Below are 57,671 nucleotides of genomic sequence, written 5' to 3' on the forward strand. Positions count from 1 at the left end.
GGAACTGCCGGCCAGCGGCTGGCTGACGGCGGTCGGGATCCAGCCCAGGCTGTTGAGGATGAACAGGGCCACAAAGCCGAGCAGGAAGCCTGGAATTGCGACACCTTTACCGCTGCTCTTTTCACCGCGTTGCCGGGCCGCTCGTTGGATCAGAATACCGATAGTCATGACGATGGGTACCAGCATGGCCACACGCAGCAGTTTGACAAAGGTACTCAGGTCACCCACTTCGCTCGACATGCTGTAGCCGGCACCCACCACCTGAGCCACGTCGTGAATGGTAGCCCCGATAAATAGCCCTGCTTCCTGCGGAGTCAGATTCAGACTGGTACTGATCATCGGATAGAAGATCATGGCCAAGGTGCTGAGGGTGGTGACACTGATCACGGTGAACAGTGTATTGCGCTTGGTCTCTTCATTTTGATCAAGCACGCTGCTGATAGCCATGGCGGCCGATGCACCACAAATAGCGACCGAGCCGCCGGTGAGGGTGCCGAATGAAGAAGAGAATCCCAGCATGCGGGCCATGACCACGCCAAAGCCGATGGTCAGCACCACTGATGAACACACCATCAGTAGCGGTGACCAACCCAGGGTGAGCACATCGCTGAAGGTGATGCGCAGCCCCAGCATGGCAACCCCGATGCGAAGCACAGTCTTGGCAGAAAACTCCAGCCCCGGCAGGCAGACGGACTCCTGACTCAAAAAGTTGAATGCCAGCCCGAGCAGCAGTGCCATCAGCATGGCGGGGGCCCCGTATTGCTGCGACAGGAAGCTGGCGGCGATACCTATGGTGACCGCCACACAGACGCCGGGAAAGTAGCGTTTTCTCGTATTTTCGATTTGTTGCAACATGCCCATTACCTGATTGTTGGTTCCTGCAGCCATGAGTGCCGTCCTTGCTGGTTAGTCTGTATTGAGGCCAGCTTAATGAAGCCTATGATAGATTTTCATGGTAAGAGGCGAGCCCGGGAGTATCTAATGCCTTTTTATAGCGGACCTGTTACTTTTCTGCATACAATACCGCATCAATGTATTAACGAGCTGAATAATGGAAAGTAAATGGCTGCATGATTTCGTGGCGCTGGCCGAGCAGGGTAACTTCTCCAAGGCGGCGGACGCGCGTTTCGTGACACAGCCGGCGTTCAGCCGACGAATTCGTTCGCTGGAAAACTGGCTGGGCGTACCGCTGGTATGTCGGGAGCGCTACCCCATGACGCTGACCGAGGCAGGAGAAAGCTTTCTGGAACAGGCTCGGCTGCTATTGTCGCAGATTTATGGCATACGTGGCCAGCTGCGCCAGAGTCTGCATGAACACAGCAGCCTGAACTTTGTGGTACAACCTTCGCTGGCGGTCACCTTTTTTCCCGGCTGGATCCATCAATTGCGGCCTCATCTGGGGGACAGCCTGATCCGGCTGAATACGGGTCACTATCACGATGCCATCGAGCAGTTCATGTCCGGCTCGGCCGACTTTCTGCTGTGTTTTTCCTGCGACGATGTGAACCCGATGCTGAATCGCCCCGAGGTGGAGCGGCGGGTGGTGGGTCAGGATCGGCTGGTGCTGGTCTCGGCGGTCGACGCCGCAGGTCATCCGCTGCATGCGCTGTCTGCCGAAGCGCCGCTGCGATTACTGTTGTATCCACCAACGTCTTTTCTGGGTGAGCTTATCCAGCAAAAATGTCTGCCGGCATTGAGTGAGCAGCCTTGTCTTCCGGTATGCGAAAATGCCCTGGGTGAGGGGCTGAAGGCGCTGGCACTACAGGGGGATGGGGCCAGTATTTTGCCGGCGAGCCTGGTCAGAGAAGAGCTGAATCAGGGGCGACTGGTGGAGTTGCCGTTGTCGGCATGGGTAAAACTGGATATAGAACTGTTCTGCCGGCCACCCTTTCGTTCCGAGCAGGTGGCGCTGTGCTGGCAACAGATCAGCCAAGCGGTTACCTAGCTGATAGGCATCACCCGGTCAGCAGAAACCGACCGGGTGGTGGTCCTCAATAAACGCCAATGGGCGCTTACTCGGCGCCGTGCCGACGCTGCAGCGCCAAGCCCTGCAGGAAGTTGCGCAGGAACTGATCGCCACAGGGTTGATAATGCTTGTGGCCGGGCTTGCGGAACAGCGAGGTCAACTCGGGTTTTCTGACCTCAAAACCGGCCAGGGTCAGCAGGCCGAGAATGTCTTCTTCCTTCAATTCCAGTGCCACGCGCAGCTTCTTGAACACCTGGTTGTTGATGGGTTCGGCCTGTTCCGGACGCGGTGCCGGGCCACCTTCGCGCGGGCCGCGATTTTTCAGGATAAGACCGTCCAAAAAGCCCAGAATCTGCTCATTGCTGCAGCTGTGGTAGTTGGCATCTTCTTCCTTGGCCAGCAGGGCCAGAAATTGTGCTTCGTCGATGGTCACGTCACCCAGACCGAACAGCGCTATGGCTTGTTGATCGGGCAGGTCGAGGGCATAACGGACGCGGCGCAGAATATCGTTATTGGTCATTGCCGTCTTGCTCCCCTGGTTTCATTTCCGCTTTTTTGACGCGAATTTTCTGGCCGTCCACTTCCATGCCGTTCAGGCTCTTGATGGCGGCCTTGGCTTGAGCCGGGTTGGGCATGAAGGCGAAGCCGAAGCCCTTGGAATTTTTGGTGCTGGGGTCCATGACCAGATGGAAGTAATGCACCAGGCCGTAAGGTGCCAGCAGGGCCAGTACCTTGTCTTCTGTGGTGAGTCGGGACAGGCCCCGGATCATGATTTTCATGGTATCTCCAGTATGACGCCGGTGCGCAATACAAGGGTGCGATGGCAAAATAAGCGCGGCTGTGATGGCGCAAAAGGGCGGCGAGTGTAACAGGTTAGCCGACCTGCGTCTGCCCCGTCACTGGTTGCAATATAGCTTACCGGGCAGACAATTTCGCCTCTGGTTCTATCAGGCCGGATATGTTGGTGCTAATCAAATCCTGCATGGAGGACAAAGCTATCAGCTGGGTCCATATGCATATCAAGGAGAGAGTTATGCCGGTTACGATTGATAAGGTGGTAGCCTTTTCTCACCACCCCCTGGCACCCACCGCCAGCGAACCGCCCCCCGAACGACGCTTCGAAGGTACACCCAAGCAGGGGACAGCTAATTACTTTACCGACAGCACCAGGCAGCTGGATGCGGGCTTCTGGGAGAGTGAACCGGGAAAGTGGCATGCGGTGAGTGAGCGCAACGAGTTCTGCTATATCCTGGAGGGTCATGTGCGTATCGCCGACGAGCAGGGCAACAGCAAGGATTTCCGCAAGGGGGACGCTTTTATGATCCCCTATGGTTTCAAGGGGACCTGGCAGATACTGGAATTCACTAAAAAATACTATGTGATCTTCGTACCTGAATCCCGGTGAGGCGATGATTCATTACCGATAACAAGGTCGGCAAAGGGCCAGCCGCTGGAGTAGCGGCTGGCCCTTTTTGTTATACCACCGGTTTGTCGGGATCTGACAGGGAACGGCTCGCGATGGGCCGTTCCTGCGTTATCAGTTTTCCAGGCTGCGGATGCGCTGGCGCAGTACCGAGAAGTCGAACGGCTGGCGGCTGGGCACCAGCATCAGCAGACCGGACACCAGCACCGGCACCAGGGTGGCCAGCAGGAAGGACTCCAGCAGATACTTGATTTCTGCGCCCGGCGCCGGGAACAGCCAGAAACCGGCGGCCAGGCCGGCAGCGGTGCTGATCACGGCGTTATAGCTCTGATAACGGGCGTTGTAGAAGCCGAAGAACACCGGGAAGGCGGCAGCGCAGCACAACAGATCGGCCAGCAGGAACAGATAGAGCACGCTGAAACCCTGGGAGGCGACGTACAAGATCGGAAGGGATACCAGGCAGATCAGCCAGCGCGACAGCCCCAGCAGCTTGTGGGCACTGATGTTCGGCAGCAGGCGACGCAGGTCCACCACTATCATGCTGGAAATACCGCTGATGGTGGAGTCGGCGCTGCTCATGATCAGCGCCAGCCCGAAGGGCAGCAGACCGATGGCAAACCACAGCGGCATATTCGGCATCAGCACGCTGAACAGGGCCACAGAGCCATCGCCGGGCAGACCCAGTCCCACGAACACCAGCCCGAACATGCCCATGATGAAGATGATGGGGAAGCTGAGCACGCCGCTCAGAATGAAGCTGTTGCGGATCACCTTGTTGTCTCTGGCGGCAAACACCCGCTGCCAGGTGCCCTGATAGAAGAGACCGGTCAGCACCACGGCAATGAAAAAGGTCAGGCCGGATTTAAGGCCCGTGGTATCGAGCGGATTCAGCAAGTGGGGGGCTTTTTCCTTCAGCCCGGCCATGGCCGGAGCCAGACCGCCGGCGGCCTGCCAGCCGAACATGATCAGCAGCAGCAGAAACGGCAGTATCACCAGCATCTGCACCCGGTCGGTGAAGATGGTGACCCGCAGCCCGCCATAGAGGGTGTAGAGCAGGGTGGCGCCCATCACTATGGTAGCGGTGACCCACAGCGGTACCGGAGCCAGCAGCGCGACCATCTGGGCGATGGCGGTGAGGCCGGCTGTGATCGAGATAAACAGGTAGAACATCATGATAACCAGCACAAAACCGTACATGCTGCGACCATAACGGCCGAGCACGAACTCGGTGAGGGTGTGACCTTCGGGCATCAGTTCACGGATGCGGCTGCCCAGCGGGATCATGATAAGCCGGGGCACCAGCACCCCCAGCGCATAGCCGGTAATGGCGCCGATACCGCCCCAGGTGGCGGCCTGAGCCGGACCAAACAGTATCCAGGTGCCCATGGTGGTGGCCAGTAGGGTCAGCATGGTGGCGCTGCTGCTCTGGCTGTTGCGGGCCACAATGAAGTCTTCCAGCTTGTCTTGCTGGCGGCGGGCATAAAGCAGGCCGGGAATGGCAAAGACGGCGGCAAATAAACAGAGCCACAAAACCGTGGCGGTGGTGTCCAGCATGATGTTCTCCCTTTGCCCGTAACAGGCAAGCATGACGGTGATAGCCATTCATTGGCTACATGGCGCCGGGCAACGGCGGGCAGAACAGGAGGGAGAGTGAGAGTCAGTCATTTCCTTCCCTTCGCCGGCATTACCCGGATCAGGTTCGAAGGGTTACCGCGGTCTTTTGCGGAATCTCAGCCAGGTCGGGTGTATCGCGCGCTAAGCGGATATACCCAGGCTCCCCCAGGAATTGCGTCAGAGAGTAAGAAGAATGGTGACCATTGTCAATCATGGGACCCGAACGGAAATTATTCAGATTCGTGACATGGCACACCTTTAGCTCGGGCATAAAAAAACGCGGTTCAGGGCCGCGTTTTTACTTCATTTCACTTCGGTAGAGAGGTTTATTTTACCGCCCAGTCGATGGACTCACCGGCGCGGATCGGCACCAGCTTGTCGCCACCCAGCGTCAGGACTTCGCCGACGACCCAGCTTTCCTTCACCAGGGTGATGGTGTCTTCATTACGTGGCAGGCCGTAAAAATCCGGGCCGTTGAGGCTGGTAAAGGCTTCCAGCTTGTCCAGCGCACCGGCTTCCTCGAAGGCTTCTGCATACAGCTCTACTGCGGCGTGCGAGGTGTAGGCGCCGGCACAGCCGCAGGCGGCTTCCTTGCGGTGCTGAAAATGAGGGGCCGAATCGGTGCCCATGAAAAACTTCTTGCTGCCACTGGTGGCCGCACGCACCAGTGCCTGCTGGTGGGTGTTGCGCTTGAGAATGGGCAGACAGTAATAGTGCGGACGAATGCCGCCCACCAGCATGTGGTTGCGGTTGAACAGCAGGTGATGGGCGGTCACGGTGGCCGCCACGTTGTCACCGGCCTGCTCCACGAATTTGACCGCGTGCTCTGTGGTGATGTGCTCCAGCACGATTTTCAGGTTCGGGAAGTCGCGCACCACATCCGGCAGCACGGTTTCGAGGAAGACTTTTTCACGGTCGAATATATCGATACGCGAGTCGGTCACTTCACCGTGCACCAGCAGCAGGGTGCCGGTTTCCTGCATGACTTCCAGCACCGGGTAGATGTTTTTCACATCGGTCACGCCGGAGTCTGAGTTGGTGGTGGCGCCGGCCGGGTAGAGCTTGCAGGCCACAATTTTGCCGGTGGCTTTAGCCTTGCGGATTTCCTGCGGGTCTGTTTTATCGGTCAGGTAGAGGCTCATCAGCGGCTCGAATTGGCTGCCTTGTGGGCGTACCGCCAGAATGCGGTCGCGGTAGGCCAGCGCCATCTCGGTGGTGGTGGCCGGTGGTAGCAGGTTGGGCATGATGAGGGCGCGACCCAGATAACGGCTGGCATCGCGAACCGTGTCTTTGAGTTGTTCGCCATCGCGCAGGTGCAGGTGCCAGTCGTCGGGGCGGGTGATGGTCAGTGTGGTCGTAGTTGCGGTCGTAGTTGCGGTCGTAGTTGCGGTCATAGTCGGCTCGGCGTGTTATCCATTACATCAAGAGCTTCATTATCCACTTAGCGGCGGCTTTCACCAAATCCAAGACAGCTTTCAGTCGAAAGCCTATCTCTTGGTCATAAACAGGTCTGCTGTATAAAGAGGCAACAGGGCTGCCTCCTCCGACCCGCTTCGAGCACATCCCTGTGACGCTCAGCAAATGCCATCCGACCGCCAGGGACGGCGGGAGTGCCAGCATTGCAGGAGCTTTTGTTGGCCCTGGCATTTGACGGTCGGCTGAGGCAATCCCTGCAGCCTCTTCTTGACGCCCGATTTAGTTGTGGGCATCACAAGCAGGCGACGCCGGAGCTGCAAGGAGGACAAAGGGATCTGCTCAGCCGACCTTCCGTTTCAGGGATGAAACGGAGAGCGTACATGGATGTATTCATAGCGAGTCGGCGGAGCTGACCCTTTGGCCGATGTGCAAACATCGAGCTAAAAACCAAGCTATTCACCTACTCTGAATTTGTGACCAAGAGACAGACTTCCAGCTCCCCGCTGGGGGAAGGCTTACGGCTTACAGCTTTGTAAAGGGTATGTTATGGTCTGGGCGTGACACGGGGTGTCTTGCGGCCAGTGGCCGGCAGGGCTGAGATAACACCCGTTGAACCTGATCCAGTTCATACTGGCGAAGGGATGTCTGCCTTTCGGCCCAGGGCCCCGCAGCCTCATCATGCCTTCGCCTCTTACAATAAAGAGGTAGCGATGCACACTTCCATCAATCTGAACGAACAACTGGTGCTGGTCACCGGTGGCGGCCGCGGTCTGGGCGAACACCTGGTACGGGCCTTTCTGCGTGAAGGCGCCAATGTGGTGATCAACTACCTGAACAGCGCCGAGGCCGCCGAAAAGCTGGCGGCAGAAGCCCCCGGCCGCGCACTGGCGCTGCAGGCTGACGTGACCGATGCCGCCGCGGTACAGGCGATGTTCGCCCACGCCCGGGAGCATTTTGGCAGCCCGATCACCACTGTTATCAACAACGCCCTGCCGGCCTTTTCCTTCAACGGTGATGCCCGGCCTAATGCGGATCAGCTGCGTTGGGAAGATCTCAACCAGCAGCTGGAAGGTGTGGTCAAGGGTGCGCTCAATACCATCCAGGCGGCGCTGCCCGGCATGCGCGAGGCGGGCTTCGGCCGCATCGTAAACGTGGGCACCAACCTGTTCCAGAATCCGGTGGTGCCCTATCACGATTACACCGCGGCCAAGGCGGCGCTGCTGTCGCTGACCCGCACCCTGTCGCAGGATCTGGGCCCAGACGGCATTACCGTCAACATGGTGTCCGGCGGCCTGCTGCGCACCACCGATGCCTCGGCGGCCACCCCCGAGGCGGTGTTTGACTATATCGCCGCCAACACGCCGCTGCGGCGGGTGACCACGCCGGCAGAGTTTGCCGACGCCACCCTGTTCTTCGCCTCGCTCTGGTCACGCTCGGTCACCGGCCAGAATCTGGTGGTGGATGGCGGCCTGGTGAAAAACTGATGGCGGCTGAACAAAGCATGATGCATCTCAACCTGTTTCTGTTCGGTTGCGGTCATCACAAGGGCGCCTGGCGGCACCCGAATTCATCGGTAGAGCAACTGGGCGATATCCGTTACTACGAGCGGCTGGCGCAGACCGCCGAACGGGGCAAGCTGGATGCGGTCTTTTTTGCCGACGGTCAGTCGGCGGGCAATGTGTCCGACGGTAGCCCCTGGTTTCTGGAGCCGCTGACCGCCATGGCGGCCATGAGCCGGGCCACGGACCGCATCGGGCTTATCAGCACAGTGTCCAGCACCTTCTATACCCCCTTTCATGCGGCCCGGCTGGTGGCTTCTCTGGATCATATTTCCGGCGGGCGTGTCGGCTGGAACGTGGTGACCTCTATGTTCGATGTGGAGGCGCGTAACCACGGCTATGAGGCCATGCCGAAGCATACGGATCGTTACCGCCGCGCCGATGAATTTGTGGATGCGGTACTCAAGCTGTGGGACTCCTGGCAGGCGGACGCGCTGACCTTCGACCGGCAGGGCCACTATGCGGATCCGGACAAGGTGCAGCCCATCAACCATGACGGTGAATTCTTCCTGGTGGACGGGCCGCTCAACGTGCCGCGTCCGCCCCAGGGTCATCCGGTACTGTTTCAGGCCGGTGCTTCGGAGCAGGGCCGAGAGCTGGCCGCACGGCGGGCCGAAGCCATCTATGCGGTGGCCTACGATCTGCCGGCGGCCCAGGACTACTACCGGGACATCAAGCGGCGGGTGCAGGAAGCGGGCAGAACGACCTCTGTGCCTATCATGCCGGGGCTGGTCACTTATGTAGCTTCGACCGAAGATGAAGCTCGCGCCAAGCAGCGGGAACTGGACGAACTGCTGCCGGTAGCAGCTTCGTTGCGCCAGCTCGGTCAGTATACCGAGCAGGACTGCATGAACTGGGAGCTGGACGAGCCGGTGCCGGGACTGCCGTCTCTGGATGCCTTTAACGGGCCCAAGGGCCGTTACAGCACCATATTGCGGATTATCGAAACCGAGCAGCCTACGGTACGCCAGTTGCTGGGGCGGCTGGCGGCCGGTGGCGGTCACTGCACCATGGTCGGCACGCCGGAGCAGATTGCCGACAAAATGGAACGCTGGTTTCGTAACGAAGGCGCCGACGGTTTCAACCTGATGCCTCCCTCGCTGCCCGCCGGCATCGAGGACTTTGTCGATCAGGTGGTACCGGAGCTGCAGCGCCGCGGCCTGTTCCGCACCGAATATCGGGGCACCACACTGCGCGATCATCTGGGGCTGGCCCGGCCCGAATCCTGAACCGAGTAACTTCAGTTTTTGGCCGAGGGCTACACCTCGGCCAAAGGGCCCGCTCCGCCGACACGCTTCAAGCACGTCCCTGTGACGCTCAACACATGACATCTGACCGCCAGGGACGGCGGGAATGCCGAAATAGCAGGAGCATTTTTCGGCCTTGTCATGTGATGGTCGGCGGAGCAGATCCCCTTGTCCTCCTTGATGCTCCGGCGTGGCCTGCGGTGTCATCTTGCTGACCTATCGGCTACCCTGATAAACACGTTTCTGTAACGGATAAGGAGTCGATATGCGTATTCTGATGGTACTGACCTCTCACGACCAGCTGGGGGATACCGGCGAGAAAACCGGTTTCTGGCTGGAGGAGTTTGCCGCTCCTTATTATGTGTTCAAGGATGCCGGGGCCACCATCACCCTGGCTTCACCCAAGGGTGGCCAGCCGCCGCTGGACCCGAAAAGTGACGCGCCGGATGCCCAGACCGAGGCCACCGAGCGTTTTCGGGCCGACTCGGCGGCGCAGGCGGAGCTGGCCAGCACGCACAAGCTGGCGGAGATGTCGGCGAGTAAGTTTGATGCGGTGTTCTATCCCGGCGGCCATGGCCCGCTGTGGGATCTGGCGGAAGATACCGACTCCATCGCGCTGATCGAGGCCTTTGCCGCTGCCAGCAAACCGGTGGCGGCCGTGTGCCATGCCCCGGCGGTGTTGCGCCATGTCAGATCTGGCACCGGCAAGCCCCTGGTGGACGGCAAGCGGGTGACCGGCTTTACCAACAGCGAAGAAGCCGCGGTGCAGCTGACCGACATAGTGCCTTTTTTTGTGGAGGATATGCTCCGGAAAAACGGCGGCGATTATCGCAAGGCCGATGACTGGCAGCCCTATGTGGAAACCGATGGTTTGCTGGTGACCGGCCAGAACCCGGCTTCTTCCGAGCCGGCGGCCGAGGCCCTGCTGGCGCTGTTGAAGCATTAAGTTGAAACACTAACGTCTCAATTCGGCGGCGAAAGCCGCCGTTCCAGCCGCTGAAACACGGCATCGATAATGATGGCCACCAGCGCCACCATGATGCCGCCTTGCAGCACAAAGGCCATGTTGTCGGTCAGCAGACCGGCGATAATCACCTCCCCGAACCCCTTGGCCGCGACCGTCGATCCTATGGTGGCGGTGCCTATGCTGATCACCAGAGAAATACGGATGCCGGCGATGATCATCGGCAGCGCCAGCGGCAATTCTACCGACCACAGTTGCTGGTGCGGGCTCATGCCCATGCCGCGTGCCGCCTCGCGCACGCTGGCAGGCACCTGTTGCAGGCCGGTGACGGTATTTTCATAGATGGGCAGCATGCCGTAGAGGAACAGCGCCACCAGGGTGGGGGTTAGCCCGAAGCCCAGCGCCGGTACCGCCAGCGCCAGCACAGCTACCGGAGGAAAAGTCTGGCCCAGGTTGGCGATGGCCCGGGCCAGGGGAAGAAACTCCCGGCCAGCTGCGCGGGTCACCAGAATGCCGCCGCCCAGCGCTACCAGAGTGGCGGCGGCGATGGCGATGAATACCGCCGCCAGATGCCAGATCAGCAGGTTCAGGAAGCTGTCGCGGGGATAGATGGCCGGTGCCCGAGCATCGACCAGCGGGCGAAACAGTGGCTCCAGCCATGCCATGTTCAGGGTCATGATCAGCAACAGCAGCAGGGGGAGACCGATGCCCAGCCAGCCGCGGGCAGAGGGAAACGTCATGCTCGGGCGCCCTGTTGCAGCAGATCATGCATGGTGACCTGACCTATGTGTTTGCCGGCGGCATCCACCACCTGCAGCTGTTCCGCCCGTTCCCAGATCAGCAGCGCCATGGCGTCGCGCAGGTTGGCGTTGGCCGCGATGCTGGGTACGGAAGGCGACGGCTGCTGTTGCAGGGGCGTCATCACCTGACTCACCTGCTTGATGGCGAGCAGACGCAGGGATCTGTCCAGCCCGCCTACCAGACTCTGCACGAAGCCCTCTCGAGGGTGGCGCAGCAGGGTCTCTGGGCTGTCCAGCTGCAGCAGCTCGCCCTTGTCCATTACCGCGATCACATCGGCCATTTTTACCGCTTCTTCCAGATCGTGGGTCACCATGATAATGGTGATGCCCAGCAGCTTCTGCACCCGCAACAGTTCATCCTGCAGCAGCTCCCGGGTCAGCGGATCCAGGGCGCCGAAGGGTTCGTCCATCAGCAGCAGTTCCGGCCGGGCGGCAAGGGCCCGGGCCACGCCCACCCGTTGCTGTTCGCCGCCCGACAACTGGTGCGGGTATTTGCCGGCGAAGGTGGCGGCATCCAGCTTGAACAGGGTCAGCAACTCGGTGACCCGCGCATCTATATCCGCTTTTTTCCAGCCCAGAAGCCGGGGCACGGTGCCGATGTTCTGATGAATGGTTCGGTGCGGAAACAGCCCCACTCCCTGAATCACGTAGCCGATACGGCGCCGGAGCTGCTCCGGTGGTAGTGTGGTCACATCCTGGTTGTTGATCAGGATCTGCCCGTGGCTGGGTTCTATCAGCCGGTTGATCATGCGCAGTGTGGTGGACTTGCCGCAGCCTGAGGTACCGACCAGCATGCAGAACTGGCCGTGATCTACCCTGAACGAGATATCATTGACGGCAATCTGTGCGTCAAACTGTTTGCTGAGTGCTTTTACTTCGATCATGCTTGCCTCCTCGTTGCAGGGCTATCAGGGTGTCGATGACAATGGCGAACAGAAAGGCCAGCACCAGAGTCGGCGCCGCACCCAGAATCACCAGATCGGTGGCGGTCTGGCCCAGCCCCTGAAAGATGTAGGTGCCGAAGCCGCCGCCACCCACCAGGGCTGCCACCGCAACCAGGCCTATGTTCATGGTCACAACTACCCGCAGGCCGGTCAGGATCACCGGCATGGCCAGCGGAAACTCCACCTGCCACAGTCGCTGGCGGGCGTTCATGCCCATGCCGGTGGCGGCTTCCCGTACCCGGGCATCTACTTTGTCGAAGCCCAGCGCCGTATTACTAACGATGGGCAGCAGCGAATAGAAAAACAGCGCGATCACCGCCGGTGCGGCGCCGATGCCGCGGATACCCAGTTCGGCCAGCAGCGGGTAGCCGGTGGCCAGCAGACTGAGAGGGATCATCAGCAGGCCAAACATGGCCAGGCTGGGGATGGTCTGCAGGATATTGAGCACAGGAAAGACCATGGCCTTCAGACCGGCCGAGCGGTGACAACGCACCCCCAGCGGAATGCCGACCAGTATCGCCGGGATGATGCTGCCGAGCGACAGCTGCAGATGACGAACCGCCTGGCGCCAGAAGTCGGTCTGGTTGTGATATTCACGCAGTAGCGACAGGGAATCCCAATACCCGGCGGCCAGCAGGCTCGTCACGGCGGCCACGATCACCGCCACCAGCGCCAGCCGGGGCAGGGGACGCAATGCCAGCTTGATGGCGGCGTCGGTGATCAGCAGCGCCAGCCAGAATATCGCCAGCCAGAAGCCGGCGTTGAGGGATACCCGGGCCAGGGGGCTGGCCTCGACCAGCAGCTGGGATGCGCCGGCGCCGACGGTATACATCAGCGTCATCAGGGTCAGAAAGATCAGTAACAAACGGGTGCGTATTGCCGTTTTGAAAAGAGATAGCAGGCTGGTAAGCACTAACATCACCAGAAATGGTATCAGGGTGTTGAGGCTGGCCGAATCCAGCAGGCCGATGCTCTGGCCGGGCATGATGCGGTTGGGTTGCAGGCTGACGAAGGGCAGGGCAAACAGCGACAGCAGCAGGGCGAACCCGAGCGTGCCGCCGACCTTGTCCAGATTGGAAAACTTCAAAAAAACTCCTGACACATACTTAAAAAACCGTCGATTTATATCGCAGCACCCAGAGACAGCGGGGCCGCCTCCCTTGACACGCCATGGGACATGACACTCACAGTTTAAGCCTACTGCAAACATTCACAGGATGTTTGGTCAGGCTGAAACGGCTCGTCCCGGCGAACAAGTTCGCCCCATGGGGGCTCGGAAATGCAGTCTGACCGCCATGGAGGGCGAGAATGCCGGAACGGCAGGAGCATTTTCCGGCCCCGGCATTTTACGGTCGCTGGAGTCGTTCCCTGTTGTCTCTCACCAGCCACGGAGGTGCTGGCGGTAATGCAGACAGGCAACACCAGTGCGTAAAGGAGGACAAAGGGATCTGCTCAGCCGACCATCCGCGCCACGGATGGCGCGGCTGAGCCTCCAGGGAGGGATTCACGGCGAGTCGGCGGAGCGGGCCCTTTGGCCGATGCGTGCACGTTTAACGGTGTTACTGGCAATCTGCACGCATATTTAATCCGATAGTATTAGTCCTTCAAAAAGCCCTTGTCGGCCAGGTAGCTTCTGGCGACCGCCTGGGCGCTTTCGCCACCGATGGCGATGCGGCTGTTCAGCTGCTGCAGGGTCTTGACGTCCAGAGACTGGAAGATGGGTTCCAGAATAGTGGCGATCTCCGGGTGTGCCTGCAGGGTTTGCTCGCGCACGATGGGCGCCGGGGCGTAGACGGGCTGCACGCCCTTGTCGTCTTCCATTACCACCAGGCCGACCGAGGCGATGGCGCCGTCGGTGCCATACACCATGGCCGCATTGGTGTTGTCAGTCTGCAGAGCCGCCGCCTTGATGGTGGCCGCGGTGTTACCACCGGCCAGCACCAGCAGCTGATTGTCGGCCAGGGTGAAATCATAGGTCTTCTGGAAGGCGGGCAGTACCGCCGGGCTGGACACGAACTCGGCCGAGGCGGCCAGTTTGACCTCGCCACCCAGGCTTACATAACGGCCAAAGTCGGACATGGTATGTAACTGGTTACTATCGGCAATGTCCTGACGCAGCGCGATGGCCCAAGTGTTGTTGGCGTTGGCCGGCGTTAGCCAGACCAGCTTGTGCTGGTCGTAATCCAGTTGTTTGGCCTGATCGTAACCCTGCTGAAAACTTCTCCATACCGGGTCTTCTTCCTTGTTGTGAAAGAAGGCGGCGTTGCCGGTGTATTCCGGGTAGATGTCGATTTCGCCGGAGATAATGGCCTTGCGCACTATGGGGGTGCCGCCCAGCTGTGAACGATTCTCTACATCGAGGCCTGCATCTTCCAGCGCCAGGTAGATGACATTGCCGAGCAGGCCGCCTTCGGTATCGATTTTGGAAGACACGACTATGGAGTCGGCGGCCAGGCCCGGTTGGGCCACGGCCATGGAAAGGGTGAACAGGGCCGAAGCCAGCGACTTTTTCATGTTGTTGTTCCTTGTCTAAATAAATGAGCCTGGAAGAATGAGTCCGAAAAGCATAAGGATACTCTATGCAAAGCTTGCCCCCTGGTAAACAGCTAACCGGTATTCTCGCCTTTTGGTGGTACAGGCTTTATCGGACAAAAGGGCCCGCTCCGCCGACTCGCTGTGAATACATCCATGTACGCTCTCTGTTTCATCCCTGAAACAGAAGGTCGGCGGAGCAGATCCCTTTGCCCGATGATTCAGGTCTTGTCACCGGGTGCGTCCTTCTTGCCGCCGCGTGCTATGCGCAGGTTGAAGGGTCGCCAGATGCCGTGACTGGAGAAACAGCCCCAGCCCCAGCGTAGCCAGCTGAGCAGGGCGAAGGCCAGCCACAGCGCCCAGGCCAGCATCAGCAGCCGGTATACCAGCAGCGGCACCGACAACACCCAGGCCTGGGGCAGCGCGGCCTCGCTTCGGTCCTGATACCAGCGCAGGGTATTGGCATAGGAGTTATTGCCACTGATCTGCATGTCGGGCAGGCCCAGCAGGCCCTGTTGTATGGCGTAGAACAAATAACTCAGCGCCGCCATGGTCAGCAACACCAGACCTATTTGCACCAGGTTGAACAGCCGGCCGGCCTCCGCATGCTGCCAGCGACCGCGCAGGCCGAGGGCCAGCAGCCAGGCCACTACCATCAGCGCCATCCACAAGGGAACCTGGGTCAGCCCTATGCCCAGCAGCAGCCAGTGATGCAGGCGCAGCGGGGTGAACGTGACCCGGCTAAGGCCGACGGCCAGCAGCAGGGTGATGGTCAGCTGGCTCCAGAACAGCACCGCCGGGCCCAGGCGCGGGCCCATGGCGAACAGGATCCAGCGATCCCGGCCCAGTTCCAGTTCTATGTTGTTGTTGACGCTGGCGCTGCCCGGCTCGATCATCGGCGTATAGAGCAGCGGGCTGATGCCTTCGTTATGACGCCAGTGGATCTCCAGGGTCTGGGCGCCCGGCGTCAGAGGAAAGGTCAGGGTCTGGCCCTGCAGACGGATCGGCTGGACCTTGCCGTCGATGGTGACCGACTGCAGTTCCACATTGTCGGGCAGTTGCATGCTGTGCTGACCGCCCTGGCTACTGCGCAGTTGCAGCCGCAGGCTGGCGTCGATGGCGCGCTTGCCGGGTTGCACCTTCAACCGGGTGTTGTCGATGGTCAGGGTCTGGCCGTCGACCCCGGCGGGGCGGCTGATATCGAGCCTGATCTGCTCTCCGGGCCAGGGGCGCCATTCCGGTAGCCAGTTACCGGTCTGATCCTGATGATGGATCACCGGTATGCCGCTGCTTTCCAGATGCCAGATTGGGCTGGTATCCACTCGCCATACCTCGGTCCAGCGGCGGGTGTCGGCCGCGGTCAGGGTCAGGATCTGGGCCTTTTCCAGACGAGACTGCCAGTGCGCCTGTTGCTGGTTGGCGGCAAGTGTCAGCATGACCTTGCCGTCCTGCACGCGAACACCGTCGGTAAGTACCGACTCACCCGCCAGTAGCGGTATCTCGATCGATATCGGCTGTCCGACCGGCGATTGGCGGGTCACCAGGGTCTCGACCATCCAGTCCAGATTGAGTCGCAGTATTCTTTCTACCCGTACAAAGTCCGGCAGCACGCCGGGCTCCAGTATGTTGTGCTCCTGCGCGGTGTTCTCTGGCAGAATTCGATTCAGCTGCAGCTGGGCGCCGGGCACGTCGTTTTCATCCACTCCTTGCAAGGTCCAGCCGTTCAACTGTGCCTCCACCCGATGAGGACGAAGGCTCAGGGGCAGTTGTACGCCGCCCTGCTCGGGCAGGGGGCCGCTCAGCCTGACCCTGTGAATACCCGCCGGCAGCCGCAGATAAAGAGTACCGGTCCGATCACGCAGCAGCGCCTCGGCGACTTCCCCCTCTATCAGCACCCGGCGCGGCATCCAGTGATCGGTATCGGCCGGCAGGGGCACGGCGACCGTTTCCTGGGTGTGCACTTCCAGTTCAACCTCGAGTTGTTGCGGGCTTGCGGTCAGGCTCATGGCTGATATCTGGGCACAGTCGGGCAAACAGTCGGGCGGGGCCAGCAACCGGGTTTTCAGTTGCTCGAGCAGCCGGGCATCCGGCATCTCTGCCTGGGCCGTGCCAGGCAGGGCGAGCAACAGGGGGGCCAGTAGCAAGAGCGGCAGCCCTATCGGAATCAGGGCCGATAACAGACCCTGTTGCAGATGGAAGCCGCGGCCACGGCTGAAGCTCACGCCCGCCATGCGCAGCACCAGCAGGCTGACCAGCCCCACCCGCAGCAGGTTCAACAGCAGATTGATACCCGGCGACAACAGTACCAGCCGGATCTGCTGATCCCCTTGTACCGGGCCGTTCCAGCTCAGATCCACGCTGTTCCATTGCCAGTTCGGCAGGCCGGGGCCGGTCTGCACCCGGGCATCGGGGTCGATTTGCGTCAGCGGTTTGCTCTGGCCGGAGGTATAGGACCGCTTGTCGGCCAGCTCCCGCAACGGTGCCGTAGCCGGTAATGCCTGATCGTGGACCGCCAGTTCCCTTATCCGGTCATGGGTTTCGACTTGGGGCTCGGATTCGATGGGGAAGGCGTTATAGGCCGAGGCCCGCGCCAGCTGCGGGTACATGGCGGTACGCACCTCGGCCACCATGAAGGGGATGGCGATAAGCAGCAGCACCAGCAGGCTGAGATTGCGATAACCGATCATCCCTTGTCGCAGTCGTCCGGCGGGCAGCACCCGCAGCAGCGCCGTGGCCGCCAGCAGATGCAGCCAGACCCAGCGCGGCGAACCCATGCCGGTGGACTGGTGCCAGATCAGTATCAGGGTCAGCAAGGCAAGCAAACCCCATTGCCAGCCCCAGAGGCGATAGGCGGCGACGGCGGCTATCAGCACCAGAAACAAATCCAGCAGGGTCCAGCGCTGCAACCAGGTGTTGGGGGCGTTATCCATGCCCGAGGCCGAAAACAGCTTCCAGCCCGGCGGCAGGTGCAGCCGGGCGTGCAGGCTTTGCAGGTCGGTATCCCAGCCCACCGCCGGCAGGGTACTGATGTCCCCTTCATAGCGGCTGTCGGCACCGAGATTGAGCGCGCCCCGACGGACTTCCACGCCCAGTTTATCCGAGCCTTCCTGGCGGGTAATAAACTGGGGTGTTCCGTCGATGGAGACCCGGCCCAGCTGCAGGGCCGGTGTGGTTTCCAGCCGCCAGCCCCGGGTCATGCGGCCCTTGATGTTGTCCTGCACTGTGTAGCCGCCCCCGTCGAAGTCCAGCCACAGCTGGCGCTGCAGGTCGAGCCGATCCGGCTCGGGCTCCCGGTCTCCGCGCCGTATCACCCTGAGCTGCATCTGGTCACCCTGAGTGAGCCGGTAGGCGGGCAGGTTCTGCCAGTCTTGCGGCAGCCGGGTTTGCTGGGGATCGATGGAGACCAGATTCTCTACCTCGACCAGTCGCAGCTGATTGACGGCCTGAAATACCCAGACCTCCTGCTCCGGCCAGGGAGCGGGCACTTCGGGCAGGGCGAGGCGTGTAACCGGGGCCGGATGACGGCTGTGCAGGTTGATGCTCCAGCGACCCGGGCGTACCTGCACCCGCAAGCGACCATCGGGCTCCAGCCGGGCGGGCAGGGGGCTGTTTAGCAGCAGCGGTATCTGTTTGTCGGGCAGCACCGGGCCCAGCAGCAGTTCGCGTTGCTCCCCGGCTACCTCCAGGTTGATCAGGGTGGTGACCTGCAGGGGAATGCGGTCTTCGACCTTGCGATACACCTGCAGCGTCAGCGAATCCCCCCGAGGGGGGTTATCCTCGGCATCTGTCTTGCGCTGCCCTAACCAGAACCGGCCCTCTTTATCCAGTTCCGGCCATTTTATCAGTACACCATTGATAGTAAGTGCCAGCAAACCAGTGGTCGGATTGAGAGTCAGCGTTGTCGGCAATCGATCCCACTGCCATTGGCCTTCGACGTTATGCTTCCCGGCGGGCAGCCTGATCCGGGGTTTGCCCTTGTCGGCCGATACCGGCATCGGCTCGCCGTTCACGGTAACCTGCTGGGGCCAGTGTTTCTGGTCGCCGGGCAGCAGCACCCAGCCTTCCCGGTAGAGCTGCCATTGCTGGCTGAAGCGACCGCCGTTATCACCCAGGTTCAGCGCCAGCCGGGTAGGCCAGGCACACTGATAGGCTTCGCCCTGATTATGGATTAAGGGGCAGTGGCGCTGCTCTTCGTCGTGCAGCACCCAGTCAACCCAGGGTTGCAGCGGAGCGGGCACCTGCTCCGGGCTCAGGGCGCGGACCGTGAGCGGCAACAGAGTGAACATAAAGAGTAAAAGGGTGACAACAGGGCGCATAAGGTTCCTTCCTTGGCAGCGGCTGCAATATCGGCGTTGTTATTGGAGTGGCTATCGGATTAGCCATCTGTTGGCAACGATACTCCAGTAGATTCTCAAGCGTAGCAGGAGCCGATAAAAAATGGAGCCAAACGGCAATAGGAGCGGATTGACTGAACAGACGGAATCTTCCAGGTGATGACGGCCTGATGCTGGGGAAAGGCGGCTTTTATTTCTAAAATCAAGGTTTTCAGCTTTTTATATATTCAAAATCAGCATAAAAACAGGTCCAGATGTGTCATTTGTTGCAAAATGCTGCACTTTTGGTTTTTTTCTAGTCGGTTCTGCTATAAAGTCGCATCAACTTCAGTGTATGAGATGGATTTTCTCCCATCAAAGGATGACTATGAACCAAACACAACCCCTTCTGCTACGGGTCGCCAACAGCGGCAGCCTGGTCACTCAAATCCTGATCGGCATCATTGCCGGTACCCTGCTGGCAGTTGCATCGCCGGCCACCGCCACCTCGGTCGGCTTGTTGGGCAATCTCTTTGTGAGCGCGCTCAAGGCCGTGGCGCCGGTGTTGGTGTTCGTGCTGGTGGCCTCGTCCATCGCCAATCACAAGAAAGGCAACCAGACCAGCATCAAGCCGATCTTGTCGCTGTACCTGTTGGGTACCTTTGCCGCCGCCCTGACCGCCGTGGTAATGAGTTTTATCTTCCCCACCGAGCTGGTGCTGGTGACCAACGGTATTGAAGCCTCTCCGCCCGAGGGTATCGGTGAGGTGATGCAGACTCTGCTGTTCAAGGTAGTGGATAATCCCGTCAATGCGCTGCTGACCGGTAACTTCATCGGTGTGCTGGCCTGGGCCATCGGCCTGGGACTGGCCATGCGTCACGGCGCCGATTCCTCCAAGCACCTGTTCCGGGATATTGCCAATGGCGTGTCCGGCATCGTCAAGTTCGTGATCCGGCTGGCGCCCATCGGCATCTTCGGCCTGGTGGCCAGCACCATCGCCGACACCGGCTTCGAGGCCCTTTGGGGTTACGCCCAGCTGCTGGCTGTGCTGATCGGCTCCATGATGATCATCGCCCTGGTGATGAACCCGCTGATCGTCTATTACAAGACTCGTCGCAATCCTTATCCGCTGGTGTTCAAGTGCCTGCGCGAGAGCGGCGTGACCGCCTTCTTTACCCGCAGCTCCGCCGCCAACATTCCGGTGAACATGGACCTGTGCAAGCGGCTGGATTTGCATGAAGACACCTACTCCGTGTCCATCCCTCTGGGGGCCACCATCAACATGGGCGGCGCCGCCATCACCATTACCGTGCTGACCCTGGCTGCCGTGCACACCATGGGCATAGAAGTGGACATTGCCACTGCCCTGTTGCTGAGCGTGATCGCATCCATTTCTGCCTGTGGCGCCTCCGGCGTGGCCGGCGGCTCGCTGCTGCTGATTCCCCTGGCCTGCAGCCTGTTCGGCATCTCCAACGAGGTGGCGATGCAGGTGGTGGCAGTGGGCTTTATCATCGGCGTACTGCAAGACTCGGCAGAAACCGGCCTAAACAGCTCCACCGACGTGCTGTTTACCGCCGCCGCCTGTCAGGCGGAGCAGAACAAGGCCTGATCCCGGGCCCGGTGAACGACAAAGGCCGCGGGCGTTATGCCCGCGGCCTTTTTTATTCCCGCGTTCGGTGGACCGAGGTTAACTGCCCAGCACCACCCCCAGGCTGAGCATCGCCATGACCATCAGGGTAAGCACGCCCAACAGGGGACCGATAAACTTCAGCCAGGCGCCATAGGACACCCGTCCTATGGCCAGGCCGCCCATCACGATGCCGGAAGTGGGCATCACCAGGTTGGGCAGGCCGGAGGCAGACTGGAAGGCGGTTACCACCAGTTCGCGACCTATGCCGCTGAAATCGGCCAGTGGTGCCAGTATCGGCATCGACAGCACCGCCAGTCCGGAGGAAGAAGGCACGATCAGACTCATCACCGCTTCTATTCCGTAAATGGCATTGATAAAGGTGATTTGGTTCAGGTCCGCCAGTATTCCTTCGGCGTAGTGAAGGATGGTGTGGGTGATATTGCCGTTATCCATCACCACCACCAAACCGCGTGCAATGGCGATAATCAGTGCCACTCCCAGCAGATCCCGGGCGCCATCGATAAAGCTGCCGGTCAGCTCGGCTTCCGATAGCCGGCCCACCAGACCCACCAGTATGCTGGCGCCGATAAAGAGCGCCGAGAGCTCGGCCATCCACCAGCCGCCCGCCGACACACCCCACATCATGACACCGAAAGTCAGGGCGAAGATGGCCAGAATGATTTTGCGGGTTGGAGTCAACTCGGGGGCCTGTTGCTCTTTGCCGTGCAGAAAATGCCGTTCGTTTCCTTCCTTCTGGTGAGCGACCACGGAGAGAGACGGATCCCGTTTCACTTTTTCTGCGTAGCGCATTACGTAGAAGACGCAGGCCAGCCAGCCCAGCACCAGAATCGCCAGGCGCAGGCCAAAGCCGTCCATAAAATTGATCTCGGCGGCATTGGAGGCAATCACGGTCGCGAAGGGATTGATGGTGGAGCCCAGACAGCCGATGCCGGCACCGATCATGATGATGGCGACGCCCACTATGCTGTCGTAGCCGGCGGCGATCATCACCGGGATCAGCAGGGCATAGAAGGGAATGGTTTCCTCGGCCATGCCATAGACGGTTCCGCCCAGGGCGAACAGCCCCATCAGCAGCGGTATCATCCATTTTTCCCGGCCCTTGAGTCGGGTCATGCTGCCGTTGATGCCGGCATCGATGGCGCCGGTGCGGGTTACTACCGCCAGAAAGCCGCCGATCACCAGCACAAACAGGGCCACATCGACGGCCCGGGCCACATAGCCGTCCGGATCATAAAACCCCTGAACCGGTGCCATCAGTACCTCGACAATGCCCTGTGGGTTGGCATCAACAGCATGATAGGAACCCACCTGGGGTACCAGGCGCCCCAGGGTATCGTTCTTTTCCATCTGATACTGACCGGCGGGAATAATCCAGGTCAGCGCCGCCATCACCATGGTCAGCAGGAACAATATGGTAATGGCGGAGGGAAATTTTATTCTGGTCATTAGAATGTCCTTATTACGCATCGGCTGTGTTACCGGCGACGGGGCGGCTGGCCCCGTCGCTCGGTATCAGGCAACCAGTTCCATGATCTCCCGAACCGATTTTCCGGCCAGGCCCATTTTATCCAGGGTACGCCCGCTGCAGAAATAGTCGGTTTCGTTATAGGCGTTGTTGATATGCAGGCAGGATTCGACCAGAGCTGTTTTCACCCCGGCGAGCCGGCCGAACTCGAAGCAGGGCACCAGCAGATAGGCGGCATCTTCGGTGATATAGCGATCCTGGGCCGATTTTGGGGCGCTATTGAGTTTGCCGTGAGTTTCCGAGGTGCGGTTCAGCTCATAGACACTGTCGGCGTTCAGGCCATACAGACTGTTCATGGCTTCCAGTTCGGATTTCAGAGTCAGCCCCAGGGCCTCACCTACCGTCAGCCGTTCCTGCTCCATTACCGCAGCCGCCCGGGCAGTGGCGGTTGAGCAGCAGTCCTTGTAGTAGTTGAACTGGCCGTCGAAGTTTTCCAGCAGGCCCATGTTGAGGGTGGTCAGTAGCGGATGGCCACCGAAGTTGATGTTTTCCAGCCCGGCGGCAATCACGTTGTCCAGGGCGGTCAGCGGCAGTGGCATCAGCGGCTGCAGGCGTTTTATGGCCTCTTGCGTGCGGCTGGCGGGCAGGGCGGCGACCGGTAGCTGCTGCTTCATACCGAGGATGGCCAGCTGAGCCGGGCCGACGATGCGTGTTGCCCAAGGGATGGAGATGGCATCGACCAGAGTGACGTCCAGCGCCTGATAACCTTCTTCCTGCCTGATGCGATTAAACACCAGGGAGCCGTAGTTGCCCGGCATCAGCAGTATGGTCTGGCCATCGCGCAAGTGTGGCAGTATGGCCCTGAATAAGGGTTCCTGAGCGAAAGAGGGTACCGGTAGCACCAAGACATCGGCGAAAGCCACCGCTTCGGCCAGATCGCGACTCAGGGTATCGATGGCCTGGGTTCCGGCGAACTCCAGAGGCACGCCATTGAACTCGGCCAGCGCCTGGATACCCCCCCGCCGAGCGATGTCGTCCAACGGTTGATCGAAGCCGGGAGCGCCATACAGGCAGACCCGGGTTCCCATCAGGGAAAAATGGTAGGCGGCGGTCAGGCCGGCATTGCCGGAGCCGATCACGGAGACACGAGAGAACATGGTTTTTCCTCTGACGATTGATTGCTGATGGCGCCAGACTAGGAAAAACCGAGAGCTCAGAATAATGCACAGGCCTTCTTGAACCATGCAGAAAAGACATACTGCAGCGGGTGTCGATATGTAATTGTTTGATGATTAAGATGTTAATTTTATGATGCGTTTCGTCACCATCGGAGAGAAAGTGTGATCTGTATCACTTTGGTTCGGAGAGATCCCGCATCGGCCCCATGTTCAGTACTATGCCCATGTCTTCGGCCAGCTCGGTAAAGTGCTCGATAAAGCGCTGGGCATGGCGATTGAGCGGACGCAGGGCCGGGTAGAGAATTTCAAATTCGAATGGCAGTGAAAAGGCCAGGGGCCGCTCTATCACCTCCTTATGCTCGCTGGCAATACGGGCAGTAAAGGGGTCCGTGATGGCCATGCCCAGCCCTTCGCGTACCAGAGCTGCCGCCGTGGTGGCCAATGAGACTTCTATCTGTTCGGTCATATTCAGCTGGTAGCGCCGCAGCAGGGCATCGAACAGGCGCTGGCTGACATCTTTTTCATGACGGATCAACGGCAGTTCGGCCAGATCATCCACATCAATATGCGGTTTTTCTGCCAACGGCGAACAGGCCGGTAGCAGGCATACCGACTCGCATTTCACTCGTTGGGCTCTGACTCCGGCCAGTGGCTCATCGATAAAGGCAAAGCCGATGTCGGTGGTCTGGCTCTGCACCCTGTGTACGACTTCTTCCGAACGGTAGGTCTTCAGCGCCACTTTCATCTGCGGTGCCTGGTGCAGAAAGCGGGCCAGGGTTCGGGGCAGAAAGGCATTGGAAAGCAGTGGCATGGCGGCGATATTGAGGCGGCCGAAGCGATGGGCGCGAATGGAGGCGGCGGCCTGATCCAGCCCGGAGACGGCCTCGAAGGCTCGGGCCACCTCCAGATAAAAGGCTTCGCCATCATCACTGAGCTGCAGCCGGTTGCCTTTGCGGATAAACAGCTGAAACCCCAGTCGCTGCTCGAGCGCCGACAACAACCGGCTGACCGCCGGCTGGCTGAGATTAAGCCGCTCGGCGGCGGCGGTGACTGTCTGACATTCGACAATGGCCTTGAAAGCATTGAGCTGGGAGAGTTTCATAAGGGGTTGGCCTGTCATCCTGATTTAGCCGAATTATACCTATCGAATTAGGGTCTGTTGACCTTTCGCGGTTAAATTTTGTTCGAGAAAAACGCGTTTAGCCGAACCCGCAGAGCAGCGCTTGTGGGGTCTTGCTACTGCGTTATCGCTTATTTATGTAGAGTGACTACAGGGCATAAGCGCTGCCTTGTATCAAGACCCCACAAACTGCTGCAAAAATCATCACGAAAGGTCAACAGACCCTAAATATTTTATCTTTTTGACTGTTATATCAACCCCGGACAAAGGGCCCGCTTCGCCGACCCGCTCAGGCAAATGCCACTCACCGTTTCAGCCTTTGCCCTGTTGCTGGCAGAAGGAGATGAAGCGGCGCAGCAGGGCCGAATGGTATTTCTGTTTGTGCCAAACCAGTCGGAGCTTTCGAGACAAGTGAATATTCACATCGATGGCGGCCAGTCGGCCGGCTGCCAGCCGGTTGCTTACCGCTCGTTTCGAGATAAGGGTTAGCCCCAGGCCATGCTCGACGGCCTGCATCACGGCCTCGAGCGTATTGAATTCCAGTATGTTGCCCAGGGCGCCGAGCCGGGGGAGCAGTTCTCGGTCAAACTGCTCGCGATTGCCCGACAGGGGTTCGCGCAACACCCAATTGCAATGGTCGAGTCTGGTCAGGCCGATGTTGGACTGGCCGGCCAGCGGGTGATCCGAATGGGCGACAATCAGCATTTCGTCGTCGAGCCAGTCCTGGGTGACCAGCGCAGGATGATGGTTTTCTCCTTCTATCAGCGCCATATCCAGCTCGAAACGGGCCAGCATATCGCACAGGTTGTGGGTATTGGTGATACACACCCTGGCTTGTAGCCCGGGTTGCTGCGCCAACAGCCTGGGTAGCTGGTAATTACCGATGGTCTGGCTGGCGCCCAACAGCAGGGTGCCACTGGGCTCCCCACTTTCGTCAAACAGATGCTCTATGTCCGTGACGCGGCTCAGCACTTCTTCGGCCAGAGGCTGCAATTGCCGCCCCTGCGCATTGAGCTTCAGGCGGGGGTGAACCCGGTCGAACAGGGGATTGCCCAATCGACGTTCCAGCTCGGCCAGCGCCTGCGACAGGGCACCCTTGCTCAGGAAGAGCTCCTCGGCCGCCAGGCCCAGGTTGCCGTGCCGGGCGATGCTGGTAAACACCTGCAGTTGTTTGAGACTTATCATTTAGAAATACCAAACACTTAGTTTAAATCATTTAGATATCATGAATAGATGGGTTTTTCTATGATGAGAGTCAGTTACCAAGGAGGCCCATCATGCTGACCAGATCCCGCAATCGTTTCGCCGCTGCACCCACCCCCATGGCCGGGTTAGCATTAGGCATCGCCAGTCTTGGCTGGTGCTGGGAGAATACCGGACTCTTTTCCGGTGGCGCCCAGGCGCTGGGCGCCGCCATCGCCGCCGCGCTGCTGCTGATACTGGTGGGCAAGTTCGTATTGCATCCCCGGCTGCTGGCAGACGATCTGGCGCACCCCGTCGTGGGCAGTGTGGTGCCGACCTTTGCCATGGCGACCATGGTGGTCTCCAAGGCGGTAGGCGGTAATCTGGGTACCGGACTCTGGTTGTTTGCGGTGGCGCTGCATCTGGTGTTTCTGGTGACCTTCGTCTGGCATCGGCTCAAGGATTTTCGCCTGCATCACATGGTGCCCAGCTGGTTTGTTCCGCCGGTGGGTATCATAGTGGCGGCCGTGGCCAGCCCCGGTGGTGCCCTGACACCCCTGGCCCTGGGTCTGTTGTGGTTTGGCATGATCTGTTATGCCTTCATGCTGCCGATAATGCTGTATCGACTGATTTTCTGTGCCGAGGTGCCGGATGCCGCCAAGCCGACCATCGCCATCATGGCCGCACCGGCCAGCCTGTCTCTGGCCGGTTACCTGACGGTGACCAGCAACCCTTCACCTCTGCTGGTGGCGGTACTGCTGGGCATAGCGGTGCTGATGACGGCGCTGATTTATCTGGCCCTGACCAGGCTGCTGCGTCTGCCCTTCAGCCCGGGTTATGCGGCCTTTACCTTTCCGCTGGTGATTAGCGCCACCGCCCTGTTCAAGGTGACTGCACTCGCCGAACACTGGGGGCTGGATGGCCCGACTCAGGAACAGTTGCGCATGCTGGCCGGCGGTGAGCTGATAGTGGCCACCCTGGTGGTCGCCTATGTGGCCCTGCGTTTCGCGATGTTCTTCGGCCCCCAGCGCAAGGCCGAGCCGGGTCTGGCACAATCCTGAGGCGGCAGGCTTAAACTGCAGACTCGGTGAACGTAAAAGGCCGGTGGATGATCCCACCGGCCTTTTTGTTCTTGTCGTATTACGGAGAATGCTCAGCCGGATCTGGCAGGAGATCTCAAGGAGTTGCCCACCTGGGCAGTGGACTTGATATCGCCGGTAGGGGCCAGCAGTTGTGCCAGTTCCTCGGGCGGTACCGCCCTGGAAAACAGGAATCCCTGCAGTTCGTCGCAGCCATGAGCAGCAAGGAAACTCCGTTGGGCATCGGTTTCTACCCCTTCGGCCACCACCTTCATGTGCAGACGATGAGCCAGTTCGATAATCGCCTGGCTGAGCACAGTATCCCGGGGAATATCCTGCACAAAGGAGCGATCCAGCTTCAGCCGGCTGACCGGGAACTGCCGCAGGTAAGATAGTGAAGAATAGCCGGTACCGAAATCATCGATGGATAGCTGTACCCCCAGTTGCCGTATGCGATCGAGAAGGTGGAGCATGGATTCACTTTCCTGGATCAGCATGCTTTCGGTCAGTTCCAGCTCAAGGCTGCCGGAAGGTAACCGGGTGTCCTGCAGTATCCGGGCTATGCGTTCGCTCAGATCAGGCTGATGCAGCTGGCGTTCCGATAGGTTGACCGCGACCCTGAGCAGGGGCAGCCCTTGCTGCTGCCAGCGTTGCAGCTGGGCACAGGCGCTGCGTATTACCCATTCGCCAATGGGGATAATCAAGCCGCTGCGTTCGGCCAGCGGGATGAACTCGTCCGCCAAGAGCAATCCCCTTGTTGGATGATGCCAGCGCAGCAAGGTTTCCACCGCGACACAGCGACTGTTGGCAGCCTGCACCAGCGGCTGATAGTAGAGACTGAACTGGTTTTTCTCGAGTGCCTGGGCGAGATCGTTTTCAAGGTTCAAACGCGCGAGGGCTTTCTGGTTCAGTTTTGGCTGATAGAAGTAGAAACCGTTACGACCGTCGGCCTTGGCCTGATACATGGCGATGTCGGCATGGAGCAGCAGAGTGTCGCTGGATTGTCCGTCTTCAGGGAACTGGGCGATGCCGATACTGGCGCCGATCCGTACCTGTTGTTCATGCAACCAGAAGGGCTGGGTAAGCAGATCCAGTATACGTTTGGCGACTGACTCGGGGGCGTAGGGTACATCTTGCCGGGTTGGTGTCAGCACGATGGCAAATTCATCACCGCCCAGGCGGGCGAGGGTGTCATGGTCGCGGATACACTGTAGCAGACGCGGAGCCACCTGCTGCAGGAGCTGATCCCCGGCGGCATGGCCCAGACTGTCGTTGACCTCCTTGAACCTGTCCAGATCCAGCATCATCACCGTCACCGGCTCCTTTCTTCGCTGGGCTCGCCGGATCGCCTGCTCCAGCCGGTCTTTATATAACAGTCGGTTGGGCAGGCAGGTCAGGCTGTCGTGCTGGGCCTGATGTCTGAGTTGGGTCTCCAGCTGTTTCTGGATGGTGATATCGTGGGCCGAGATCATGGCGCCCACTTGTTCACCCAGTTGGTTATAGATGGGGCAGCCACTGACCAGCAGGAGATGAGGCGTCTGATCCGGCTCCCGGATCATGATTTCTTCCGCTTTGATCACTTCGCCGTGCAGGGCGCGGTACAGGGGAAGTTGCTGCAGAGGCAAAGGAATCACGCCGTTCGGGGGGTAGCAGGGAGCGCGATGGCTCCATTCCTCAAGGGACAGGCCAGGGGTAGCCCAGAGTAAATCTTTCTTGTGACGGTTATTGGAGAGGGTGATCTGGCCATCGATATTACAGGCTACCACCAGGTCATGGCTCTGTTCCACCACAGCTTCGGTAAATACCTTCGCCTTCAGTTGCTCGGAGGTGCGTTCCTGAACCTGCTGATGCAGGCGTTCTGTCATCTGGTTAAGGGTCGGGATCCAGCTCAACAGCCCCCATAACAGCAACAAGATACCTACGCCTTCTCCTACCAGCTTTTCCAGAAATGATTGAATTCCGGTGTTGCCAATCACCACAAATTGCGCCAGTTCGGGAAATTCGTCGGTGATATCAATCAAGGTAGAGAACAGCAACAGGAAAAAGCCCGCCAGAATTAGATTCCAGCCTTTTTGCCCTTCGTGACGTTTGTTGCCTGTACGCAGCAGAAAACGGATAATACACAACAGCATCAGCGCCTTTACCAGCTCGATGGTTACATCAAAAGTATCAACGTTCATCAATATCTCACTGGCGGCATCAAAAATAGCAATCTGCATCTATTATTTTTCCTATCACAGGGAGCAGGGAGCAGGGAGGTAGAGACGTGATAGCTTGAAGTTGATAGCGTGCGGTGGTCGCTCTATCTCGATATGTCGCGAGCAGGTATGAGATTCCCAATCCATGGGTGGTTCTCCTTAAAATGGAGCCAAGTGGGCCATCTATAACATGAACAGGCAACGGCAGGTTCAATGTTGACGGGCGCTGCTTGTATTATGAGAATAAAGTTAAGCATAGATCTAACAGATATGTATCTGTAATGGCTCTTTAATTGATCTTGATTAACCCTGCTTGTTAGATGGCCTGCCGATCAATTAACCACATGCTTCCTTCTGTCGGTGATGACACAGCGCAACATGCCACCCTAACCGCCGAAAAAGAAAAACCAGATCGGCACCGGCGCCACGGTCAGGGCGATCAGGGTGATAAAGCCGTGAAAAGGAATGAGCCTGCTCATGCCCACCACCAGGGCGATGCCGCCACCCCCGCCAATCAGGGTATTGCCCGGCAGGTTAAGAGCGACGGCGATGGTCAGGTAGCGGTGTTTTAACAGCATAGGCGCTATGCCCCTGGGGAGTTGCTCGCCGAGTAGTGCCAGCCTTTGTGGCCGGTTCAGCGGCGCAAGTTGATTGATCAGGGCGCTGGCCCGATAAAGATGCAGCCAGTTCAGCAGTCGGTAAATCCGCCCGGGGGCAAGGGTTCTGCCGATCAGAAAGCTTAGCGACAGGGCTACAAGGGTACACAGATAGACCAGAACGGCGCCCTTGCTGCCCAGCAGCATCATCAATGCCAGGCCGATTTCTATGCCGGGCATGAAGGGCACCGCCATCAGACCGATATAGAGGCAAGCCGCCGCCAGCACCATTATACCGATCAGTGCATCGTGTTGGAGCAGCAGCTGCAGATCGAGCTGCCGGGCCAGCCAGCTCCCCCCCGCATTCAGCGCGATAACAATACCGATCAACAGGGCGAACCTGAGATAGCGGATCAGTCTGGTATTTCCGGAAGGCTCATGATGCGAGTCATTCATATACCGCCTAGTGCTGAGTTCAGTCACATGCCCTATTCCTTCAGGGTGCCACTTTTTATTTTAGCAGTGTGCCCGGGCGAGCTGGTCGATCTGGGTGGCAGGGGCTGCCTGCTGCAGCCGGATGGTCCCCCCTGGTCTACTTCGGCCTTTTTTGTTTCCGGGGTGTCTTTTGTCAGTCCTTCAGCCGCTATGCGGCGGGTATTCGACCTCAGCCCCTTCGGCGGCTCGATAGCTCGAGTGGCTGGCCAATTGCTGCTGATAACGCCGAATATTGGGGTAACTCTCTATGGCGTTGTTATTGGCGAGAATATCCAGGATGAAGGACATCATGATGTCGGCGCCGGTGAGTTTGTTGGCCACCAGATAATCTCGTCCGGCCAGGCTCTGTTCCAGATGACCGATCACCTTGGCGATTTCGGTGTCGGCATAGCGGGCCAGAAAGTTGGTTTCGGCACCGTCCATATCCACGAACAGCTTCAGCAGCAGCGGCAGTATGGCCGAGCTTTCGGCGAAATGGATCCAGTACAGATAATCGGCGTAATCTTCGTGACCATGAGCCGGGGCAAGCCGCTCGGGGGCGAAGCGTGCGATCAGGTATTCGGTGATGGCACCCGACTCGGCCAGCACCTTGCCGTCGACCTCGATGACCGGGGACTTGCCGAGCGGATGTATCTTGAGCAGCTCGGGGGGAGCCAGCCGCGTTTGTTCATTGCGTTGATAGCGCTCGATGCGATAGGGCTGGCCCAGTTCTTCCAGCAGCCAGATGATGCGTTTGGATCGAGACTGATTCAGATGATGCAGTGTGATCATGTATTGCCTCTCTGTTGAACGGGGCGGCGTTAGCCGCCCCGTTTGGGGGTTAAGCCAGTTCGTCGTCGCCGACGCGCACCACCAGCTTGCCGAAGTTCTGGCCCTGGAGCAGGCCGATAAAGGCCTGTGGCGCGTTGTCCAGTTCCTCGACTATCTGTTCGCGATAGTGAATTTTTCCGTCACTCAGCCACTGGCGCATGTCCTGGGCGAACTCGTCGTAGCGATGGGCGTAATCGTCGAAGATGATAAAGCCCTTCACGGTCAGGCGTTTGATGAGAATGGTGCCCATCAGCTGACCCAGACGATCCGGCCCGTTTGGCAATGCGGTGGCGTTGTACTGGGAAATCAGGCCACAGACCGGGATGCGGGCGCCGGTGTTGAGCAGCGGTAGTACCGCATCCAGCACCTTGCCGCCCACGTTCTCGTAGTAGATATCGATGCCGTTGGGGCAGGCCTTGGCCAGCTGGTCGGCAAAGTCATCGGCCTTGTGGTCGAGACAGGTGTTCACGCCCAGGGTCTCCAGCGCATAGCGGCATTTCTCTTCGCCACCCGCCACGGCCACCACGTTGCAGCCCTTGAGCTTGCCTATTTGTGCCACCATAGAGCCCACGGCGCCGGTGGCAGCCGCCACCACTATGGTTTCGCCCGTTTGCGGTTTACCGATATCCAGCAGGCCCATATAGGCGGTAAAGCCGGGCATGCCGAGCACGCCCAGGGCGTAGGAAGGCGGCACCAGCTTGGGGTCCAGCTTGATAAGCCCCGTACCATCAGACAGCGAATAATCCTGCCAGCCGCTGTAGCTCAGCACCCAGTCACCGACCTGATAATCCGGATGTTGACTGGCATGTACCCGGCTGACGGTGCCGCCGACCATGGTCTCACCAATGGCCACCGGCTCTGCGTAGGACTTGGCGTCGCTCATGCGGCCACGCATGTAGGGATCCAGACTCAGAAAAACGGTACGCAGCAGCAGCTGGCCCTGGGCTGGCTCGGGAATCGCCGTTTCCTGCAGGGCGAAATTGGCGGCGGTAGGCGCACCCACCGGGCGTGAGGCCAGAGTTATTTGACGGTTGCTGTTGGCTGTTTGCTTCATCTTGTGCTCCTCTATTCGTTGCTTGGCTTACAGGCTGGCTAGCAGTATCTGGCGGCAGTGTTCGGGGGTGACGTCGCCGTGTTCGCCGAGTGCGACCATGCCGTGGTTTTTCAGGCTGTCGATGATGCCGTCGATATGTTCGGCACCCAGACCGTAGTCGCCTAGGCGGGTCTTGACGCCGACAGACTCGAAGAATTCGCGGGTGCGCTCGATGGCGGCCTCGGCCTTGTCGTCGTCGCTGCCCTCACGAATATCCCACACCCGCTCGGCGTACTGCACCAGCTTGCCGAGCTTGGTGGCCTTGCGCTGGCGCAGCATCTCGGGCAGCACCACGGCCAGGGTCTGGGCGTGATCCAGGTTGTGCAGAGCGGTAAGCTCGTGGCCCAGCATGTGGGAGGCCCAGTCCTGAGGTACACCGGCGCCGATCAGGCCGTTCAGGGCCAGGGTGGCGGTCCACATCAGGCTGGCGCGGGTCTGGTAGTCTTCTGGCTCGGCCAGCGCCTTGGGTCCGATCTCGATCAGGGTTTGCAGCAGACCTTCGGCAAAGCGATCCTGCACCGGCGCCTGGGCCGGATAGGTCAGGTATTGCTCCATTACATGCACGAAGGCATCGACTACGCCGTTGGCGACCTGACGGGTGGGCAGAGTGTAGGTTTTGACCGGATCCAGCACGGAAAAGAGCGGATATACCTGCTCGCTCATGAAGGGCAGTTTGGCCTGCAGCGCCTTGCGAGTGATCACCGAGCCCTTGTTCATCTCGGAGCCGGTGGCCGGCAGGGTCAGCACGGTGCCGAAGGGCAGGGCGCGCTCTATGTTCTGTCCGCCTTGTTTCAGTATCTCCCAGGCATCGCCATCGAACAGGGCGGCTGCGGCCACGAACTTGGTGCCATCGATCACCGAGCCGCCACCGACGGCCAGCAGAAAATCGATATCGTTGCTGCGTACCAGCGCCACGGCTTCCATCAGGGTCTCGAAGCTGGGGTTGGGCTCGATACCGCCGAACAGCTGCACCTCACGGTCACCCAGGGCGGCGGTGACTTCATCCAGGGTGCCGGTACGGCGGGCACTCTCACCACCAAACAGTACCAGCACGCGGGCGTCAGTCGGTACCAGCTGGTTCAGGCTGGCTATCTTGCCGGCGCCAAATTCGATACGGGTCGGGTTGTAGAAGCTGAAATCTTGCATAAGTTAAACCTCGTTATGAGTGATTTTAAATAGACCGGTCGTCTAGTTTGGGTCGGTAAAAAAGCCCGTGCACCAGGCCGGGCTAGGTTGTCAGTTCGCCAGCAGTTGCCGGGTCATGGCCATGGCCTGTTCCATATGGCGTTCATCCCGGTGCAGCTTGGTCAGCAGGCTGGCGCCCAGCCACAGCTGATAGAGACAGGTTGCCAGCAGGGTCTCGCCCTGTCGGGGCAGGGAGTGGTCGGCAATGGCGGCCTCGATGCAGTCCTGGATGCGGCCAATCACCTGGTCGGTACCCGTCTTGAGTGTGAGTCGCATCGGCTCCGATAAATCTGCTACTTCGGCACTCAGCTTGACCACCAGGCAGTCGCTGCGACTATTCGGGCCACAGTAACGACGTTGCCATTCAGTCCAGTAGCTCATCAATTGTTGCTGACCACTAAGCCCTGGCTGACTGAACAGCTGATCAAGCTCGGCCAGATAAAATTGGAAATAATCTTCCAGCAAGGCCTGGCCAAACTGCTCCTTGGACTTGAAGTAGTGGTAGAAGGAGCCCTTGGGTACGCCCGCTTGCTGTAGCAGCGCACTGAGCCCGACCGAGCTGAAGCCCCGAGCGGCGAGAATGTCGCGGCCGGTATCGAGCAAATGCTGGCGAGTGTCTTGATGTTTAGTGTTCATGGGCGGCATGCTACAGATAATTAGACCGGTCGTCTAGTACTGCTTTCGTTTCTCTGATTATCCGCCGGCTTTGATCTGGGGTGCGCACAAATGTTGTCCGTTGGTAAGCAACCATTGCAGGTCGCCAAGTAACCCCGTTGGGAAATACCTATTAAGTGTTCAACCTGAAAGGTGGGAATGCCCACCTCAATGCAGTGCCTGATCCGGAAACCTTGCTTATGCCACGTCCACCAGCACGATTTCGCTGTCTGCCCGGGCACTGACCTTTAGTAGCCGTTCATCGCTAATGGCGACGCCGTCGCCGGCCGTGGCCACTACGCCGTTCACTTCGATCTGGCCGGTCGCCGGCACCAGATAGACCTTGCGGCCGGCCGCGATGTGATATTCGGTACTTTTACCGGCCTCCAGGGTGGCAGCGACCAAGCGAGCATTGGCACGGATCGGCAGCGCCTCGGTCTCACCGGGCAGGCCGCTGGCGAGGGTGACAAAAGACCCGCTGCGCTCGCCCTTGGGGAACGGCTTGGTGCCCCAGGTCGGCGGCAGGCCGGTTTCATTGGGCATGATCCAGATCTGGAAGATCTGAGTCGTCTCGTCCTCTTCATTCATCTCGCTGTGGGCAATGCCGGTTCCGGCGCTCATCACCTGTACGTCGCCGGCCTCGGTTCGGCCCCGATTGCCGAGGTTATCCTGGTGGGTAATGGCACCCTTGCGAACATAAGTGATGATTTCCATGTCGCGGTGCGGATGGCGCGGAAAACCCGTATGCGGCGCTATGGTGTCGTCATTCCAGACTCTGAGATTTCCCCAGTGCATGCGCTCGGGATCGTAATATTCGGCGAATGAGAAATGGTGACGGGTGTCCAGCCAGCCATGGTGGGCGCCGCCCAGTTCGCGGTGGGGTCGTAGTTCGATCATTGCAGAACCTCCTGCTTCATATGACCTGTTTCGTGTGAATAGTGACTGTCAGAACCTTATGGGATCAGGACAATCTTCTCGGCGCCACCTTCATTGACCCTATGGTAGGCCGCGACTGCCTCGGAAAGCGGCAGCTCGATAAAACCGCCCGGAACCGGTATGCCACCCTCAAACGCGGCGCCTATTTGCTCAAGCATCCTCGCGCAATCTTCCAGACTGTACAGCAGCGAGTTGACGCCGATAATCGAGCCACCGCGGCGGTACAGATTGAGCGCAGACATCTTGATCAACCCATCCGCTGGTGCCGAAATCACAGCGACCCACCCAAACGTATCAACGCTATTCACTGCCGCCGACAGCCAGTAGCCGGTGGTATCGAAGATGACTTCCGGTGCTTGCTGTTGAAAGTGGTCGCGCACCTGATCTGGCAGTTGTTCCGCATCCGGTAGCTGAAAGGCACTGATACCCCGGGCTTGCAGTTCTTGCGCCACCTCGGCGCGTCGCACGGCCAATACCACATTGGCGCCCCTTGCCTTGCCCAGCGCTTGTGCGGCCTGAGCCACAGCACCGGCACCTATGATGAGGAAACTGGTACCTGCCTGAACCTGACTTCGCTCGAGGGCATCCCAGGCGGTGATAAAGGGAACCCCGCAAGTGGCAGCCTGGGCGAAGGTAAGCGACTCAGGCATCAGTGCGACGGCATCGGTCGGCACCACCACATATTGCGCATGACAGCCGTCACGATAGAAACCAAAGCCCTTGCCAGTGCCGCCCCATACCGCTTTACCCTGAAGTTCTGGCGGCCCGCTCACCACCACACCGGAAAAATCCCGCCCGGGAATACGGGGCGTCGTGGTGTAGGGGAAAAGTCCGAGCACGTTCTTGATATCACTGGGATTGATGCCGGTAGCCCGAACCTCAATCAGGACTTCGCCGGCTTCAGGCACGGGCGTTGGCACATCGCGCAATTGCAGCGAATCCAGAGTGCCGGTTGCTGAAAACTGTAGAGCTTGCATGTTTGACCTCAAAACGGGGTTGATGGGGGCAGCACGGGGCGGCTGATTAACTTGCTTCTCAGTCGGCCTGACGCTGCATGAATCGCTCGCGACCGTGAGGGCCATCGAGATTCAATACCGGGCCTGCCGGCACAACGCCGGTTGGATTGATGGTGGCGTGGCTGCGGTAATAGTGCTCTTTGATATGTTTCATGTTGACCGTCTCGGCCACGCCGGGCCACTGGTACAGTTCTCGCACATAACCGGCCAGATGCGGATAATCTTCGATCTGCTTCAGGTTGCACTTGAAGTGGCCGTGATACACGGGATCAAAACGGACCAGGGTGGTAAACAACCGCCAGTCTGCTTCGGTGATCTGTTCGCCGAGCAGGTAACGCTGTTTCGACAGGCGCTGATCCAGTTCATCCAGTGCCTCGAACAAGGGGAATACCGCCTGCTCATAGGCTTCCTGAGTGGTGGCGAACCCGGCCTTGTAGACACCGTTGTTTACCCGGTCGTAGATCCGGGCGTTGAGACTGTCAATCTCGGTGTGCAGCGCCTCTGGATAATAATCGCCGGGCTTGGCGTCAATTCCGTCGAAAGCCGAGTTCAGCATGCGGATAATCTCGGAAGATTCATTGCTGACAAACCGGTTTTGTTTTTTATCCCATAGCACAGGAATGGTGACGCGGCCGCTGTACTCGGGGTCTGCGGCGGTATAAATCTGGTGCATGTACTGGGCCTGGAAGATGGGATCGGCCACCACGCCGTCGTCCGCGTCAAAGGTCCAGCCATGCTCACGCATCAACGGGTTGACCACAGATACCGAAATCATCGATTCCAGCCCTTTCAGTTTACGAAAGATCAGCGTTCTGTGTGCCCAGGGACAGGCCAGGGAAACGTATAGATGGTAGCGTCCGGCTTCGGCCTTGAACCCGGCTTCACCGGTAGGGCCGGCACTGCCGTCGGCAGTGATCCAGTTGCGAAATTGCGACTCGCTGCGAGCGAAGCGACCGTTGTTGGATTTGGTGTCATACCAGCGGTCAACCCACTGTCCATTTACAAGCAGGCCCATTGTGGTGCCTCCGTTTGTGTTTGAATATGTTGGCCAGGGGAGCTTCTCTCCCCTGGTGCGCCTGTGCTGTGCTTAATAGGTATTGAGTGAGCGGGGGCGTTATGCGCCGGAGCTCGGTTATGACGAGCGGCCTCGCTCAGCGCCGTCTTTACTCGCCATGTCACTCAGCTTGCGATCCAGCGACCACTTTCCGCCCCCGTTAAACACCAAGGCCACCGAGATGCTGAGCAGAGCAAGGCCGAATTCATAGCCGTTGTTACTCATGAAGAGTCCATTGGGAAGGTGGACACTGATGATGGCGACGAGCATGGTGATCGCCAGCATGAATGCCGCGGGCCGGGTCAGCAGTCCAATGAGTAGTGCAATACCACCGAAGAACTCGGCACTACCCGCTGCCAGCGCCATCAGGTAGCCAGGTTCCAGGCCGATGGAAGCCATCCACTGACCGGTGCCTTCCAGACCGTAGCCGCCGAAGCTGCCGAACAGTTTTTGAGCGCCATGTGCGACGAACATGACTCCGGCCGGAAGACGAAGTGCCAGGCTGGTGAAGCTGTTGTCGGTGAGAAGAGTACGGTGGATAAGATCTTTGCTCATGCTGTTATCTCCCAGTAATATCAATGAAGTAATATCAGTGCTGCTGTTCAATGGAACTACTATATTTAAAAGGATTAGCAACTAATAGCGGAACAATTTGACCTTTATCATCAGGAAAACTGAACTATGATTTCGCTTATCACTCTGGATGCACTGCAGACACTCGACGCGATAGAGCGCCGCCAAAGCTTTGCCGCCGCCGCCGAAGAGTTGCACCGTGTTCCGTCAGCGGTCTCCTACACCATCAATAAGCTGGAAGAGGATCTTGGCGTCGCGCTCTTTGACCGCAGCCGGCGCAAGGCAGAGCTGACCGCCATAGGGCGTCTGGTGTTGGAGCAGGGCCGGCACATTCTCAAGGCCTCCGAAGAATTGACGGCACTGGCCCGCCAGGCGGCGGACGGTTGGGAAGCAGAGCTTAGGATCTGCATTGACAGCGTACTGACCTGCGACCCTGTCTATGAGCTGATTGAAGCCTTCCAGCGTGTACAACCCAAGACCGAAATACGCCTGAGTGAAGAAGTGCTCGGCGGCAGCTGGGACGCGCTGAGTGACGATCGTTGTGACCTGGTGATTGGGGCCGAAGGGGCTCCCCCCGCTACGGGATTCGCCCTTCACTCACTGGGAAAAGTGGACTTTGAGTTCGCGGTAGCCACCGGTCATCCGCTGACCAAGCTGCCCATGCCGCTGCCGGCGAGTGCGATCCAGGACTATCCGACCGTGATAGTGGCTGACAGCTCACGCTGTTTACCCGTCCGCTCCTCCGGGCTGCTGGATGGTCGCAGCCGTATTATCGTGCCGACCATCCAGCACAAAATAAAGGCTCAGTGCAAAGGGCTGGGTGTCGGCTATTTGCCGCGCCACCGGATTATGCAGGAACTGGCTGAAGGGAGACTGGAGCTGTTAACGGTGGATGCGCCACGACCTCCGGTTGAAATATCGGTCGCCTGGCATCGCGGCGATACGGGGAAGGGGCTCAAGTGGTTTGTCGAACGCCTCAAACAGATGCAGTTCGACCCCGTTCGAGGCGAACTGACCCGAAACTCATAAAGCCTGTTCTTTTACCATTGCCGTGACCGGGCTGCTCTTTTCAATGCCTGAACAGGTCAGAAATCACCTTCATTCACGCGGTTATCTCTGCGGATCGGAATAACTTTGGATACGGCAATACTGTTATTGGCTTTGCTGCCGGGTTTCTGGAACTGGGAAAAGGTCTTCAGCTTGCTCAATATGGTGCTACCAGGCAAAGCTTTAGCTTCATCGTCGTAATAGTCGAACCAGGGGATGCTGGCCTGTTTATATTGCTTACGGGTTACAGGTGGATGAGGCACTGGGTGGCCGGTGATGTCGCGCCACTGTTCACTGTTGATGATATGCACAAAACAGCGTGAAGGACTTTCTATCCAGGCATCAATGCCCCTCTCGTCTTCGTAAATGGTTTGGCGAATTTTGCCACCCAATCCAAGTCCCATGGCTTCGGGTGCTTTGCGGAGAAAGACAGGAATATCGAGATAGTCCAATTCGCTTAACTGCTGCTCCCGTTTGGCTCGTTCAGCCAGTTCCTGCTCATATATCTCGGCTTTTAACGGGTAAACTATAAGCTGCAGGCCTCCGAACTCGGCCTCCCCAGTCAACTGTTCTTCGGCACTTTGACCATCGCCCAGGCGGCTGGCGACGAACTGGTTAACCTGATCCTCACCGGTAGAGAAACCATCCAGCCAAGGCTGCACCGGTGTGGTGACATAGTCCTGAGGCTCTGTGTTGAGCGTGTTCTTCCAAGGTTCACCGGTCACCGCATTGATTTTTCCGGCCGCAATCTTGATGGCCATGGGGTAGTGGCCGCTGAAATTGATCCACATCGCCTCAGACTGATACATCGGCATCATCACACCACCGCGCTGTAGCCAGGTTTCAGGCAATTTAAGTCGAAAATCCTCAATATGGCGAAGTGAGAACTGACCAACGCCAGCAGGAAGAGGATATTCATTCCCATCGTCCGGAACACGCAGCGTCCGTTTGAAGTCGATCCTGAGTTTGGCATCTTCATGGATCTCGGGGAATCGGAAAGTCAGGGTGTTGTTTTCCAGTGTGACCATGGTTGTTTTCCTTCCGTGTTACGTGTTGTGTTACCAATCACCGTCCGAAATCTCGCGCACAACGCGGAGTACAGCATGGTCAGGTGCATCTTTAAGTTGCCGAATCAGTTGCGAGAATAGCTGCGGACGCTGGCAGATGATGGCTCGCAAATCGGATGAGACTTTGCCAGCCATGGCCAGTATCAAATCGGCATCCAGATCGAGCTCTGCAGCGATTTTCTTCAGCGTGTCCTCACTAGGTGGAGGCAGTTCCTCCCGTTCAACCTTGCTCAGATACGTTGGCTTGATACCGACGCGCTCGGCTACCTGGCGCAGGGAGTAGCGTCTGTCGTTTTGGCGGAGAGCTTCACGCCGCTTTCGAATGTAAGGTCCGGGTCCGTTCATTTGTGTAGTTTATACTACACAGTGTTGATTGTGCCAGAGTAGCCGTCTGAGATAAGCATAAGAAATGAGAGCGGGTGGAATGGAAGAGACTCCAAGGTTGCCTGGTGCTGAACAAACATTACAGGTGATTACTGCCTAATCTGGTAACGGGTGCTGCGGCCGCCGCCCGGCAATTTCTCGATGCATCCTTTTTGTAGCAGATCTGCCAGGTGCCGTGTGGCAGTTGCCTTACTGACTTTGGCTACTTTCTGGTACTGAGATGCACTGATCCCTTCCTTAAAGCCTCGTTCTCCACCGTCCAGCAGCCGGTTAAGCACCTTGATTTGTTCAGGGCTCAACCCTGCATCCTGATGTTCGCGCCAGAAGCGCGTCTTTTGTAGAGTACCGTCGATAGCGGCCATGGCTTGGTCAAGCGTTTGATCAAAGGTATCCAGAAACCATGCTACCCAAGCCGTTACATCCAGGTTCCCACGCTGGGTCTGTTCCAGTATTCGATAATAGTCATTGCGCCGCTCCAGAATAGCGACGGACATGGCGTACAATCGAATACTCTGGTTGTCAGCCTGTGCCAATGCCATATCGGTCAGGGCTCGCGTAATACGGCCATTGCCATCTTCAAATGGGTGCAAGGTAACAAACCATAAGTGGCAGAGTGCAGCCCGTAAAATTGGGTCCAGAGTCTGCTCGTTACGGCTGTGATTAAACCAGTCGATAAACTGTTCAAGCTCGGCTGCTAGCTTATCTCGGGGAGGTGCCTCAAAGTGGACTTTCGGTTTATCCAGGCGACCAGAGACGACTTGCATAGGTTCATCGCCACGCAGTTGCCCAACCCTCAGCGAGTGGCTGCTCAGAATGCCAGCTTCGTCAGGAAATAACCAAACATGCCATTGCAGCAGTCGCTCTAGAGTCAGAGGTTGCTGATGATCCTGGATCGCATCCACCATCATGGCTGCCAGCCCTTCGGATCGTTCAGAAACCGGATAAGGATTTTCCTCCGTCACCTTCAACCGCCGAGCCAGGGAAGAGCGTACCGACTGTACATTCAGGGTTTCGTTTTCGATGGCAGAAGAAGCAACAATATTCTGTAACAGGGTATCTAGTGCTTGTTGAGCATCTTGGGGTTGGTTCACGGTGGCTTTGCCGATGAGTACGCCAGACTTTAGGCGTACATCACGCAAACGTGTCGCTATAACGGCTTCACTCCAAGTGAATGAAGGCCAGTTTGGCTGCTGCCATATCCAGAGTGATGACATAAGCGCTCGCTTTTAAAGCAAAAGATGAGCCGAATATATGCTTTATTCGGCTCATGATTCAAGCTGATTAGATACTTTATTCGGCTCACGGCGGTGAACGCTAGCTGTAGTGCCGGTTTTACTTCCCGATACAAAAAGTAAAGTATCCTTTAATATCATATAGATAATGACTTATTGGGGGCCTGTCGGGGGAAAGTGAGTTAAGTCAGCGATTTGCGGGACAGATCACAGATGTGCATGGTGTGACTCCGGCTCTGTCCACTATCGTTTCCCGCCGATATGCTCGGTTGTTCAATTTCTACCGGTCGTCAATCGAGAGGATCTGGCCTTTACTCCTCCCAGTATTGAGTCACGGATGTGATTGGGGAAGTCGTTCGGCAACTGCTTGCTGACATTGTCGATAGCAGTGTCAACAGAGCCTGCCACTTCAGCCAGAATACGCGCCATTGCCTCCTGATCAAACCCTACCGTTTTGGCTGTTTGGAAGAAGTGTCTTGGAAAGATTTGCTCAATGCCGTACTTCCTGCTTTTTGTTCCTCTAAGGCTCATGGCCAGTTTAGCATCGCGTGGATGAAGACCTCTGCCACCAAAAACCGGGTACATGGAAAGGATGTCGTAGAAAGGGGTCAGACGAAAGCGGCCATCGGGCTCAATGAATACGGAGAAGTTCTTGGCATGGCCATCTGTCGCGGCCAGCAGCCAAAACAATACCTGTGCTTTCATGAACAGATAGCGATCCTGTTCGGTATTGGCCGAACCCAGCAGGTAGGACATGATCTCTGCAATGCCAGGCCCACCGTGATTCTCATATTTCTGTGCCGATGGTACGTTCAGAACCTGGCAAAAGTCCTCCTGCGGCAAGCGCATTAGCCAGCTACCGTCAGATGCATATTTACGGTCAAAACGCTCTACGGCCAAGGCCTTGATGCTGCCCACCTGCATCATGAAACAGTTGGGCACCGGCAAGCCGAACTCCCGTGCCAGCAAGGTACAGAGATATTCATTTTCGACACTGTCGGACAGGTCAATGGCGTATGAGTGGCTTTCTATCTTGCCGATAGGCAGCTTGATGATATGGGTCGTTGGTGTGGCATTACGGGGTTGGCACCATCTGTCTTCTATGAGCAGCAGTGCTGTTTTCTCCTGGGCGCCGGCGATGGAAATTCGAAAATCTTCCACTTCCTCGATCATCCCCAGAGGAGCACCCGCCTGATAGCCGGTCAGCACCATTTCCAGCTCTCTGTCGGACAAAATCTTGTATTCCATTTTCCGGATGTCGCCGGGGGGAATGCCCTGTGGCAACAGTTGCAGGGCCCCCACGGTGTCGGCTCCGACCTTGGACAGCAAATCGAAAGGCTGGGTTGAGTTTGCGTGGTACCTGGCAAGGATCCGGCTCCTGACATCAAGAGTATCAGGTAACAGGTTGTCGAAGAAGTTGTATGCCTCATCCCCTTGGTACGTCTGCTGACGCAGTGGCATGGAGAGTGATATCGGGCGGCTCCCTGGCAGGCGTAGCCAGGCCTCGTCGTATTTGAACTGATGGGCACCTGAGCTGGTTCGGGTGAAAACGCCAACCCGGTAACCGTTCATGTAGACGTCCAGGTCTGCCATTACCACTCCTCCTTCCAGCCTGCTGACGTATCGATATGTGGGTCTGTGTCAGTTGTATTTCTTGGCTGAATCGCCAGCTCCAGATTCAATGCCGACAGGATCTTGAAGAAGGTCTCCAACTTGGTGGTGTCTGGGTGCAGCTCGAAGCTGGAAACCGTGTCCTGCCGGATCCCCACCTTGCCGGCCACTTTGCCTTGGGAAAGTTTCTGGGTGAGCCTGACATCTTTCATGTAAGCGCTGAGCTGATTGGCATTGGTGACTTTCATTGCGTGGTTACCTGGCAGAATTGATACCTCTACATTACACGCTGCAGCAGGTATATCAAATTTTACACGCCAAAACAGGTAAAAGCAGTATTACACGCTAAAGCCGTTAAGACTTCCAATACCTGTTGTGACGGGTAGATTTACAGCAGGGCTATCTGTTCCGACGTGACAAACCGGTAACCCATGGCCAGGTAGCCTTTCTCCCGCTTGTAGAACATTCTGAGCAACATGGGCAGGCTTGTGTCTACATAGTCGTAGACAGTCACTTCCTGCTTGCCGGTGGCCTCGCGGTGAAGCCGCCCCGCATATTGGGCCAGGGTGCCTTTCCAGGCGATGGGCAGGGCCAGAAACAGCGTATCCAGCCGGGGCAGATCAAACCCCTCGCCAATGTACTTGCCAGTGGCAACCACCACCTGAGCACCGGGAAGTATGGCCTCCACTTTTCTGCGCTCCTTCACGCTCATGCCACCCCTGAGTACCACGGTGCTGAAGGCAGCATCGGACAGCATGACGGCCAGCGTTTCGGCATGCTCCCGGCGCTCGGTCAGCAGCAGGCAGTTTCCGCCCTGTTTAACGCTCGCTATTACATCCTCAATGATTTCCCTATTGCGTACCGGGTTCTCGGCCAGCCAGCGGTACACAGTGGCGATATGGGGACGCTCTCCGGGTTGGCAGAGTTCGGCTGGTGGAGCTTCCTGCCATTTTCGCACGATCACGCGCTGGTCAAAGCCTGACTGCTGATCGGATTGAGCCCGGTGACGCACCGGACCGGCGGTCATAAACATGATTTTCTGGTGTCCGTCCTGACGGTTTGGGGTGGCCGTCAGGCCAAGTACATATCTGGCGCTGATTTCATTCAGCAGCATCTCGTAGCGTGGTGCTGAAATGTGGTGACATTCGTCGATAATGATCTGGCCATAATCGCGGACGAACTCGGCAATGGAGTTGTTCTTTCTGCTAATCAGGCTCTGATAGGTGGCGACATCAATCTGGCCAGTGGCTTTTTTCTTGCCGCCGCCAAATACGCCTATGGTGGCGCCGTCCAGAAAGGACTCCAGCCTCTCCTTCCATTGGTCCAGCAGCTGCCGGCTGTGGGTCAGGATCAGGGTGTTGACCTGTCGGCTGGCAATCACGCTAATGGCGGTGACTGTTTTGCCAAAGGCCGTTGGCGCATGCAGTATGCCGGTGTCGTGTTGGGTGAGGGCATCGACAGCGGCTTGCTGCTTGTCCCGCAGCACAGGCCGAAGTGTAAGCTCCGTTAATGGAGAGCCTGTTATCCGGTGGTCTTCCATGTCCACCTGTATGCTTTGTGCGCGTAACAGTTCAATCACCTCGTCCAGGCAGCCCCGTGGCACGGACAGATAGCCCTGCTCGATACGGGCGCAGGAGATGTAGCGGGGGATACCATGGGTGGAAAAGCGCAGCGCCTGGGTCTTGAAAAACACCGGGTTGGCAAAGCTAGCCAGGCGTTTGATGCGTGCCGCCAGTGGCGCGGGAATATCGGCCAGTTTGATATAAACATGATTGGCCAGGGTGATCGTGATGCGCTCGGGGCAGCCCGGCACCGGCCCGGACTCTGTGTGCAGGCCCTGCTCCCAGGGGGCGGTGTCATTGTCGGTGGAGGCCGAGGTGGGTGGCTCACCCACCCACTTCTGCAGTTGGGTGGGGCTGACACGCTTTAACTCGCGCAGAAATGCCCACTGGTCCTCATAAGGTTGCAGCTCGTCATTGACGAATAGGCTGCAGCCGCGAGCCCGGGCTTCGTATTGCAGGGGCAGGGCGATCAGGTTGCCAAAGCCGCCCTGAGGCATCATGTCCTGATTGGGAAAAAGGCGGTCGTAGGAGTCAAAGGACAAACCAGGATGCAGTTCCATGGCTTTGTCGAGCAGCCTGAAGCCCAGTGCCCGTGCCGACCAGGCCGGCACCGGTGCCGAGAAAAAGATCCACAAATGGGCTCCGGCCCCGGAGCGGGATATCTCCAGTGCATAAGGAATGTGCTCCCGACGGCAGACTCGGGCGAGGGCTTTCACATCTGCTTGCCAGTTCGCCTTGTCAAAATCCATCGCCAGCAGGTGACAGTGATGATCCGGCTGCAGAGGGTATAAACCGGCGACCAGTTTTCCCGTCAGGTGGGCGAACAGCACCTTGCTGTCCAGCGGGGTGAACTGACGGTGAGGGCAGTCGCCGCACTTGATTTTCGGCTTCTGGCAGATGCCCTGAACCCATTCGTTGCTGCAGGCCACGGCATAACCACTGCGGCCATTGGCTTTCTCCCAACGCACGGCATGCACATCGGCACGACCGCGAAATAGTCCCTGAAAAAGCTCAATCTTTTTCTGCGGTGTCAGCTGTGTGGCAACAGGCGTTGCCTTCAGCAGCTCCTGCCTGCGGGCAAGCAGGGCCGCTTTTTCTCGTTCCAGCTCTGCCAATCTGGCATCAATCGCCCTGAGTTCGTCACTCGTTTGGATATATGGATCCTCCAGATATCTTGGCGATTGAATCACTCATCAGCCGCCAGCTTTGATCAGAGACTCGCGCAAATGTTGTCCGGTGGTAAGCAACAACTGCACCCGCACCGTGCCTGTTTCTATCCGTATTATACCAATCCCAGTAATGATCTGATCATATTGAGGCCCCAGACCAGAGGCAACACAGCCGCCTCCCCCGACACGCCACTGGAACACCGAGTTGTCCGAGATTGGCATGACAGTCAAACAGATCGAGTGCTCAATGTAATTGGTATTATTTCCCGATACAGAAGCTCGAAAAAATCCGGCCCAGCAGGTCATCGGAGCTGAATTCGCCGGTGATCTGGCTCAGTTGTTCCTGGGCCAGGCGTAGTTCTTCGGCGACCAGTTCGCCGGCCATGTACACTTCCAGCTGCTCCTTGGCCATGATCAGGTGCTGATCGGCGTGGTGCAGGGCGTCCAGGTGACGGCGGCGGGCGCTGAAGCCGCCCTCGGTGCCGCCCTGAAAGCCCATGCAGGCTTTCAGGTGTTCCTTGAGCGCCTCTACGCCCTGACCGGTCTTGGCAGAGATGGGATAGACCGGGTGTTCGCCATCGCTGACCACCGTCATCGCCTCACCGCTCAGATCCGCCTTGTTGCGTACCACCGTCAGACCGATGTGGGCCGGCAGCCGGTCGACAAAGTCGGGCCAGATGTCCTTGGGATGCAGGGCATCGGTGGTGGTGCCGTCGACCATGAACAGGATGCGATCGGCCTGCTCGATTTCGCTCCAGGCCCTCTCTATGCCGATACGCTCCACCGCATCGGTGGCCTCACGCAGGCCAGCGGTATCGATGATGTGCAGCGGCATGCCGTCCAGGTGGATATATTCGCGCAGCACATCGCGGGTGGTACCGGCGATGTCGGTCACGATGGCCGATTCCTTGCCGGCCAGGGCGTTGAGCAGGCTGGACTTGCCGGCGTTGGGCCGACCGGCGATCACCACCTTCATGCCTTCGCGCATGATGGAGCCCTGACGGGCCTGGCGCTGCACCTCGGTCAGCCGGTCCATGATGCCGTACAGCTCGCCGGCGATCTTGCCATCCGACAGAAAATCCACCTCCTCTTCGGGGAAGTCGATGGCCGCTTCCACGTAGATACGCAGGTGAGTGAGGGCTTCCACCAGGCTGTGAACATGATTGGAAAACTCGCCCTGCAGCGATTGCAGTGCCGATCGGGCGGCCTGTTCGCTGGAGGCTTCAATCAAGTCGGCAATCGCCTCGGCCTGAGCCAGATCCAGCTTGTCGTTGAGGAAGGCCCGTTCGCTGAACTCACCTGCCCGGGCCGGACGCAGGCCGGGCAGGTCCAGGATGCGCCGCACCAGCATGTCCAGCACCACGGGGCCGCCGTGGCCCTGCAGCTCGAGCACGTCTTCACCGGTAAAGCTGTTGGGCCCCTTGAACAGCAGGGCGATGCCCTGATCCAGCACCTGGCCCAGTTCGTCCCTGAAGGGCAGATAGTCGGCATAGCGGACTCTGGGCACCTTGCCGAGCACGGCCTGAGCCACGGCCTCGGTATGAGGGCCGGAAACCCGGATGATGCCCACACCGCCCCGGCCAGGGGCGGTGGCCTGGGCCACTATGGTATCGTTCGACATCTGTTCTGTTACTCCACAACTACTGGCCTGTGCATAAGCCGAAGGGTGACATTATGCAGGTCACTCACATGTCAGGAGGAGGTAAAAGGGATTAGCTCAGCCGACCGTGACATGCCATGGATGGCATGTCCGAGCCCCCAGGGATGGGTTTACGGCGTGTCGGCGGAGCTAACCCTTTTTCCGCCTTCTTCACTATCTTGCCTGTCATTTTGTCACAAAAAATAAAGGCGACCCCAGGGTCGCCTTCAGTGTATTGATTTCTGGCGCTGGCGGCCAGCAAACAGCCTTAGGAAGCGGCTTTGCTGTGCAGGCCTTTCTTCTCCAGCTGGCGGAAGATATACCACTGCTGGGTGATGGTCACCACGTTGCTCACCAGCCAGTACAGGGTCAGACCGGCAGGGAACCACAGGAAGAAGAAGGTAAAGATGATCGGCATGAACTGCATCACCTTCTGCTGCATCGGATCGGTTACCGTGGTCGGGCTCATCTTCTGGATCATGAACATACTGGCACCCATCAGGATGGGCAGCACGAAGTAGGGGTCACGAACCGACAAGTCATTAATCCACAGGAAGAAAGGCGCGTGGCGCAGTTCTACCGATTCCATCAGCACCCAGTACAGAGAGATGAAGATAGGCATCTGTACCAGAATCGGCAGACAGCCACCCAGCGGGTTGACCTTCTCTTTCTTGTACAGCTCCATCATGCCCTGAGACATCTTCTGGCGATCGTCGCCATGACGCTCACGCAGGGCTGCCAGTTTGGGCTGCAGCATGCGCATCTTGGCCATGGAGGTGTACTGGGCCTTGGTCAGCGGATACATGATACCGCGCACCACGAAGGTGGTCAGTACTATGGCCAGACCCCAGTTGACCACGAAGCTCTGCAGGAAGTGCAGCAGCTTGAACAGCGGCTGGGCGATAAACCACAACCAGCCGTAGTCTACGGTCAGATCCAGATGCTCGGCGGCGGCGGCCATTTTGTTCTGCAGCTTGGGACCCAGCCACAAGTCGGCAGACAGGGTCTGCTCTCTACCCGGCGCCACTGTCACCAGCGGTGCCTTGAAGCCGATGATGGCCTGGCCCTGATTGTTCAGTGAGCGAGTATACAGCTGGTTCTGTTCCTGCACCGGCGCAATCCAGGCAGACACAAAGTAATGCTGCAGCATGCTGACCCAGCCGCTTTCGGTGGTCTGGTTCAGGTTGGCTTCACGTACCGATTTGAAATCATACTTGCTGTAGCGGGTTTCGCTGCTGGAGTAGGCCGGGCCGCGATAGGCGGAAGCCATCAGCATGTTGCCGCCTTCTTCGTTCGGATTGACTTCGCTCTGCTTCAGCTGACCGTAAAGCTGGGCCTGTACCGGCTCGGCACTCTGGTTGTCGATCACGTAGCCGACATTCACCACGTAGTTGTCACGGGTGAGGGTGAAGGTCTTGGTGAACGCTACGCCCTTGTCGTTGGTGAAGGTCATGGGCACGGTCAGGCTGTCCTGACCTTCGGCCAGCTCGTAGCTGGTCTGTTCGGTGTGATAAACAGGGCGACCGGTGGCGCTGCCATCCGGGCCGTCACGACCGATAAGACCGCTCTGAGCCACGTTGACGAAGTTGGCGCCGTTGCTGAGCAGCACGAACTTGTCGTCGGAATTCAGTTCGTCGTCATGATCCAGCAGCTCGGCGCGGACCACATCGCCACCCTGGGTGTCGATGGTCAGCTTGAGGCTGTCGGTGGTGATGGTCACCAGGCGGCGACTGGCGGTCGGAGCCACGTCGGTGGGTACTTCGCCATCGGCCAGATCCGACTCGGGAACAAAACTGGCGTCGTCGGTGCTGATCTGGGAGTTTTGCTGCGCCGTCACTGGCTGCGGCGCTTTATCCGTCTGCCACTGTTGCCAGATGAGGAAACTCACCAGCAGCAGAGCGATAACAAGTATATTGCGTTGAGATTCCATAGTTTATTTTCTTCGCTGTGTCGGGACCGGGTCGTGGCCGCTTGGACCTAAAGGATGGCATTTTAATAGACGTTTGACGGTTAACCAACCGCCTTTTAAAAAACCGTGGAGCCGGATGGCTTCAATGGCGTATTGCGAACAGGTGGGAGTAAAGCGGCACCTGGGCCCGAGCAGAGGACTGATGACCAGCTGGTAAAGGCGAATAAGGCCTACGCTGAGTCGTTGCAGCGGCGAGAAAGCGTGCGCCATAGCCTATCCAGCAGCTCGAACAGCTCGTCGTTGGGCACATCCCCGATACCTTTCTTGGCGATCACCACAATATCAACGTTGGGCAGATTATGTTGCTTCAGGCGAAAGGCTTCGCGGGCAACACGTTTGACCCTATTGCGCCAAACGGCACGTTTAAGTGCTTTTTTGGGTACAGCTAGTCCCAACCGGGGGTGCCCCAGTTCGTTTGGTTTGGCAAGAAGTGTGAGATGTGGGGAAGCGGCTCTGACAGGGTTGTCGAAGACGTTTTTAAAATGGGCGGGAGTTAACAAACGTAACTCCCGTGTAAAGGTATGCCGGGCCATTAGGCGCTCAGACGGGCACGACCTTTGGCGCGACGAGCGACCAATACTTTGCGACCATTTTTAGTGGCCATGCGAGCACGGAAACCGTGGCTACGCTTACGCTTCAGGTTTGAAGGTTGAAAAGTGCGTTTCATAGTAGTTATTACCGCTGTGTCAGTTTGCTATACAGTTTGACCATGTGCTCGACAGACGCATAAACATCACCGAGACGGCCCCACCAAAGAGGCCGAATTCTAAACAGTTCTGTATATAACGTCAATCCACATGGCGTTGATTGACGACCCCGAAGGCAAAGTATTTTGCCGGGCGAGATCGATCCCGGGATCCTTGATGATCGCGGGGCTGGGATTATACAGTCCCCGGAGGCCGGTGCAACTAAAAGCACAGGGATCCTGTGGTGGCGAGATCCTTTAGCCGTTTTCGTTCCGATCCGGCAACACCTTGCGCAAAAAGGCCCGGGTGCGGGGATCCTGGGGGTTGGTCAGCAACTCGGCGGGCGGGCCCTGCTCCACTATGTGGCCGCCGTCCATGAAGATCACCCGGTCGGCCACATCGCGAGCGAAGCCGATTTCGTGGGTGACCACCACCATGGTCTGGTGCGCCAGCGCCAGCTTCTTCATCAACCCCAGCACCTCGTCCACCCATTCCGGATCCAGCGCCGAGGTGGGCTCGTCGAACAGCATCACCTTGGCATGGCTGGCCATGGCTCTGCCTATGCCCACCCGTTGCTGCTGGCCGCCGGACAGGGATGACGGATAAGCGTCGACTTTATCCTCCAGCCCGATATCGCCCAGAATGCGCAGCGCCTCGGCATTGGCCTCGGCTTTAGGCTTGTTCCATACGGTGATCAGTCCCTCGGCGATGTTGTCGCGGGCGGTCTTGTTGGCGAACAGCGCATAGTTCTGAAACACGAAGGAGGTGCGTTTGCGCAGCGCTATGGCGTCCTTGCTGCTATGTCTGGCGAGATCGATGGCGAAGCCGTCGATGTCCAGGGTGCCGGCCTCCGGCGTTTCCAGCAGGTTCAGACAGCGCAGCAGCGTGGATTTACCGGTGCCCGAGGGCCCCAGTATCACCACGATTTCGCCTTTCTTTATATCCAGACTGATGTCGTTGAGCACCGTCTGGCCGTTGTAGATTTTGGTCAGGTTACGCAGTGTAATCATGGTGCTCCTAATAAGCGGCGTTCAGCCGTCGTTCCAGCAAGGTTTGCAAATAGGTAAAGAACACCACCACCGCCCAATAAATCAGGGCGACCGCGATAAAGGCCTCGAAAAACTTGAAGCTGCTGGAGGCTTCTTTCTGGGCCGAGGCCATGATTTCGGCCACCCCCAGGGTGAAGGCCAGCGAGGTGCTTTTGATCATGTCGATGAAGTAGTTCATCAGCGATGGCGTGGCGATTCGTGCCGCCTGGGGCAGTATGATTCGCCGCATGGCCTGACTACGGGTCATGCCGATGCTCATGGCTGCTTCCATCTGACTCTTGTGCACCCCGAGGATGGCGGCGCGAATCGATTCTGCCATGTAGGCGGCAAAATGCAGGGTCAGGCCGATAACGGCGGCGCTGAAGGCATTAAGGCCGATGAATATCGGCATGATTTGCGGCAGGCCGTAATACAGCAGAAACAGTTGTACCAGCAGCGGGGTGCCGCGAAAAAAAGAGATGAACAGCTTGGCCAGGGCATTGAGCACCGGCAGCTCGAAGGTTCTGATTACCGCAAGCCCCCCTGCAATAATCAGGGCGAATACAAAGCCCAGCAGCGCCATTTCCATGGTCGTGCCCAGATATCTGAACAGGATCGGAAACAGCGCCAGGGTATAGTCGAGATCAAATTGCATGGTTTATTTGCTGGTGATGTCAGCGCCCAGCCATTTCTCCGAAATTTGCGTCAGGGTACCGTCGGCACGCATATCGGCCAGGGCCTGGTTCACCTCAGCCAGCAGCGCCTGCTGTTGGGGCTTTTTCACGAAGGGAAAGGCGTTTTCCATGGTCTCGAACGGCTGACCGGCCAGTTGCAGCGGCAGTCCGGCTTCCTTGATCAGCTGGGCGGAGCCGACTCTGTCCATCACGAAGGCATCGGTACGACCCAGCGCCACATCCTGCTCCAGGTTGGTCTCGTAGGTGATGATGTTGATTTCGTTGTTGGTGTCGTGCTTGCGCATCAGCTGTTCGAAGTTGGAGCCCAGATTGACGGCGACCTTCTTGCCTTTCAGATCTTCCAGACCCTTGATGCTGTCGTTGCCCTTGCGCACTACTATCTGGGCGCCGTCGTACACATAAGGGGTGGCGAAGTCATACTTTTCGAGCCGTTCAGGGGTAATGGTGATCTGGTTGGAAATGGTGTCGATGCGACCGGTTTCCAGCATGCCGAACAGGCCGGAGAAGTTGGTGGTCACAAACTCCACTTCGCGGTCGAGGCGCTTACCTATCTCGTTCCATACATCGACTTCAAAGCCCTGCAGCTTGTCCTGCTGCACGAAAGTGAACGGATAGTAACGACCGGACATGCCGACCTTGACCGCATCGGCCGCCATGGCCGGAGCAAGCAGGGAAGTGGAAAGGGCCAGTACGGCACCGAGTAGCTTGATGGATTTGAACATGAATAACTCTCCTGGTGGTCACGGCATGACCGCAACGGGTGCAGTCATCATGGTTACAGCATAAATGATGAGGGTCTTTTTATACCAGCCAAAGCTGGTGTGCCAGTTTTTTACAAATTAATAACCCAGAAAAATGGGATATTTAATGACATCTGGTTATAAGAACGGGCAAAGATAACCCGTTCAGCAGGTCGGGGAGGTCGCTTTTGGCAGCAACCACTGGGTGAATAGTCGGGTGGCGACCGATGCATGGCGGTGACTGGGTTCCAGCAGGCACAGATAGCCCTTGCTGGGCATACTGCGGGGCAGGGCCTGCACCAGAGTACCTTCCTGCAGGTAGGGCTGCAGCAGCCGGGCCCAGCCGAGGGCGATGCCCTGGCCGGCCAGGGCCGCCTGCATCAGCAGCTGATAGCTGTTGGTCTTGAGGGTACGAGTGGGTGACTGGTAGGGCTCTTCCAGGGCATCGAACCAGTCTTCCCAGGTCAGCCAGTCGTGAAAGTAGTCTTCCAGTTCCAGCAAGGTGTGTTCGCGCAGCATCTGCTGCGGGCTGGTCACAGGCCCTGCCTGCTGCAGATAACCGGCGTTACACACGGCGATGACTTCTTCCTGTTCCATGATGCGGGTGATCTGTACGCCGGGCGGTTCCTTTTCTCCGGGCACCAGATAATACAGGGCAAGATCGTACTCGCTCAGATCCAGTTGCCTGGGGTCGGCCATGGTCAGGATGCGGATTTCGATCTGTGGATGCAGCCGCTGCAGTTCGGGCAGTTTACGGGTCAGCCACATGGAGGCGACAGTAGGGCTGGATGCGAGGGTCAGCTGCAGGCTGCCCTGACGCCGGGTCAGGGCGGCGGTGCCGCTGGCCAGTTCTCGCAGCAACCGCTGCACCAGCTGAAAATAACGCTCTCCCGCCGGGGTCAGGAGCACGCCCTGGGCATCGCGATGAAACAGTGGCCGACCCAGGCACTCCTCCAGCCGCTTTATTTGCCGGCTGATGGCGCTCTGGGTCAGGCTGAGTTCGGTCGCCGCCTGGGTGAAGCTCTGGCTGCGCGCCGCCGCTTCAAAGGCCTGCAGACAATTGAGGGGGGGTAGGGGCTTGATCCGTTGGAACATATCAGTTTCCTGCGGCTGTCCTGTACTGAATAAGCCCCTACTTTACTCCCGGCTGGTTCCCAAGGCTACTGGGCAAGCCGCGGAATACGGTATTCCCAGCTCTTGTCGTTGAACAAGTCACCATCCAGCCAGGCTTGCTGCCGGGCGCTCAGGTAGAAATGCTGTTCGTCGCAGGCCAGGTGCAACTCGCTTTCTACCCGCACTTCCCAGTCATCCCGTCCGGCCCGATACAGCCAGTGAATATCGGCCTTGGTGGCGTCGGGATCTTCGGGGCGGGTGCGATATTCCTCGGTGGCTTTCTGCTCTACCCACAAGCCGTGATCGAGGAAGCGATAGGTGCCCATGTCGTCGTCGACCCGCACGCAGACTTCGCCGCTGGCTACGTCTTCGGTAATGGTGCGCTTGGGGCTGGACTCGCGCAAAAAGTCCATGTTGACCGGCTGGGCGGACTCCGGCGGCTGGAAGGGGTTGTCGATGGACTCGCCCCGGTATACCGGCAGGGTCAGACGTTGCTGGCCAGGCACCAGGCTCAGGGTGGTCAGCTTGGGGCTGGGCCAGAGCAGCGGAAAATGAGCGGTGGCGATGGCGACACGCAGCCGGTGGCCGGCGGGTACCTTATAGCCGATGTTGTCCAGCTGTACCTCGAACGCCATCTCTTCGCCCGGTACCGGCGGCTCCAGCACTGCGGGGTCATTGCGCAGGGCCAGGTTGAGGGTGCCGTAGCTTATCAGGGTGGCGCGGCCGTCCGGCGCTACATCGCTGAGGCGCACCGTGACCTGACCGCAGTCCTGATCCACCGAACCTCTGAGCGCTATGCTGGGGTTGCCCAGCAGCGGCAGCGACTCGCTCAGCGGCGCACTGTCGAAACACAGGGACAGGGCATCGTCCCGGCGCTGATCGGTAGGGAAGTCGGGGCCGAACCAGATGGCGCAGTATTCGCCGCCGTGCACCCCTGTGGTGAGCGGAGAGCAGACACCGGCGGGGGAGGTCATTGCATGTTCACCCGGCTTGAGGCCGTTGTCGGTCAGGCTGAACTGCTGTTGCTCTACCTGGCTGGCGGGCCAGCCGTCGGTCTGTACCCAGTCGCCGGGGCGGTAAGCGGTCATGGCGGAAGGCGGCTGAGCCTCCTGCAGGTAGAAGGTGCACTCGGGCTCGTCCATGATGCCGGTGTCTATGCCCTTCAGCCAGTGATCCCACCAGCGCAGGGCTTCCTGCAAGAAGCCGATGGCCGGATCCGGAATGGCGAAGTGGGGATACTTGTGGATCCAGGGGCCAATCAGCGCCTTCTTCGGGCACTTGAGGTGCTCCATCATCCGTACCGGGGTATTGCGATAGGCATCGCCCCAGCCACCGACGCAGTACACGGCGGCCTCTATATCCTCGTAGTTTTCGCAGATGGAGCCGTGAGCCCAGTAGGCGTCCCGGGTGCTGTGTTCAATCCAGGGCTTGGCCAGCAGCGGCATGTTTTCGAGCCGGTGCTTCCACATTGCCTGCCAGTCGTCGCCCACCAGGCGGGGATCCGGCACGGCGGCAGAAAAGCTCAGCATGGTGGCGGCCCAGCCCATGTTTTCCAGCAGCAGATTACCGCCCTTGAAGTGTACGTCGTCGGCGTAGCGGTCGTCGGTGGAGCAGATGGTGATGATGGCCTTCAGCGGCTTGGGCCGGCGCGCCGCCAGCTGCAGGCTGTTGAAGCCACCCCAGGAGATACCCATCATGCCCAGATTGCCGTTGCACCAGGGCTGGCGGCTGATCCAGTCGATTACCTCGAGCGCGTCGTCCTGCTCCTGCTTCAGATATTCATCCAGCATCAGGCCGTCGGACTCGCCGTTGCCGCGAATATCCACCCGCACACAGGCGTAGCCATGGCCCGCCAGGTAAGGGTGGGTCAGGGCATCGCGTACCGCAGTGCCGTCGACCTTGCGGTAGGGCAGATATTCCAGGATGGCAGGCACTGGATGCTGCTCCGCATCGGCGGGCAGCCATATCCGGGCGGCCAGGCGGGTACCGTCCTTGAGCGGGATCAGCAGGTGCTCTATTTCACGCACCTGACGGGGAAACTCATGCTTGGTGTGCATTGGTCGGTGTTCCTTCAAATGATGAGGTGTGGGTGTCGCTGGCCGATGCCGGTGCCGGGCTGGAGGGCATGGTCACGAGGGCCGGATTGGACAGCCAGTGCCACAGGGAGCCACTGGCCAGCAGAATAATAAACATGGCGGGCAGACCGCCCAGGTTGGACAGCATCTTGACGCCGTCGAGGCCGACGAAGGACACCATCACCCAGGACACGGTGCCGATCACCGAGCCCCACAGCACCTTGATGCCCAGGCTACTGTCCAGGTCGCTGTCGGCGGTCAGACCGTTGGTGCAGAGACCGCCGATGGCATCGGTGTTGGAGTCGGCCGCGGTGACATAGGAGATGAAGGCGATGAACAGCAGCAGCACTATCATGATGTTGCTGCCCGGCAGCTGCTCGAAGATCCGATACAGCACATGTTCCACGCCTTCGTTGTTGAGCACATCGTTCAGGCCGGCCGCCTGCTGCATATCCAGAAAGATGGCCGTGCCGGAGAAGATGCAGATCCAGACGATGGCGAACAGGGACGGAAACAGCAGGTTGATGCGGATGAATTCACGCACCGTGTAGCCACGGGCAATCTTGCCGAGGAACAGGGCGGTAACCGGGGCCCAGGCAAACCATACTGCCCAGTAGAAAATGCTCCACCACTGGGGCCAGGGATCGCTGGCGGCGGCGCCGGTGAACAGGCTGCGGGTAAAGAAGGTGTCCAGGTACAGGCCGAAAGATTCGGTGCCCAGGGCGATCATGAAGATGCTGGGGCCGAAGCAGAACATGAACACGCCCAGAAACAGCAGCAGCCAGGCGTTCAACGCCGACATGCGCGCTATGCCTTTTTTCAGGCCGCTGGCGGCGGAAAACACGAAGGTGGCCACGATCAGCGCGATGATGATGCCGAGGCGCAGCGGGGTGGTTTCACCGCCCAGATACTGACCGGCGCCACCTGCCAGGGTCAGGGCACCGGTGCCAAGAGAAGAGGCCATGCCGGCCACCAGGGCATAGAGCGCCACCGCATCGATGAAAGTACCGAAACGACGGGTGATGCGGGCGCCCAGCACCGGCTCCAGCATGCTGCCGATGGAGAAGCGCTTGCGCTGGTTATAGAAGGCGAGGGCAAACACCAGCGAGGGAATGGTGTAGATGGCGTAGGGGGTAAAGGACCAGTGCAAAAACATGGTGGCCATGGCGAAGCGGGCGGCATCCGGTGAGCCGGCTTCGAGCCCCGAACTTTCGGGCGGCCCGAACAGATGATAGAGCGGCTCGGCGGTGGTCCAGAACAGCACGCCGACCGCCAGGGTGGTGCACAGGGTGATGGAAAACCAGCGCCACCGGCTCAGCAGCGGTTCGGCCTGATCGCCACCGATACGGATTTTTCCGAGCGGCGAAAAGTAGACCACCACCGCCAGTACCAGCAAGTACAGGCTGCCGAGGCTGAACAACCAGGAAAAATTGTCCAGTATGGCGCTGTTCAGGGTTTTGGTGGTGGCGAGAAAGGTGTCCAGATCCAGATAACTGGCAAGCAGGGCTGCCATTAGCAGCAGGAAGGTGGGCCAGAATACCAGGGGCCTGAGGTTGGTCGATGACATATTATCAATCACTCCGTGATGGGTACTGCATATCCTTTTTGTTCTTTTCAGGAGGCAGGATAAAACACCCCCGATCTTGCAACCTTAAATTAACATGGCTTTCAGTCTGCCTAGGGGCCCTGAATCGCTCAATCAACATCTGAGCATGAGGTCATGATCACCGATCATTGGCACCATGTGCGGCGGCTTCGATTTGACGGATCGAGCGATCCGCTATGGTGTGTGTAGCTTGTTTATAAATCGAAGGATCCTGTGTATTAAGTTGAAAGTTATTCACAGATGTCAAGGATCATATTTTACAGGATCGAGACGATCCGGCTAGAGATCCAGCCTCTGCCTCAGTAGAATAACGGCCCCTTGATTGATCCCTTTGTTCCAGGAGTTCTGATGAGCGCTATGCTTTGGCAGCAGTGTCTTAACCGGCTACAAGATGAATTGCCTTCGGCAGAATTCAGTATGTGGATCCGGCCGCTGCAGGCGGAGCTGGGCGATAATACCCTGACCCTGTTTGCCCCCAACCGTTTTGTACTCGACTGGGTACGGGATAAGTATCTGCTGAGGATCAACGGTCTGCTGAGTGAATTCTGTGGCAGCAACTGTCCGCAGATGAAGTTCGAGGTGGGCAAGAAGCGTACGCCGGTCAACCTGGTGACCAGCAGCAGTAACAGCGGCAATAGTGGTAACAGCAGCAGGACTCAGAGCCGGGTGCAGACCACCCCTTCCTGGATCGAACAGGCCGACGATCGGCCGCAGATCACCTATAAGAGCAACATGAATCCCAACTATACCTTCGACAACTTCGTCGAGGGTAAGTCGAACCAGCTGGCCCGGGCCGCGGCCCGTCAGGTGGCGGACAATCCGGGTGGTGCCTACAACCCGCTGTTTTTATATGGCGGTACCGGCCTGGGTAAGACTCACCTGCTGCACGCGGTAGGCAACGGCATTCGCGCCCGCAAGGCCGATGCCAAGGTCATCTACATGCATTCCGAGCGCTTCGTGCAGGACATGGTCAAGGCGCTGCAGA

General features: G+C 58.6%; 50 protein-coding genes and 2 riboswitches (2 of these 52 cut by a window edge). Of the genes, 9 read left to right on the top strand and 41 right to left on the bottom strand.

Features of this window, described 5'->3' with window-relative positions; translation table 11 throughout:
- A protein-coding gene (locus UN63_RS04470; RefSeq protein ID WP_104485580.1) for a YeiH family protein crosses the window boundary here: on the bottom strand, positions 1–888 show its 5' portion. 153 nt of this gene lie to the left of the window's left edge; only the first 888 of its 1,041 coding nucleotides appear in the window; its start codon is at positions 886–888; its stop codon lies off the left edge, out of view.
- Between the two features lie 163 nt (positions 889–1,051).
- Here UN63_RS04470 and UN63_RS04475 point away from each other — a divergent pair, with 163 nt between their 5' ends.
- Positions 1,052–1,945 (top strand): LysR family transcriptional regulator, encoded by an 894-nt coding sequence (locus tag UN63_RS04475; RefSeq protein WP_104485581.1) that lies wholly within the window; start codon positions 1,052–1,054, stop codon positions 1,943–1,945.
- Positions 1,946–2,012: 67 nt separating this feature from the next.
- Here UN63_RS04475 and UN63_RS04480 read toward each other — a convergent pair whose 3' ends face one another.
- The gene (locus UN63_RS04480; RefSeq protein ID WP_104485582.1) at positions 2,013–2,486 is read right to left on the bottom strand and encodes a YehS family protein; all 474 of its coding nucleotides are present in this window, start codon (positions 2,484–2,486) and stop codon (positions 2,013–2,015) included.
- Positions 2,476–2,745: an RNA recognition motif domain-containing protein gene (locus UN63_RS04485; protein WP_104485583.1), complete on the bottom strand. Its 270-nt coding sequence runs from the start codon at positions 2,743–2,745 to the stop codon at positions 2,476–2,478. Before UN63_RS04485 ends, UN63_RS04480 begins: the two co-directional genes overlap by 11 nt.
- 254 nt (positions 2,746–2,999) lie before the next feature.
- Between UN63_RS04485 and UN63_RS04490 the strand changes: the two genes are divergently transcribed.
- Positions 3,000–3,371, top strand: coding sequence for a cupin domain-containing protein (locus UN63_RS04490; protein WP_181068173.1), 372 nt, complete (start codon positions 3,000–3,002; stop codon positions 3,369–3,371).
- Positions 3,372–3,503: 132 nt separating this feature from the next.
- On the opposite strand, the gene UN63_RS04495 is transcribed toward UN63_RS04490, so the two are convergent.
- Positions 3,504–4,943 (bottom strand): sodium:solute symporter family protein, encoded by a 1,440-nt coding sequence (locus UN63_RS04495; RefSeq protein ID WP_104485585.1) that lies wholly within the window; start codon positions 4,941–4,943, stop codon positions 3,504–3,506.
- 99 nt (positions 4,944–5,042) lie between these two features.
- Positions 5,043–5,180, bottom strand: a riboswitch (TPP riboswitch).
- 149 nt (positions 5,181–5,329) lie between these two features.
- Positions 5,330–6,397, bottom strand: a complete 1,068-nt coding sequence (pyrC, locus tag UN63_RS04500; protein ID WP_104485586.1) for a dihydroorotase — start codon at positions 6,395–6,397, stop codon at positions 5,330–5,332.
- A 575-nt stretch (positions 6,398–6,972) separates the two neighbouring features.
- Positions 6,973–7,078, top strand: a riboswitch (TPP riboswitch).
- A gap of 51 nt (positions 7,079–7,129) precedes the next feature.
- Here pyrC and UN63_RS04510 point away from each other — a divergent pair.
- From UN63_RS04510 to UN63_RS04520, 3 genes are all read left to right on the top strand, one after another.
- Positions 7,130–7,903, top strand: coding sequence for a 3-oxoacyl-ACP reductase (locus tag UN63_RS04510; protein ID WP_104485588.1), 774 nt, complete (start codon positions 7,130–7,132; stop codon positions 7,901–7,903).
- Positions 7,903–9,207: an LLM class flavin-dependent oxidoreductase gene (locus UN63_RS04515; protein WP_219821069.1), complete on the top strand. Its 1,305-nt coding sequence runs from the start codon at positions 7,903–7,905 to the stop codon at positions 9,205–9,207. The genes UN63_RS04510 and UN63_RS04515 overlap by 1 nt, the downstream gene beginning before the upstream one ends.
- A gap of 283 nt (positions 9,208–9,490) precedes the next feature.
- On the top strand, positions 9,491–10,171 hold the full coding sequence (locus UN63_RS04520; RefSeq protein ID WP_104485589.1) for a type 1 glutamine amidotransferase domain-containing protein: 681 nt from the start codon (positions 9,491–9,493) through the stop codon (positions 10,169–10,171).
- Positions 10,172–10,188: 17 nt separating this feature from the next.
- Here UN63_RS04520 and UN63_RS04525 read toward each other — a convergent pair whose 3' ends face one another.
- The 5 genes from UN63_RS04525 to UN63_RS04545 all read right to left on the bottom strand — a co-directional run bounded on the left by UN63_RS04525 (position 10,189) and on the right by UN63_RS04545 (position 18,781).
- A complete protein-coding gene (locus tag UN63_RS04525) occupies positions 10,189–10,929 on the bottom strand; it encodes an ABC transporter permease (protein WP_104485590.1) in 741 nt (246 codons plus the stop codon).
- Positions 10,926–11,873 (bottom strand): ABC transporter ATP-binding protein, encoded by a 948-nt coding sequence (locus tag UN63_RS04530; protein ID WP_104485591.1) that lies wholly within the window; start codon positions 11,871–11,873, stop codon positions 10,926–10,928. Before UN63_RS04530 ends, UN63_RS04525 begins: the two co-directional genes overlap by 4 nt.
- The gene (locus tag UN63_RS04535) at positions 11,839–13,020 is read right to left on the bottom strand and encodes an ABC transporter permease (protein ID WP_229793491.1); all 1,182 of its coding nucleotides are present in this window, start codon (positions 13,018–13,020) and stop codon (positions 11,839–11,841) included. The genes UN63_RS04530 and UN63_RS04535 overlap by 35 nt, the downstream gene beginning before the upstream one ends.
- Positions 13,021–13,529: 509 nt before the next feature.
- Positions 13,530–14,447 carry a glycine betaine ABC transporter substrate-binding protein OsmF gene (gene osmF, locus UN63_RS04540; protein ID WP_104485593.1) on the bottom strand — a complete coding sequence of 306 codons (918 nt, stop codon included), beginning with the start codon at positions 14,445–14,447 and terminating at the stop codon, positions 13,530–13,532.
- A 239-nt stretch (positions 14,448–14,686) separates the two neighbouring features.
- Positions 14,687–18,781, bottom strand: coding sequence for a hypothetical protein (locus UN63_RS04545; RefSeq protein WP_146084715.1), 4,095 nt, complete (start codon positions 18,779–18,781; stop codon positions 14,687–14,689).
- A gap of 385 nt (positions 18,782–19,166) precedes the next feature.
- On the opposite strand from UN63_RS04545, the gene sstT reads away from it, so the two are divergent.
- Positions 19,167–20,387 (top strand): serine/threonine transporter SstT, encoded by a 1,221-nt coding sequence (gene sstT, locus UN63_RS04550; protein WP_104485595.1) that lies wholly within the window; start codon positions 19,167–19,169, stop codon positions 20,385–20,387.
- A gap of 78 nt (positions 20,388–20,465) precedes the next feature.
- Here the strand turns inward: sstT and UN63_RS04555 are convergent, their stop codons facing one another.
- From UN63_RS04555 to UN63_RS04570, 4 genes are all read right to left on the bottom strand, one after another.
- Positions 20,466–21,875 carry a YfcC family protein gene (locus UN63_RS04555; protein ID WP_104485596.1) on the bottom strand — a complete coding sequence of 470 codons (1,410 nt, stop codon included), beginning with the start codon at positions 21,873–21,875 and terminating at the stop codon, positions 20,466–20,468.
- A gap of 66 nt (positions 21,876–21,941) precedes the next feature.
- Complete coding sequence (locus tag UN63_RS04560; RefSeq protein ID WP_104485597.1) at positions 21,942–23,051, bottom strand: NAD/NADP-dependent octopine/nopaline dehydrogenase family protein; 1,110 nt, start codon at positions 23,049–23,051, stop codon at positions 21,942–21,944.
- 193 nt (positions 23,052–23,244) lie between these two features.
- Positions 23,245–24,174, bottom strand: coding sequence for a LysR family transcriptional regulator (locus UN63_RS04565; RefSeq protein WP_104485598.1), 930 nt, complete (start codon positions 24,172–24,174; stop codon positions 23,245–23,247).
- 330 nt (positions 24,175–24,504) lie between these two features.
- Positions 24,505–25,377: a LysR substrate-binding domain-containing protein gene (locus tag UN63_RS04570; RefSeq protein ID WP_104485599.1), complete on the bottom strand. Its 873-nt coding sequence runs from the start codon at positions 25,375–25,377 to the stop codon at positions 24,505–24,507.
- A gap of 92 nt (positions 25,378–25,469) precedes the next feature.
- Between UN63_RS04570 and UN63_RS04575 the strand changes: the two genes are divergently transcribed.
- On the top strand, positions 25,470–26,435 hold the full coding sequence (locus tag UN63_RS04575) for a TDT family transporter (protein ID WP_104485600.1): 966 nt from the start codon (positions 25,470–25,472) through the stop codon (positions 26,433–26,435).
- Between the two features lie 92 nt (positions 26,436–26,527).
- On the opposite strand, the gene UN63_RS04580 is transcribed toward UN63_RS04575, so the two are convergent.
- The 10 genes from UN63_RS04580 to UN63_RS04625 all read right to left on the bottom strand — a co-directional run bounded on the left by UN63_RS04580 (position 26,528) and on the right by UN63_RS04625 (position 37,045).
- Positions 26,528–28,672 carry a putative bifunctional diguanylate cyclase/phosphodiesterase gene (locus tag UN63_RS04580; protein ID WP_104485601.1) on the bottom strand — a complete coding sequence of 715 codons (2,145 nt, stop codon included), beginning with the start codon at positions 28,670–28,672 and terminating at the stop codon, positions 26,528–26,530.
- A gap of 365 nt (positions 28,673–29,037) precedes the next feature.
- The gene (locus tag UN63_RS04585) at positions 29,038–29,703 is read right to left on the bottom strand and encodes a hypothetical protein (RefSeq protein WP_104485602.1); all 666 of its coding nucleotides are present in this window, start codon (positions 29,701–29,703) and stop codon (positions 29,038–29,040) included.
- A 180-nt stretch (positions 29,704–29,883) separates the two neighbouring features.
- On the bottom strand, positions 29,884–30,513 hold the full coding sequence (locus UN63_RS04590; RefSeq protein ID WP_104485603.1) for a glutathione S-transferase family protein: 630 nt from the start codon (positions 30,511–30,513) through the stop codon (positions 29,884–29,886).
- 49 nt (positions 30,514–30,562) lie between these two features.
- Positions 30,563–31,606, bottom strand: coding sequence for an NADP-dependent oxidoreductase (locus UN63_RS04595; protein WP_104485604.1), 1,044 nt, complete (start codon positions 31,604–31,606; stop codon positions 30,563–30,565).
- A gap of 27 nt (positions 31,607–31,633) precedes the next feature.
- Positions 31,634–32,791 (bottom strand): iron-containing alcohol dehydrogenase, encoded by a 1,158-nt coding sequence (locus UN63_RS04600; RefSeq protein ID WP_104485605.1) that lies wholly within the window; start codon positions 32,789–32,791, stop codon positions 31,634–31,636.
- Positions 32,792–32,881: 90 nt separating this feature from the next.
- Positions 32,882–33,466, bottom strand: a complete 585-nt coding sequence (locus tag UN63_RS04605) for a TetR/AcrR family transcriptional regulator (RefSeq protein WP_104485642.1) — start codon at positions 33,464–33,466, stop codon at positions 32,882–32,884.
- A gap of 216 nt (positions 33,467–33,682) precedes the next feature.
- Entirely contained in the window at positions 33,683–34,381 is a 699-nt protein-coding gene (locus UN63_RS04610; protein WP_104485606.1) for a pirin family protein, read from the bottom strand.
- Positions 34,382–34,437: 56 nt separating this feature from the next.
- Positions 34,438–35,397 carry a quinone oxidoreductase family protein gene (locus UN63_RS04615; protein ID WP_104485607.1) on the bottom strand — a complete coding sequence of 320 codons (960 nt, stop codon included), beginning with the start codon at positions 35,395–35,397 and terminating at the stop codon, positions 34,438–34,440.
- Positions 35,398–35,455: 58 nt separating this feature from the next.
- Positions 35,456–36,451: a glutathione S-transferase family protein gene (locus UN63_RS04620; protein ID WP_104485608.1), complete on the bottom strand. Its 996-nt coding sequence runs from the start codon at positions 36,449–36,451 to the stop codon at positions 35,456–35,458.
- Positions 36,452–36,568: 117 nt separating this feature from the next.
- Entirely contained in the window at positions 36,569–37,045 is a 477-nt protein-coding gene (locus UN63_RS04625; protein WP_104485609.1) for a DoxX family protein, read from the bottom strand.
- A gap of 126 nt (positions 37,046–37,171) precedes the next feature.
- Between UN63_RS04625 and UN63_RS04630 the strand changes: the two genes are divergently transcribed.
- Entirely contained in the window at positions 37,172–38,092 is a 921-nt protein-coding gene (locus UN63_RS04630) for a LysR family transcriptional regulator (RefSeq protein WP_181068174.1), read from the top strand.
- 56 nt (positions 38,093–38,148) lie between these two features.
- Here UN63_RS04630 and UN63_RS04635 read toward each other — a convergent pair whose 3' ends face one another.
- From UN63_RS04635 to UN63_RS04715, 17 genes are all read right to left on the bottom strand, one after another.
- Positions 38,149–39,138 carry a hypothetical protein gene (locus UN63_RS04635; protein WP_104485610.1) on the bottom strand — a complete coding sequence of 330 codons (990 nt, stop codon included), beginning with the start codon at positions 39,136–39,138 and terminating at the stop codon, positions 38,149–38,151.
- 30 nt (positions 39,139–39,168) lie between these two features.
- Complete coding sequence (locus UN63_RS04640) at positions 39,169–39,522, bottom strand: helix-turn-helix domain-containing protein (RefSeq protein ID WP_104485611.1); 354 nt, start codon at positions 39,520–39,522, stop codon at positions 39,169–39,171.
- 128 nt (positions 39,523–39,650) lie between these two features.
- On the bottom strand, positions 39,651–40,775 hold the full coding sequence (locus UN63_RS04645; RefSeq protein WP_104485612.1) for a Fic family protein: 1,125 nt from the start codon (positions 40,773–40,775) through the stop codon (positions 39,651–39,653).
- 291 nt (positions 40,776–41,066) lie between these two features.
- Positions 41,067–42,386 carry a type II toxin-antitoxin system HipA family toxin gene (locus UN63_RS04650; RefSeq protein WP_104485613.1) on the bottom strand — a complete coding sequence of 440 codons (1,320 nt, stop codon included), beginning with the start codon at positions 42,384–42,386 and terminating at the stop codon, positions 41,067–41,069.
- Entirely contained in the window at positions 42,386–42,652 is a 267-nt protein-coding gene (locus UN63_RS04655) for a helix-turn-helix domain-containing protein (RefSeq protein ID WP_104485614.1), read from the bottom strand. The genes UN63_RS04650 and UN63_RS04655 overlap by 1 nt, the downstream gene beginning before the upstream one ends.
- A gap of 140 nt (positions 42,653–42,792) precedes the next feature.
- Positions 42,793–45,081 carry a TOTE conflict system archaeo-eukaryotic primase domain-containing protein gene (locus tag UN63_RS04660; RefSeq protein WP_219821070.1) on the bottom strand — a complete coding sequence of 763 codons (2,289 nt, stop codon included), beginning with the start codon at positions 45,079–45,081 and terminating at the stop codon, positions 42,793–42,795.
- Between the two features lie 313 nt (positions 45,082–45,394).
- Positions 45,395–46,756: a tRNA uridine-5-carboxymethylaminomethyl(34) synthesis GTPase MnmE gene (gene mnmE, locus UN63_RS04665; protein ID WP_104485615.1), complete on the bottom strand. Its 1,362-nt coding sequence runs from the start codon at positions 46,754–46,756 to the stop codon at positions 45,395–45,397.
- Positions 46,757–47,042: 286 nt separating this feature from the next.
- Positions 47,043–48,704, bottom strand: coding sequence for a membrane protein insertase YidC (gene yidC / locus UN63_RS04670; protein ID WP_104485616.1), 1,662 nt, complete (start codon positions 48,702–48,704; stop codon positions 47,043–47,045).
- A 3-nt stretch (positions 48,705–48,707) separates the two neighbouring features.
- Complete coding sequence (gene yidD / locus UN63_RS04675; RefSeq protein WP_181068175.1) at positions 48,708–48,953, bottom strand: membrane protein insertion efficiency factor YidD; 246 nt, start codon at positions 48,951–48,953, stop codon at positions 48,708–48,710.
- Positions 48,914–49,276, bottom strand: coding sequence for a ribonuclease P protein component (gene rnpA / locus UN63_RS04680; protein ID WP_104485617.1), 363 nt, complete (start codon positions 49,274–49,276; stop codon positions 48,914–48,916). The genes yidD and rnpA overlap by 40 nt, the downstream gene beginning before the upstream one ends.
- Positions 49,276–49,410 (bottom strand): 50S ribosomal protein L34, encoded by a 135-nt coding sequence (rpmH, locus tag UN63_RS04685; RefSeq protein ID WP_104485618.1) that lies wholly within the window; start codon positions 49,408–49,410, stop codon positions 49,276–49,278. The genes rnpA and rpmH overlap by 1 nt, the downstream gene beginning before the upstream one ends.
- A gap of 276 nt (positions 49,411–49,686) precedes the next feature.
- Positions 49,687–50,439, bottom strand: a complete 753-nt coding sequence (locus UN63_RS04690; RefSeq protein ID WP_104485619.1) for an amino acid ABC transporter ATP-binding protein — start codon at positions 50,437–50,439, stop codon at positions 49,687–49,689.
- Between the two features lie 7 nt (positions 50,440–50,446).
- Positions 50,447–51,112, bottom strand: a complete 666-nt coding sequence (locus UN63_RS04695) for an amino acid ABC transporter permease (RefSeq protein WP_104485620.1) — start codon at positions 51,110–51,112, stop codon at positions 50,447–50,449.
- A 3-nt stretch (positions 51,113–51,115) separates the two neighbouring features.
- Positions 51,116–51,874 carry an amino acid ABC transporter substrate-binding protein gene (locus tag UN63_RS04700; RefSeq protein ID WP_104485621.1) on the bottom strand — a complete coding sequence of 253 codons (759 nt, stop codon included), beginning with the start codon at positions 51,872–51,874 and terminating at the stop codon, positions 51,116–51,118.
- Between the two features lie 183 nt (positions 51,875–52,057).
- The gene (locus tag UN63_RS04705) at positions 52,058–52,987 is read right to left on the bottom strand and encodes a LysR substrate-binding domain-containing protein (RefSeq protein ID WP_104485622.1); all 930 of its coding nucleotides are present in this window, start codon (positions 52,985–52,987) and stop codon (positions 52,058–52,060) included.
- A 65-nt stretch (positions 52,988–53,052) separates the two neighbouring features.
- The gene (locus tag UN63_RS04710; RefSeq protein ID WP_104485623.1) at positions 53,053–55,062 is read right to left on the bottom strand and encodes a CocE/NonD family hydrolase; all 2,010 of its coding nucleotides are present in this window, start codon (positions 55,060–55,062) and stop codon (positions 53,053–53,055) included.
- Positions 55,046–56,647, bottom strand: a complete 1,602-nt coding sequence (locus UN63_RS04715) for a BCCT family transporter (protein ID WP_104485624.1) — start codon at positions 56,645–56,647, stop codon at positions 55,046–55,048. The genes UN63_RS04710 and UN63_RS04715 overlap by 17 nt, the downstream gene beginning before the upstream one ends.
- Positions 56,648–57,034: 387 nt before the next feature.
- Between UN63_RS04715 and dnaA the strand changes: the two genes are divergently transcribed.
- Positions 57,035–57,671: the start of a chromosomal replication initiator protein DnaA gene (gene dnaA / locus UN63_RS04720; RefSeq protein ID WP_104485625.1), read on the top strand. 758 nt of this gene lie beyond the right edge of the window; only the first 637 of its 1,395 coding nucleotides appear in the window; it begins with the start codon at positions 57,035–57,037; the stop codon falls past the right edge of the window.

This window comes from Oceanisphaera arctica (assembly GCF_002936955.1).
In the GTDB taxonomy this organism is placed as follows: domain Bacteria; phylum Pseudomonadota; class Gammaproteobacteria; order Enterobacterales; family Aeromonadaceae; genus Oceanimonas; species Oceanimonas arctica.

Excerpts from the sequence above, each read along its gene's own strand:
- UN63_RS04515 (WP_219821069.1), top strand. The coding sequence starts at position 7,903 with ATGGCGGCTGAACAAAGCATGATGCATCTCAACCTGTTTCTGTTCGGT.
- UN63_RS04695 (WP_104485620.1), bottom strand. The coding sequence starts at position 51,112 with ATGCAATTTGATCTCGACTATACCCTGGCGCTGTTTCCGATCCTGTTC.
- UN63_RS04600 (WP_104485605.1), bottom strand. The coding sequence starts at position 32,791 with ATGCAAGATTTCAGCTTCTACAACCCGACCCGTATCGAATTTGGCGCC.
- UN63_RS04525 (WP_104485590.1), bottom strand. The coding sequence starts at position 10,929 with ATGACGTTTCCCTCTGCCCGCGGCTGGCTGGGCATCGGTCTCCCCCTG.
- UN63_RS04575 (WP_104485600.1), top strand. The coding sequence starts at position 25,470 with ATGCTGACCAGATCCCGCAATCGTTTCGCCGCTGCACCCACCCCCATG.
- UN63_RS04700 (WP_104485621.1), bottom strand. The coding sequence starts at position 51,874 with ATGTTCAAATCCATCAAGCTACTCGGTGCCGTACTGGCCCTTTCCACT.
- UN63_RS04560 (WP_104485597.1), bottom strand. The coding sequence starts at position 23,051 with ATGTTCTCTCGTGTCTCCGTGATCGGCTCCGGCAATGCCGGCCTGACC.
- UN63_RS04715 (WP_104485624.1), bottom strand. The coding sequence starts at position 56,647 with ATGTCATCGACCAACCTCAGGCCCCTGGTATTCTGGCCCACCTTCCTG.
- UN63_RS04565 (WP_104485598.1), bottom strand. The coding sequence starts at position 24,174 with ATGAAACTCTCCCAGCTCAATGCTTTCAAGGCCATTGTCGAATGTCAG.
- UN63_RS04555 (WP_104485596.1), bottom strand. The coding sequence starts at position 21,875 with ATGACCAGAATAAAATTTCCCTCCGCCATTACCATATTGTTCCTGCTG.
- UN63_RS04595 (WP_104485604.1), bottom strand. The coding sequence starts at position 31,606 with ATGAAGCAAACAGCCAACAGCAACCGTCAAATAACTCTGGCCTCACGC.
- sstT (WP_104485595.1), top strand. The coding sequence starts at position 19,167 with ATGAACCAAACACAACCCCTTCTGCTACGGGTCGCCAACAGCGGCAGC.
- UN63_RS04630 (WP_181068174.1), top strand. The coding sequence starts at position 37,172 with ATGATTTCGCTTATCACTCTGGATGCACTGCAGACACTCGACGCGATA.
- UN63_RS04645 (WP_104485612.1), bottom strand. The coding sequence starts at position 40,775 with ATGTCATCACTCTGGATATGGCAGCAGCCAAACTGGCCTTCATTCACT.
- UN63_RS04610 (WP_104485606.1), bottom strand. The coding sequence starts at position 34,381 with ATGATCGAACTACGACCCCACCGCGAACTGGGCGGCGCCCACCATGGC.
- UN63_RS04625 (WP_104485609.1), bottom strand. The coding sequence starts at position 37,045 with ATGAGCAAAGATCTTATCCACCGTACTCTTCTCACCGACAACAGCTTC.
- UN63_RS04635 (WP_104485610.1), bottom strand. The coding sequence starts at position 39,138 with ATGGTCACACTGGAAAACAACACCCTGACTTTCCGATTCCCCGAGATC.
- UN63_RS04490 (WP_181068173.1), top strand. The coding sequence starts at position 3,000 with ATGCCGGTTACGATTGATAAGGTGGTAGCCTTTTCTCACCACCCCCTG.
- UN63_RS04650 (WP_104485613.1), bottom strand. The coding sequence starts at position 42,386 with ATGGCAGACCTGGACGTCTACATGAACGGTTACCGGGTTGGCGTTTTC.
- osmF (WP_104485593.1), bottom strand. The coding sequence starts at position 14,447 with ATGAAAAAGTCGCTGGCTTCGGCCCTGTTCACCCTTTCCATGGCCGTG.
- UN63_RS04620 (WP_104485608.1), bottom strand. The coding sequence starts at position 36,451 with ATGGGCCTGCTTGTAAATGGACAGTGGGTTGACCGCTGGTATGACACC.
- UN63_RS04520 (WP_104485589.1), top strand. The coding sequence starts at position 9,491 with ATGCGTATTCTGATGGTACTGACCTCTCACGACCAGCTGGGGGATACC.
- UN63_RS04485 (WP_104485583.1), bottom strand. The coding sequence starts at position 2,745 with ATGAAAATCATGATCCGGGGCCTGTCCCGACTCACCACAGAAGACAAG.
- yidC (WP_104485616.1), bottom strand. The coding sequence starts at position 48,704 with ATGGAATCTCAACGCAATATACTTGTTATCGCTCTGCTGCTGGTGAGT.
- UN63_RS04590 (WP_104485603.1), bottom strand. The coding sequence starts at position 30,513 with ATGATCACACTGCATCATCTGAATCAGTCTCGATCCAAACGCATCATC.
- UN63_RS04605 (WP_104485642.1), bottom strand. The coding sequence starts at position 33,466 with ATGAACACTAAACATCAAGACACTCGCCAGCATTTGCTCGATACCGGC.
- UN63_RS04545 (WP_146084715.1), bottom strand. The coding sequence starts at position 18,781 with ATGCGCCCTGTTGTCACCCTTTTACTCTTTATGTTCACTCTGTTGCCG.
- UN63_RS04710 (WP_104485623.1), bottom strand. The coding sequence starts at position 55,062 with ATGCACACCAAGCATGAGTTTCCCCGTCAGGTGCGTGAAATAGAGCAC.
- pyrC (WP_104485586.1), bottom strand. The coding sequence starts at position 6,397 with ATGACCGCAACTACGACCGCAACTACGACCGCAACTACGACCACACTG.
- UN63_RS04480 (WP_104485582.1), bottom strand. The coding sequence starts at position 2,486 with ATGACCAATAACGATATTCTGCGCCGCGTCCGTTATGCCCTCGACCTG.
- UN63_RS04570 (WP_104485599.1), bottom strand. The coding sequence starts at position 25,377 with ATGATAAGTCTCAAACAACTGCAGGTGTTTACCAGCATCGCCCGGCAC.
- mnmE (WP_104485615.1), bottom strand. The coding sequence starts at position 46,756 with ATGTCGAACGATACCATAGTGGCCCAGGCCACCGCCCCTGGCCGGGGC.
- UN63_RS04510 (WP_104485588.1), top strand. The coding sequence starts at position 7,130 with ATGCACACTTCCATCAATCTGAACGAACAACTGGTGCTGGTCACCGGT.
- yidD (WP_181068175.1), bottom strand. The coding sequence starts at position 48,953 with ATGGCGCACGCTTTCTCGCCGCTGCAACGACTCAGCGTAGGCCTTATT.
- UN63_RS04475 (WP_104485581.1), top strand. The coding sequence starts at position 1,052 with ATGGAAAGTAAATGGCTGCATGATTTCGTGGCGCTGGCCGAGCAGGGT.
- UN63_RS04615 (WP_104485607.1), bottom strand. The coding sequence starts at position 35,397 with ATGCAAGCTCTACAGTTTTCAGCAACCGGCACTCTGGATTCGCTGCAA.
- UN63_RS04580 (WP_104485601.1), bottom strand. The coding sequence starts at position 28,672 with ATGCAGATTGCTATTTTTGATGCCGCCAGTGAGATATTGATGAACGTT.
- UN63_RS04690 (WP_104485619.1), bottom strand. The coding sequence starts at position 50,439 with ATGATTACACTGCGTAACCTGACCAAAATCTACAACGGCCAGACGGTG.
- rnpA (WP_104485617.1), bottom strand. The coding sequence starts at position 49,276 with ATGGCCCGGCATACCTTTACACGGGAGTTACGTTTGTTAACTCCCGCC.
- UN63_RS04640 (WP_104485611.1), bottom strand. The coding sequence starts at position 39,522 with ATGAACGGACCCGGACCTTACATTCGAAAGCGGCGTGAAGCTCTCCGC.
- UN63_RS04705 (WP_104485622.1), bottom strand. The coding sequence starts at position 52,987 with ATGTTCCAACGGATCAAGCCCCTACCCCCCCTCAATTGTCTGCAGGCC.
- UN63_RS04530 (WP_104485591.1), bottom strand. The coding sequence starts at position 11,873 with ATGATCGAAGTAAAAGCACTCAGCAAACAGTTTGACGCACAGATTGCC.
- UN63_RS04585 (WP_104485602.1), bottom strand. The coding sequence starts at position 29,703 with ATGAATGACTCGCATCATGAGCCTTCCGGAAATACCAGACTGATCCGC.
- UN63_RS04655 (WP_104485614.1), bottom strand. The coding sequence starts at position 42,652 with ATGAAAGTCACCAATGCCAATCAGCTCAGCGCTTACATGAAAGATGTC.
- UN63_RS04495 (WP_104485585.1), bottom strand. The coding sequence starts at position 4,943 with ATGCTGGACACCACCGCCACGGTTTTGTGGCTCTGTTTATTTGCCGCC.
- rpmH (WP_104485618.1), bottom strand. The coding sequence starts at position 49,410 with ATGAAACGCACTTTTCAACCTTCAAACCTGAAGCGTAAGCGTAGCCAC.